A 56,725-nucleotide genomic window follows, 5' to 3' on the forward strand; every position below is an offset into this window, starting at 1 on the left:
TTTTTCCTACGCGCGGCTCGGCCTCAACAAGATCGACATCCTGTTCGTCCACGACATCGGCGTCTACACGCATGGCGTCGAGAAGACGAAGCTGCATTTCCGTCAGCTGATGGACGGCGGGCTGAAGGCGCTGGAGGAGCTGAAATCGTCCGGCACGATTTCCGCCTACGGTCTTGGCGTCAACGAGGTCCAGATCTGCCTTGACGTGCTTCGCCGCGCGCCGCTCGACTGCATCCTGCTCGCCAGCCGCTATTCGCTGCTTGATCGCAGCGCCGAGGCCGACCTGCTGCCGCTTTGCCGCGAGCGGCGGACCTCGCTGATCATCGGCGGCGTCTTCAACTCGGGCATATTGGCGACGGGACCGGTGCATGGCGCGCATTTCGACTATCTGCCGGCGAGCAAGGATATTCTCGACCGCGTCAGCGCAATGGAGCGCATCGCTATCGGAGGTGGCTATCCGCTGGCCGCTGCCGCGTTCCAATTCCCTCTGCACGAGCCTGTCGTTGCCTCGGTGCTGACCGGCACCGCCAAGCCCGCTAATCTGACGCGCAATCTCGAACTGCTGGATGTCAAGGTAGCGGCGGCGGAATTTGCCAAATACGATCCTTATACGATCGTCCAGCAGCTTGGCTGAGATGCGGAGATCCAGCAGACCGATCAGCTGCCACGCCATCACGCAAACGGCATGAGACACCGCTTGCATCGATCAGGGCAATGCACTATCAAAATCGAGCAAATGTTTTTTATTGATAAAGGTCTGTTTGGCTTGCGCCTATCCAGATGGAGCTTCCGAACCTTCACCGGGCGATTTTAGGGAGGAACCTAATGAAATTCGTAACCAGCCTTCTCAACCGCCGCGCCTTCGTGGCTTTAGCCGCCGCCTCAATGCTCGCCGGTGCGATGCATTCGGCACCCGCCTCGGCGGCCGACGTGACCATCCCAATCATCGTCAAGGACACGACTTCGTTCTACTGGCAAATCGTGCTGGCCGGCGCCCGCAAGGCCGGCAAGGATCTCGGCATCAACGTGCCGGAGCTCGGCGCCCAGGCCGAAACCGACGTCAACGGTCAGATCTCGATCCTCGAGAACGCCGTCGCCGGCAATCCGGCCGCGATCGTGATCGCGCCGACCGAGGCCAAGGCGCTCGGCAAGCCGATCGACGAGGCGGCGACCAAGGTCAAGGTCATCGGCATCGACTCCAGCGCCGAATCCAAGGCCTTCACCTCCTTCCTCACCACCGACAACGTCCAGGGCGGCCGTGTCGCGGCTGACGGTCTCGCTGCCGCGATCGGCGCCGCCAATGGCGGCAAAGTCGAGGGCAAGGTTGCGCTGATCACCGCGCTGCCCGGCGCCGGCTCGCTCGAGCAGCGCGCGCAAGGGTTCAAGGAACAGCTCAAGGCGAAATATCCCGGCCTCGAACTGGTCGCCGACAAATATGCCGACGGTCAGGCCACCACCGGCCTCAACATCGCGACCGACCTGATCACCGCCAATCCGGACCTCAAGGGCATCTTCGCCTCGAACCTGATCATGGCGCAGGGCGTTGGCCAGGCGATCGCCGAGAACAACCTCGCCGGCAAGGTGGCGCTGATCGGTTTCGACAGCGACGAGAAGCTGATCAAGTTCCTCAACGACGGCGTCATCTCCGGCCTCGTCGTCCAGGATCCATACCGGATGGGCTACGACGGCATCAAGACCGCCTTAGCCGCCTCGAAGGGCGAGAAGGTCGAGGCCAATGTCGACACCGGCGCCAATCTCGTGACCAAGGACAACATGAAGGATCCGAAGATCGACGCGCTGCTCAACCCGAAGCTCAACTGATCTTCGCGACATTCGTTTCCGGGGCTTCGCCGCCCCGGAAACATCGCCGCGGACAGTTTGGAAATCCGCCGGCTTACTTTAGGCTCTGCCTTCTAGATGCGCGCCAGACGCATCGCTGCGTATCCAACGGTTGGATCAATCTGGGAGGATTGTTATGACGTCGACGGCGCAGGAACTGCACCCGCCCCCCACGCTGAAACCGGGCAGGACCATCCTCGAGTTGAAAGGCCTGGAAAAGCGCTATCCCGGCACGCATGCGCTGAAGCCGGTGGACCTTGCCTTCAAGTCGGGCGAGATCCACGCCATCGTCGGCGAGAACGGCGCCGGCAAATCGACGCTGATAAAGCTTTTAACCGGCGTCATGCCGCGCACCTCCGGCGAAGTCGTCTGGGAAGGTAAACCCGAGGCGCTGGCCACGCCGCACGAGGCGATGGCGCTCGGCATCAATGCCGTCCACCAGGAGGTCGTGCTTTGCCGCCACCTCACCGTCGCCGCCAACATGTTCCTCGGCGAGGAGAATTCCCGCTTCGGTCTGTTGCAGCAGCGCGCCATGGTGAAGGAAGCGCAGAAGATCATCGATGGGCTCGGCTTCGACCTGCCCGCGCATGTTATGCTCGGCGACCTCACCATCGGCCAGCAGCAGCTGATCGCCGCCGCCCGCGCCACGGTACGCGGGACAAAGTTCCTCATCTTCGACGAGCCGACCGCCTACTTGACCCGCAAGGAGGCCGACCAGTTGTTCAAGCTGATCCGCCGGCTAAAGGGCGAAGGCGTCACCATCATCTATATCAGCCACCGCATGGAGGAGGTGTTCGAGCTTGCCGATCGCGTTTCGGTGCTGCGCGACGGCACGCTCGTCGGCACCCGCAACATAGCCGAGACCAGCGAGCCGGAACTGGTCAAGCTGATGATCAATCGCTCGATCGAGCAGATCTACCACAAGGAGCATTTCACGCCGGGCGCGACGATCGTCGAGACGCGGAATCTCTCCGGCAAGGGTTTCGAGAACGTCTCGGTGACTGTCCGCGCGGGCGAGATCGTCGGACTTTACGGCTTGATCGGAGCCGGCCGCAGCGAGTTCGTCACCACGCTTTACGGCCGCCACAGGAAGTCGGCCGGTCAGATCCTATGGCAAGGCAAGGAGGTGCAAGTCAACTCCGAGCATGACGCGATAAGGCTCGGCATGGCCCTCGCCCCCGAAAGCCGCCGCGACCAAGGCCTTTGTCTCAACCTGCCGGTCGGCACGAATCTCAACCTGCCGATCTACAAGCGCATCTCGAGCAATCTTCTGATCTCAGGCTCGCGCGAGAAGGCCGAGGCCGATCGCCAGATAGCCGATCTCAGGATCAAGACGCCGACCCGCCACGCGCTGGCCTCCAGCCTGTCGGGCGGCAACCAGCAGAAGATCGTCATCGGCAAATGGCTGGCGCATGGCGCCAAGCTGTTCATCTTCGACGAGCCGACGGTCGGCGTCGATGTCGGCACCAAGGCCGAGATTTACCGGCTGTTCTCGACGCTTCTGTCCAAGGGCGCTGGCATCATCCTGATCTCGTCCTACCTGCCGGAAGTCTACGAGCTCGCCGACACGCTGCATGTGTTCCGCCGCGGCAAGCTGGTCGCCACGCATGGCTTCCGCACCGCCAGCCATGAGGACATTTTGGGCCAAGCGCTGGCCGAGAAACAAGAAAAGACGGGAGGACAAAAATGAGCACCGAGGCGATCCCCGCCGAAAAGCCGAAACGCAATTACAACGCCTTGTTCGGGCTGACGCTGCTCGGCTTGTTGCTTTTGATGTGGATCGTGCTGGCGGTCGCCACACCCTCCTTCGCCACGACGCTCAACATCACCAATCTTTTGCGTCAGGGTTCGCTGATCGCCATCCTCGCGGTCGGCCAGACCTTCGTCATCATCACCGGCGGCATCGATCTCTCGGTCGGTGCCGTGGTCGGCTTCACCACCGTCATCGTGGCGCTTCTGATCAATGCCGGCTGGCCGATCTGGGCGGCTGTGCTCATTACCTTGCTCGCCGGGGTCGCCATCGGCCTGTTCCACGGCTTCGGCATCGTCAAGATGGGCCTGCCGCCCTTCATCATCACCCTGGCCACGATGACGTCGCTGCGCGGCATCGGCCTCTTGATGACCAACGGCAATTCGATCTCGATCAACAGCGACCCTTTCCAGGCCTTCTCGCGCGGCTCGCTGCTCGGCATCCCCTATCTGTTCTGGATGGTGATCCTGGTCGCCATACCGTCCTACGTGTTCCTGCACCACACGCGCTGGGGCCAATATTTATTCTCGGTCGGCTCCAATGCGGAGGCCGCGCGCCTTTCCGGCGTGAACGTGCCGCGCACCATCTTCATGGCCTATATCCTGTCCGGCCTGCTCGCGGCTTTCGTGGGTGTGCTGCTTGCCTCGCGCATCGGCATCGGCAACCCGACCCAGGGCGACACCTATGAGCTGCAGGCTATCGCCTCGTCGGTGATCGGCGGCACCTCGCTGTTCGGCGCCATCGGCTCGGTGCATGGACCGCTGATCGGCTCCTTCATTCTTTCGACGATCAACAACGGCGCCAACCTGCTCAACGTCAACACCTTCTGGCAGCGCGTCATCACCGGCCTGCTGATCATCGTCATCGTCTACTTCGACGGCCTGCGCCGTCGCGGCAAATAATCGTTCCTGAAATGACGCGCCGGCTCCGATCGAGCGGGGCCGACGCCCCTTAAACACTGGATCAGCGCATGAAAGCCGTCGTCTGCCGCTCGCCTGGCGACCTTGTTCTCGAAAACCGCGCCGAACCCGGCGCGCCGCCGCCCGGCTGGGCGCGCATCGCAGTCAGCCATGTCGGCATCTGCGGCACCGACTATCACATCTTCGAAGGCAAGCACCCGTTCCTCGCCTATCCGCGCATCATGGGCCACGAGGTCTCGGGCACGGTCGTCGAGCGAGGTGACGGCGTCGAGCTTGCTATCGGCGAGCCGGTGATCATCAACCCGTATCTCGCCTGCGGCCAATGCGTTGCCTGCCGGCACGGCAAGCCGAACTGCTGCGTGAGGATCGAGGTGCTCGGCGTCCATCGCGACGGCGCCATGTGCGACGAGATCCTGGTGCCGGCGCAAAATCTTTATCCGGCAAATGGCCTATCGCTGGGTGATGCCGCCGCCGTCGAATTCCTGGCCATCGGCGCACACGCCGTGCGGCGCTCGCTTAGTGCGCCCGGCCAGCGCACGCTGATCATCGGCGCCGGTCCGATCGGCCTTGGCACGGCACTGTTCGCCCGCATCGCCGGCCTCGATGTCAGCCTGCTCGACATGAGCACCGAACGGCTCGCTTTCGCCGAAAGCGAGCTCGGCTTTGCCGCGCTCGACGGCTCGAAAGCACAGGCAGCCGATCTGGTGCGGCAGGCGTCCGGCGGCGAAGGCTTCGACCTTGTGTTCGACGCCACCGGCAACACGCAGTCGGTGCAGTCCGCCTTCACCCATGTCGCGCATGGCGGAGCGCTGGTTTTGGTCAGCGTCGTCAAGGACGACATCACCTTCTCCGATCCCGAGTTTCACAAGCGCGAGATGACGCTGGTCGGCAGCCGCAATGCGCTCAGAGCAGACTTCGACCATGTCGCCGCCTCGATCCGCAACGGCGCCGTGCCGCTGGAGAAACTCGTCACCCACCGCACGACCCTTGCCGATACGCCGCGCGATCTAGCGCGCTGGGCGCACGAAAAATCCGGGTTGATCAAAGCGGTTATCGAGGTTGGATAGGGAGGCCCGACCCGCCCGTCGATGACGACCTCAGGGGTTGTCGCCCTTGATGACGACGTCGAAGGCTAGTCGGAGGCGACTGGCGTCCATGAGCGGTTGTTGCGCCATGCGCTGGCCAAGTCCGGCGTGCCGTTCTCGCCGCACAACCCGGCACACACCCACCACTATGCGAAGTCGACAAGACGGCGCGCCAAGACCGATCGTCTCGATGCCGCACAAACCTCGCAGCCGCTCAGGGTCCAAGAACTGGCCATCATCGCCGTTGCAAGGAAGCTCCTGGTCGTCCTCAATGCCATCATTCGAGACAAAACAGCCTTCGCATGAACACAGTAATGCCGTTCCCTAAGCCGTAGAATGCAGCCGGTGCAGAATTGCATCGTGGCGGAGCGTCGACGTCACGGAATGGGTCCTCGGGTCTCGGCGTCCGCTTCGCTCCCGCTCCGCCCGTGGATGACGAATGGAGAGGGCGTTTAAGCGGCAGCCTTCCACCCATCTCTGATATGCCGATACCCTTCGCGATAAACTGCCTCCGGGCTCTCTGCGAAATCCCGCCACACCTTGGTCGCAGCCGCCAGATCCTTCAGTGATCGGCCGAACGACTCGATCGTAAGCCAATCGTCATAGCCGCTCTTGCGGATCGCCGCGAAAGTTTCCTTCCAGGGGACGTGGCCGCGCCCCGGCACGCCGCGGTCGTTCTCCGAAATATGGATATGGACGACATTTTTGCGGTTGCGCGTATAGGCGCCGATCGGATCGGCCTCCTCGATATTGGCGTGAAAAGTGTCGTACATCGCCTTGATGTGCGGCCGGTCGATCGCGTCGACATGCTCGGACAGGTCGTCCATCGTGTTGACCAGATAGCACTCGAAGCGGTTCAGCGCCTCAAGCCCGATGGTGACGCCCCTCTTGCCGGCATGATCGCCAATGGCCCGCTGCGAGGTGACTGAGCGCTTCTTCTCGGCCGCTGTCGGCCCGCTGCCGGAAAAGGCGCCAAGCGTAGAATGCAGCGGCCCGCTCAGCCTGTCCGCGCCGAGCGCCGCGCTGCAGTCGATCGCCCATTTCATGTATTCGATGCCGGCCCTGCGCGTTGCGGCGTCGGGCGAGATCAGGTTCATCGCCGGGTCGCCCATCGCCGAGACCGCGGTGCGCTCCAGTCCGATGCGATCGAGCATCTCGCCGAGCTTCTTGTAGTCATCCGGTTCGCCCGCGAAGACCGGTATCTCGACGCCGTCGAAGCCGGTTGCCTTGATGTCCTTCAGCAGCGCCTCGTGCTTTTTCGAGACGCTCGTCGTCCACAAGAACATGCACATGCCGATTTTCATCGACACCCCTCCTCTGCGGCCAACCACTTGCGCTAGCGGGTCACAATCCCCCTCATCCGGCCCGTGCCGTCGCCGAGCCCGCCTTTATAGCCTCGTCCACGCCCCGTTCTTCTTCGACGACTTCACGCACGCCTCGATGAAGGCCATGCCTTCGACGCCGTCCGCGATCGTCGGGAAGGCGACATCCTTGGCAAGCTTGCCGCCCTTTTTGCGCGCCGCGCGGATGGCGCGGGCCGCTTCCTGGTAGATATTGGCGAAGCCTTCGAGATAGCCCTCCGGATGGCCGGAGGGCACGCGGCTGACGCGCGCCGCTACCGGCATCGCGCCGGCGCCCGCCCGGGTCAGCAACTGCTTCGGCTGGCCGAAGGGCGTGTACCAAAGATAGTTCGGGTCGGCCTGGACCCATTCGAGCCCGCCCTTCGAGCCGTAGATGCGCAGCTTCAGCCCGTTCTCGTGGCCGGGCGCCACCTGGCTCGCCCAGATCATGCCCTTGGCCGGATGCTTGTTGCCGACCGGCTTGAAGCGCAACAGCACATTGACGTTGTCGTCGAGCTGGCGTCCCGGCACGAAGGCGTCGAGGTCGGCCGAAAGGGAATCCAGCTCGAGCCCCGAGACGAAGCGGGCGAGGTTGTAGGCGTGCGTGCCAATGTCGCCGAGCGCGCCGCCGGCGCCGGCCTGCTTGGGGTCGGAGCGCCATGAGGCCTGCTTCTGACCGGTCGCGGCTAGGTCTTCGGTCAGCCAGTCCTGCGGATATTCCGACTGCACGATGCGGATGTCGCCGAGCATGCCCTTGGCCACCATCTCGCGCGCCTGCCGCACCATCGGATAGGCTGTGTAGTTGTGGGTGAGCACGAACACCTTTCCAGCTTTCTCGACCAGTGCGGCAAGCTTCTTCGCCTCGGCGAGCGAGGTCGCGAGCGGCTTGTCGCAGATGACGTGGATACCCGCCTCCAGGAAGGCTTTGGCCGCCGGCACATGCACATTGTTGGGCGTGACGATCGCCACTGCCTCGATGCCGTCCGGGCGTTTGGCTTCGGCCTTGGCCATCTCGGCATAGGAGCCGTAGCTGCGTGACGGATCGAGCCCGAGTTCTTCGGCCGAGGCCTTCGCGCGCGCCGGGTCCGACGACAGCGCGCCGGCCACCAGCACGAAGTCGTTGTCCATGCGCGCCGCAATCCGGTGCACCGCGCCGATGAAAGCGCCCTGCCCGCCGCCGACCATGCCGTAGCGGATCGGGCCGCCTCCCGTTTCCGATTTCGATGCGCCGACCATGCTTTCGTTCTCCCTCATGTTGGTTAGCTCCCCCTTGAGGGGAGGTCGATCCGCACAGCGGATCGGGTGGGGTCGCCGGGCGTGGATCTCGGCATAAACCGACCCAGCCCGGCCCTTTGGGCCACTCTCCCCTCGAGGGGAGGATAAAGGTGCTAAATCCCCATCATCGCGCGCAGCAGCTTCTTGTCGCTGGTGCCGCCGGCGAAATCATCAAAGGCCCTTTCGGTGACCCGGATGATATGATGCTGGATGAAGGGTGCGCCTTCGGCCGCGCCGTCCTCGGGATGCTTGAGGCAGCATTCCCATTCCAGCACCGCCCAGGAATCGTAGTTGTACTGGGTGAGCTTGGAGAAGATGCCGCTGAAATCGACCTGCCCGTCGCCGAGTGAACGGAAACGCCCGGCACGGTTCACCCAGCCCTGATAGCCCGAATAGACGCCTTGCCGCCCCGTCGGGTTGAACTCGGCATCCTTGACGTGGAAGGCCTTGATCCGCTCGTGGTAGATGTCGATGAACTCGAGATAGTCGAGCTGCTGCAACAGGAAGTGCGACGGGTCGTAATTGATGTTGCAGCGCTTGTGGCCGCCGACCGCGTCGAGAAACATCTCGAAGGTCGCGCCGTCGAACACGTCCTCGCCTGGATGGATTTCGTAGCCGATATCGACGTCGTTCTCGTCATAGACGTCGAGGATCGGCTTCCAGCGCTTGCCAAGCTCGGCAAACGCCTCCTCGATCAGCCCAGGCGGCCGCTGCGGCCACGGATAGAGGTACGGGAAGGCGAGCGCGCCGCTGAAGCTTACCGACGCCTTGAGGCCGAGATTCTTCGATGCTTTGGCGCCGAATTCCATCTGCTCGACCGCCCATTTCTGCCGGGCCTTCGGATTGTTATGCACCTCGGGTGGCGCAAACCCGTCGAACTGCGCGTCGTAAGCCGGATGCACCGCCACCAACTGCCCCTGCAGGTGCGTCGACAGTTCGGTAATCTCGACGCCGGCTTCAGTGCAGATGCCCTTGACCTCGTCGCAATAGGTTTTCGACGACGCCGCCTTTTTCAGGTCGAACAGGCGTCCGTCCCAGGTCGGGATCTGTACGCCCTTGTAGCCGAGCCCGGCCGCCCATTTGGTGATCGAAGCCAGCGAATTGAACGGCGCGGCGTCGCCCGCGAACTGCGCCAGAAACAGGCCGGGACCCTTCATCGTCGTCGGCATCGCATCCTCCCTCTCTCGTTCTCATGGACCAAGCATAGCGCCGATTGAAGCGAGGGCTAGCCTCTTCGACCGTTCGTCTCGGCGCGACAAGCAGCGGCATTCTGGTATTACCAAATACGGCTGTTTGGTCAAGCGGCCAGAAACAGCTGGAATACGATCCGCACGATTGCCGAAAGGTAGCTTAATCTATTCAAATCAAAGCATTGACTGATGGGTTGAGCCCAATAGGTGGTCTCCTTGCCGTTACTGTGAATTTGCTGTAGAGGTTCTGTCAGGCCCAATTGGTCGAACCAGTTTCGAGAAAAAACACTGGAACGCCGTGGGGAGGAGATCATGCGACGGGCTCGGTGGAGAACGCCGCGAAAAAAGTGACAGGCGAATTCTGGGAAGGATAGACCATGCATCTTTCGACGCACAACTGGATGCGGGCGGAGCCGCTGGAGGTGACGCTGAAGCGCATCAAGAAGTTCGGCTATGAGTCGATCGAGATTTCCGGCGAGCCCGAGCAGTACAAGACCAAGGAAACACGCGCGCTCCTGAAGGAGCACGGCATACGTTGCTGGGGTTCGGTGACGCTGATGCTGGGCGAACGCAACCTTGCCGCCAAGAACCAGGGCCAGCGCGAGCGATCGGTACAGTATGTCAAAGACGTGCTGACCATGGTCAGCGAGCTTGACGGCGAGATCATCACGCTGGTTCCCGCCACCGTCGGCAAGGTGGTGCCCGACGGCACGGAGGCGGAAGAGTGGGGCTGGGTGGTGGACGCCACGCGCGAATGCTTCGCGCATGCCAAGAAGGTCGGCGTCAAGATCGCCGTCGAGCCGCTCAACCGCTTCGAGACCTACCTCTTCAATCGTGGTGCCCAGGCGCTCGCGCTCGCGGATGCGGTGAGCCCGGAATGCGGCGTCTGCCTCGACGCCTACCACATCCATATGGAGGAATTTAACGTCTATGACGCCATCCGCCAGGTCGGCAAGCGCCTCTACGACTTCCATGTCGCCGACAACAACCGCTTCGCCGCGGGTCTCGGCCAGATCGACTGGCCGAAGATCGTCGGCACGCTGAAGGAGATCGGCTATGACGGCGCGCTGACCAACGAGTTCGTCGCGCCGGTCGACCGCACGCCGGCCGCCCCCTATCCGGAGATGGTGGAGCGCAACCCGGTCGACATCTCGCCCGAGCAGCTCAAATTCATCCAGGATCACGGCTCCAGCGTGCTCACCGAGAAGTTCTACACCGATCAGATGCGCATCACCGCCGAAACGCTGCTGCCGCTGATCAAGTAGACGGTCCGATTTGGAGCTTAGCCCTACCGTCCTGGCCGGGCGGCGGGCCGGGGATCAAGATGCGTATAAAAAGCGTCCAGGCCTGGTGGGTTCGTATACCGATCGAAGTCGCAAAGCAGCATCGCAGCGACTTCGGTCAGGTGACGACGTTCGACGCCGCCATCCTGCGCGTCGAGACCGACGACGGCCTGGTCGGCTGGGGCGAGGGCAAGAACGCCGCCGGCAGCGCCGGCAGCTATGGCGCGCTGGTCCACATGCTGAACCACGAAATTGCGCCGCAGCTCATCGGCCGTGATCCGGCCGATATCGGCATCATCTGGGAGATGCTCTACAACGGCGTGCGACACCACACGGCGGCCCATGCCGGCCATGCCATGCCCCAGCTGGCGCGGCGCGGCATGAGCGTGGCGGCGATCAGCGCGGTCGACATCGCGCTTTGGGACATCCTCGGCAAGTCGCTGGGGCAGCCGGTCTGGCGGCTGCTCGGCGGCCGCAAGGTCGAGCGCATGCAGGCCTATGCCTCGGGCGGCTGGGCGCCAGCCGATACCATCGGCGACCAGCTCAAATCCTATATCGCCAAAGGCGGTTTCAAGGCGCTGAAGATGCGCATCGGCGCCATGGACGGCGCCCCGCATATCTCCGCCGCGCGCGTCCGCGCCGCCAGGGAAGCGATCGGTCCTGACGTCGAACTGATGGTGGACGCGCACGGCACCTACACCGTCGCCGAGGCCAAGCGCTTCATCAGCCTCACCGCCGATCTCGATCTGGCTTGGTTCGAGGAGCCGGTGATCGCCGACGACAAGCACGGTATGGCCGAGGTGCGCGCGTCCGGTTCGACCCCGATCGCCACCGGCGAGAGCGAGGCGACCCGCTATGCCTTTCGCGATCTGGCCGTGCTGAAATCGGCCGACATCTTCCAGCCTGATCCCGCCTTCTGCGGCGGCATCAGCGAGGCGATGAAGATCGGCACCATCGCCAGCGCCTTCAACCTGCGCTTCGCGCCGCATCTGTGGGCCGGCGCGCCCTGCTTCTTCGCCGGACTGCATGTCTGCGCGGCTTCCCCCGCGACCTTCATCGTCGAGTATTCGCTGGGCGCCAATCCGATGATCCACGATCTCGTCGAGGAGACTGTCGAAGCAAAGGACGGTATGATAGCGATCCCTGAAAAGCCCGGATTGGGTTTCACCGTTTCGGAGCGATTCCTGGAGGCGCACGCGCTACGCATTTGACGATGAAAGAAAAGAACCTTCTTGCGGAACTCGCCGCCTATCTGTTCTCCAACTCGGACAAGGAGTCGGGCCGCACGCCGTCGGAGCGCGAGCTGGCGGAGCATTTCGCCGTCAGCCGCGGCCAGATCCGCGAGGCGCTTGCCATCCTCGAAGCGATGCGCATCGTCGAGCGCCGCGCCAAGTCCGGCATCTATATCGATACCAAGCAGGCGAGCGTGGAAGCGTTAGCGCTTTTCGCCCGCGCGGGCCTGCCGCTGGATCCGGTGCAGATCTACGAGACCGTCGAGCTGCGCAAGATCCACGAGATCAAGGCGGCCGAGCTTGCCTGCTCACGCGCCACCGAGGAGAATTTCGAGCGGCTGCGCGAGATCCTGAAGGCTTCCGAGGAGCGCATCGCCGCCGGCGAAGGCCTCGCCAAGGAAGACCGCGAGTTCCACCTCGAGATCGTGCGAGCGACCAAGAACGGCGTCTTTCACAACATCTGCAGCGTCTACTACCTGATGGGCGAGCAGCGCCTGCCGATCTATTTCAACGATCTGGAGCGCAGCATGCGCTCGCATGCCGAACACATCCAGATCTACGAGGCGCTGTTGCGCCGCGACGGCAACCTCGCCCAGGCGCTGATGAGTGCGCACCTGCAAGGGGCCGAGAGCTACTGGAAGGGGATTATCGAAGGTCGCTGGACCGAGCCGAAAAGCGCGGCGCTCGAAAGGGCCTGAGCTTCATGCGCAAGATCCTGTCGACGCACCCGCTACATCCGCGCGCGACAGGCATGCTGGCGGGAGCCGGCCGGTTGGTCGTCGCCTCCGCGCTCGATGCAAAAACGCTGGCTGCCGAGGCGAAAGACGCCGACATCGTCATCGTCCGAGCGCCGCTGCCGCCGGAGCTGTTCGCAGGCGCGTCCCTGTTGCGCGCCGCGATCCGCCATGGCGCGGGACTGGACATGATCCCGGTCGAGGCGGCCACCGCCGCCGGCGTGCTGGTGGCGAACGTGCCGGCCGTCAATGCCCGCTCGGTGGCCGAACATGTGGTGTTCACGGCATTGGCGCTGCTCAGGCGCTTCCGCATCATGGATCGCGACCTGCGCGCCAAGGGCTGGCTCGCCGGGCGCGAGCACGCCAATTCGACCAGCGAGCTCGCCGGCAAGACGATCGGCATTGTCGGCCTCGGCGCCGTCGGCCAAGCCGTCGGCCACATCGCCGCGCACGGCTTCGATCTCAAGGTCGTGGCGACGACGCGCAGCCTGCGCCCGGCGCCCGAGCGCGTCGGCTTCCTGTCGATCGACGCGCTGGTCGAGCAGAGCGACATCATCGTGCTCTGCTGCCCGCTGACTGAGGAGACCCGCGGCCTGATCAGCCGCGAGCGCATCGCCCGCATGAAGCCCAATGCGCTGTTGATCAATGTCTCGCGCGGGCCGGTGGTCGATGACGAGGCGCTGATTGAAGCGCTGCGAAGAGGCCGCATCGGCGGTGCGGCGCTCGACGTCTTTGCGACCCAGCCGCTGCCGCCGAGCCATCCCTATTTCAGCTTTGACAACGTGATCATCACTCCGCATATGGCCGGCATCACCGAGGAATCGATGATGCGCATGGGCGTCGGCGCTGCGAACGAGGCCTTGCTGGTGCTTGCCGACAAGCTGCCGGTCAACCTGCGGAATCCGGAAGTGATCGAGCGTTACCGTCGGCGCTTTCCGGCCGACTGATTGCGCCGCTGCACCACCTCAACCGCTCAGCAAAGCCTCCACCGCGGCAGCAATTCCGAGCAGACGTCGGTCGTGCCCATGCCTCGCCACCAGCATCAGCCCAGCCGGCAGCTTCGTGCCCGGCATCGGCAGCGAGATCGCACAGAGATCGAACTGGTTGGCGACCTGCGTGTTGCGCAGGAGCAAGCCTTCCGTCCTGTCGCGTAGCGCTTCGTCGCCGGCCATCGCCACGATCGACGGCGCGACCATCGGCGCGGTCGGCAGAGCAAGCGCGTCGACCGCTTGCAGCCGTTCCGTCATGGCCGCGACCAGTTCCGCCCGGCGACGGATTGTCCTGATATAGGCGGAAGCGGGAACCGCCAGCGCGCGCGACAAAGGCCCGCTGACATGTGGGTCGACGGGCACCGAGGCCCCGGTCGCCAGCCAGTCGGCATGCACCTCCGCACCCTCCATCGACGCGATCGAGGCGCGCATGGTCGCCGCGCGCATCCCGCCAATGAGGTCATCGATCGATAGATCGGCAACGCGCGCCCCTGCCCGCTCCATCTGGCTGGTGCACGCCTCAAAGGCCGCGGCGACGTCGGCTTGCGTGTCATCAAAGAGCCGGCCGCGCGGAACACCGATGCGCAGACCGGCGAGCGGGATCGGTTGAAGCGCCATCGGCTCCTCCCCAGCCATGATCGCGTCGGCAACCGCGCAATCACCGACGCTGCGGGCGAGCGGACCGATCGAATCCAGTGTCGCCGACAAGGGAAAGGCACCATCCAAGGGCACGCGCCGGGCCGTCGGCTTGAAGCCGACGACGCCGTTGAGCGAGGCCGGGATGCGAACCGAGCCGCCCGTGTCCGAGCCGATCGAGATCTGGCTGCTGCCTTCGCCCACCGCAACGCCGGCGCCCGATGAAGAACCGCCCGGGATCAGGCTGGCATCCGCCGCATTGCCCGGTGTGCCGTAGTGCAGGTTGTCGCCGATCGCGGTGAAGGCGAATTCGGTCATGTTGGTCTTGCCGAGGATCACTGCGCCCGCCTGGCGCAGCCGGCGCACGATCGCCGCGTCCTGCGCGGCGGGCTGAGCACCGGCGAGCATCGCCGAGCCTGCCCGGGTCGGCTCGCCGGCGACATCGAACAGATCCTTGATCGACACGACCACGCCATCGAGCGGCCCGAGGCAGACCCCGGCTCTTTGCCGCGCGTCGGCTGCATCCGCTGCGGCGAGCGCCGCTTGGGTATAGAGCTTGACGTAGACCTTTTCGTCAGCCGCGCGATTGGCAAGACGTGACAGGATGATTTCGAGACGGTCGCGCACGGATTGCATGTCGATGTCGGACTCCGCAAGGATGCAACGTCTTTTAAGGCAGCCGATTTGGCTAGCGGGATGGATAACCCGGCAAGGGTGCCTTTGCACCTGCCAGCGATAGGAAAGAGACTGATGCTGTACAAAGGCAGTTGCCACTGCGGCAAGGTGGCTTTCGAGGTCGCAGGCGAGCTCGGCGGCGCCGTGCGCTGCAACTGCTCGATCTGCGCGCGCAAGGGGGCGCTGCTTTGGGCCGTGCCGCACGACAGCATGCGCCTGGTTGCCTGGGGCGACGACCTCGGCAAATACACCTTCGGCAAGGGCTTGATCGCGCATCGCTTCTGCCGGACTTGCGGCATCCATCCCTTCGCCGAGGATGTCAGTCAAGGCAGCGAGCGCAGCGCCTACATCAACATCAATTGCCTCGACGGCATCGATCACGCCGCCATCGAGGTATTCGAGTTCGACGGCCGCTCGGCTTAGTCCAGACTGCATCGCTCTGCCGACAAGCCGGCCGTACCGGCTGGCTTGTCGGCCCAAGGTTAATCAAACCTGTTTCGGCCCGACGGCGAAAGTCACCAGCGCCGCGAGCAGCGTTGCCATGGCACCGTAGCCGAATGCGCTGGCTACGCCGGCATGGTCGACCAGCAGGCCGCCGAAGACTGCGCCCAGCGCGATCGCCACCTGGAACGTCGCTACCATCAGGCCGCCGGCGCTCTCGGCCTGGTCGGGAGCGGCGCGCACCAGCCAAGTCTGCAGCCCGACCGGCACCGCGCCGAAGGCAAAGCCCCATGCCGCAACTGCTATTGCCGCAATCACCGGTGAAGCGCCGATGGTGAGCATGGCAAGCGCCGACAGCGCGATCAGCAGCGGCGCCAATCCGACCGCAAGCTTCAGATTGCGCTCGGCCAGGAAGGCGCCGGCGAAATTTCCGAAGAAGCCGCCGATGCCATAGGCGAGCAGCACCAGCGAGATGGTCTCGATCGGCATGACCGGCACCATCTCCAGGAATGGCCGCACATAGGTGAAGCCGGCAAACTGTCCCGAGGCGACGAGCAGCACGACCAGCAGGGCGATGCGGATCGTCCGCCGCTTCAGCACCTCGATCAGCGTGCGAAAGCTCGCCACGGCCGTCGGCGGCAGGCTGGGGATGGTGGCAAGCTGTACGAGCAGCGTCAGCGCGCCGACGACCGCCGCGATCATGAAGGCCGTACGCCAGCCCCAGATGTCGCCGACATAGGCGCCGACCGGCGCCGCGGTGACGGTCGCCACCGATACGCCGGTCAGGATGATCGACATTGCGCGCGGCATCAGCCGCATCGGCACCAGTCGCATCGCCATGGCGGCCGACATCGACCAGAAGCCGCCGAGCGCGACGCCCAGCACCACGCGAGCCAGAAGCAGCATCGTGAGCGAGGAGGCGAAGGCGGCAAGCAGGTTGGAGACGATCAGAAGCACGGTGAGCAGCCACATGACCAGCCTGCGGTCCAGCCGCTTGGTGACGATGGCCATCGTGGGTGCTGCGATCGCGCCGACGACGGCCGTCGCCGTCACGGCCTGGCCGGCGGCGCCTTCGCTGACGCCGAGATCCTGCGCCAGCCGCGTCAGCAGGCTGGCGGGCAGAAACTCGGCGGTCACCAAGCCAAACACGCCGAGCGCCAGCGAGACCACCGCGCCCCATACAGGCTCGCTTCGCTCCTCGGCTTCGGTTCTATCGAGAACAGCGGCATCGATGACGCCTGTGGCGGGTTCGGTCATGGGAAATCTCCGATCTGTTTTGCGGCGCCATTTGGAAGACCGCCAGTTCGGGATCCACCCGTTACAGGCCTGGCGCGCGACGCTGCAGTGCAACATAGGGAGTGACCGGCTGGAGTTTCCATGCTAGAAACGCCGGAATGAATTACAATTCGTCCAAAACCACATTCCCGGCGTCCGGCGATCCGCTGACCGACATGCTGCGCGGATTGCGGCTCGACGGCGTCGACTATGGCCGCTGCGTGCTGGGCGAACCGTGGGCCGTTTCCTTCCCCGCGCAGAAGGCGGCGCGGTTCCATTTCATCGGCCAACAGGGCTGCTGGCTGTTCTCACCGGCCAAGGAATGGATCGAGCTCTCTGTCGGCGACGCGCTCTTGATCCCGCGTGGCGATGAGCATGTGCTGGCGAGCGCGCCGGGCGTTCCGCCCGTGCCGATCGGCCGCTATACGATCGAGCCGGTCTGCGAGAACATCTATGACGTCTCCAACGGCTGCGACGGCTGCAAGACCTTGCTGTTTTGCGGCAGCATGCATTTCAATCTCGACGGCTCGCATCCGCTGCTCGACATGATGCCCGACCTGATGCAGGCGCATAAGCTGATGGCGAACGCGCCGGGCATCCAGCATCTGCTCGATGCGATGGCTGGCGAGGTGACGATGGACCGGGTCGGCTCGGGCGGCATTCTCGCCCGCCTGGCTGACGTGCTCGCCGCCACAATCATCCGCTCCTGGGTAGAGAACGGCTGCGGCGACGCGACCGGATGGATCGCCGCGGTGCGCAATCCTGACGTCGGCAAGGTGCTCGCCGCTATTCATCTGCAGCCCGACCGGGATTGGACGGTCGGGGCCCTGGCCCGATTGATGGGCGCGTCTCGCTCCGCCTTCGCGCAGCGCTTCGCCACCGTGGTCGGCGAGACGCCGGCCAAATATGTGCTGCGCGTGCGCATGCATCAGGCGCGGCAATGGCTCGCCCGCGACGGCATGCGGGTGTCTGTCGTGGCGGCGAAACTGGGCTACGATTCGGAAGCTTCCTTCAGCCGCGCCTTCAAGCGGGTGATGGGTGTCGCGCCGAGCCATCTGCGCAATGGCGGCGGCGAGCAATCCTGACAGCCGGCGTTCAGGACGCTACCACGCTGGAGGAATTGCCAAGTCTTTTGGACGACGCGTCATTCTTCACCGACAGGGATTGCCTAAGCTGAGCCGAGGAGGAACCGCTCATGGCTAATCAACTCGCAGCGCTTGCGCTCGCCGCGCTCACCATCTCTCCGGGGCAGGCATTCGGCCTTGAAGACAGCTATCTGACGGCCGACAAGATCCCTTATGTCGTCGAAGCGCCGGACCAGCCGCAGCGCCTCGGCCCGCTATGGGGCTCGCGGACCGAGGGCGCGGCCGGCACGCTGCTCAAAGTTCCCGGGAACTGGCGCGCACCGGTCCACGCGCACACCGCCGACTATCGCGCCGTGGTCATCAAGGGGCTCTGGGCGCATTGGCAGATCCAGGGCGGCGAGGCGACCAGGGTCGAGTTGCCGCCGGGCTCCTACTGGACCCAGAAAGCCAACGAGATGCATGACGATGCCTGCCTGTCCGACACCGAATGCGTGATCCTGCTGATCAACGACACGCCCTACGAGACCTATCTGCCGAAGTAAGTGCAAGCCGACAGCAATCGGCCGGTCCGCCCGCTATCCGGCGTGCCGCAGGCTCACCCCGCTGCCCTTATCGAACAGCACCACCTTGTCCGCGTTCCAGGCAAAGCGGACCGGCTGCTCGATTTCGACGGCGGTTCTCGCCGGCACGGTGGCTCTCAGCATCGTGTCGCCGACCCTCAGCGTCACGATCTTCTCGACGCCGTGGTTCTCGACATCGTGGACCTTAGCCTCGACCGGCGCGCCGCCTTCCAGATAGACGTCCTCCGGACGGATGCCGAAGACGAGCGGGCGACCGTCGGTCGCGCCCCCCGTCTTTAGCCCCCAAGAAGCCCTGGCCCCCCCGCCAACCGGCAATTCGAAACTCATCGGCGCCATCACCGCGCGGTCGTCGACCAGCGTGCCGTCGATGAGGTTCATCGGCGGCGAGCCGACGAAGCTTGCGACATAGGTATCGCGGGGATTGTTGTAGATCTCCTGCGGCGTGCCGGTCTGCACGATGCGGCCATGGTTCAGCACGCCGACCTTGTCGCCCATCGACATCGCTTCGATCTGGTCGTGGGTGACGAACAGGAAGGTGGCACCGAGCTGCATCTGCAGGTTCTTCAACTCCGTGCGCAGCGCCTCGCGTAGCTTGGCGTCGAGCGCCGACAGCGGCTCGTCCATCAGGAACACGCGTGGTTTGCGCACGATCGCGCGGCCGATCGAGACGCGCTGCATCTCGCCACCGGAGAGCCGGTCGGTCTTGCGGTCGAGCAGATGCTCGATGCGCAGCGTGCGGGCGGCGCGCGCGACGCGGTCCTTGATCTCGGCATCCGGCAGCCGGCGAATCTTTGGCCTCAGCGGAAACTCGAGATTCTGCCGCACCGTGTAGCGCGGATAGAGCGAATATTGCTGCAGCACCAAGGCCACGTCGCGCTCGGCCGCGCTCCAGTCGGCGACGTCGACGCCGTCGATGAAGACCTGGCCCTCGGTCGGTTTCTCGAGGCCGGCGATCATCCGGAGCGTCGTCGTCTTGCCGGCGCCGGTTTCGCCCAAAAGCACGAAGAACTCGCCATCGGCGATATTGAGGTTGAGACCCGTCAGCGCGGTATGGCCGCCGAACTTCTTGGTGATGTTCTTCAGTTCGATATGGGCCATTACAGCCTTACTCCCAGCGACTTGCCGCTTGCCGTGTCGAAGAAATGCGCCTGTTCCGGGTCGATGCGGGCATGAACCTTCTCGCCCGGACCCGACACGTAGCCTGCCTTGGTGCGGGCGCGCAGCATCTTGGAGCCGACCTTGAGGTCGACAATGTCGAAGGAGCCGAGCGGCTCGATGATCTGCGCTTCGACCGGCACGTAGCCGGGAGCGGCATCATGCCGGACGAGCACGCCTTCCGGACGGATGCCGAGCGTCAAGCCACCATTGGAATGCCCGTTCAGCCTGGACAGGAGCTCGCGCGGGAACTCGAAACCCGCCGGCGCACCGCCGACGGTGACGGAGGCCGCGCCGGCCAGATCGGCGACGCTCGCCTCGGCGATGTTCATCACCGGGCTGCCGACGAATTGCGCCACGAACAGGTTTGCCGGATGCGAGTAGACCTCGTCCGGCGTGCCGACCTGCTGGATGAAGCCCTCATGCATGATGACGATGCGGTCGGCCAGACTCATCGCCTCGATCTGGTCGTGGGTGACATAGATCGTGGTCGATCCCTGCTTGATGTGCAGCCGCTTGATCTCGGCCCGCATTTCCTCGCGCAGCTTGGCGTCCAGGGCGCCGATCGGCTCATCCATCAGCATCGCCTTCGGCCGCCGCACCAGCGCGCGGCCGATCGCCACGCGTTGCATGTCGCCGCCCGAAAGCGCAGACGGTCGCTTGTCGAGCAGGTCGGTGATCCGCAACACCCTTGCGATCTCGCGCACCGAGGTGTCGACTTCACTGCTGCTCATCCGCGTGGCCCGCAACGGAAAGGCGATGTTCTCGAACACCGTCATATGCGGATAGAGCGAGAAGGACTGGAACACCATGGCGATGTCGCGGTCTGCAGCTTTCAGATGCTGCACCGCCTTGCCGTCGATCAGGATGTCGCCCTGATCGATCGTCTCGAGCCCGGCAATCGCGCGCAGCGTCGTCGTCTTGCCGCAGCCCGACTGTCCAAGCAGCACGATGAACTCGTTGTCGGCGATGGCGAGGTTCAGATTATGGATGACCTGGACCGCACCAAAGAATTTCTCGATGCCGCGAAGTTCGATCTGCGTCACTGCCCGGCCCCCTCATGCGTCACGGCGCCGGTTTCCTCTCTCTGCTCCGGTGCGATTTTCGACGTGATGTTGAAGCCGATCAGCCCGATCAGGATGATCGTCACCCCATAGGAATGCAGGCTGAGGCTCCATGGCTGGCAGAGCGCGACGATGCCGAGCACCATGAGGATCTGCGATGCCGGCAAAAGGTACTTCTCGTTGACGGCGCGAAAACTCATTTGCGGATCGCTCCGAAAGTCACGCCGCGAAGCAGGTGGTTGCGCAGCAGGAAGGTGAAGATCGCAACCGGCAGCAGGAACAGGAACGTGCCCGCCGCGATCGTGGTCCAGTCCGGCAGGCCGGAGCCGATCTGCGACGGGATGAAGGGCGGCGCCGTCTGGGCGCGCCGGTTGGTCATGATCAGCGCGAAAGCGTACTCGTTCCAGGCGGTGATGAAGCAGAACACGGCGGTGGCGGCGATGCCGGTTGCGGCCTCGGGCAGAACGATCTTGAAGAAGGCCTGCATGCGCGTATAGCCGTCGACAAGCGCTGCCTCCTCATACTCTTTCGGGATCTCATCCATGAAGCCCTTCATCAGCCAGACCGAGAAGGACAGGTTGAAGGCGACGTAGAGGATGATCAGGCCGATATGGGAGTCGTTGAGGCCAACTGCCCGGTACATCAGGAACATCGGGATGGCGACGACCACCGGCGGCAGCATGCGCGTCGACAGGATGAAGAACAGAAGGTCCGCCTCGCCGGCGATCTTGAAGCGCGAGAAGCCGTAGGCGGTGAAGGTTCCCATGCCGACGGCGAGAACGGTGCTGACCACCGCCACGATCAGGCTGTTCATGAACCGGTCGGGATATTGCGAAAGCTGCACGTCCTTGCCGACCTTCAGTACCCGCTCGCCGCCGTCGTAGATGCGCTTTTCCCACCAGGGCGCGGCTTCGTAGACTTGCGGGTCGACGGTCTTCTGCATCTGCACGCGCTTGGTGAAGAGCCGCACGAACGGCGTCACCTCGGGCTCGAACAGCACGGTTGGCGGCACGCTGACGGCGAGCTCCTTCGGCTTGAATGCCGTCGAGGCGATCCAATAGATCGGTGCGAGGAAGACCAGCGTGGCGATCAGCACCGCGGCGATGGCGACACGGTTGAGCGCGACCTCGGAAGAAGTGCGGACGGCGGCCATCTCAGCGCTCCTTCACCTTGTTGAGATACTTTACGTAGAGGTTGGTGATGGCCAGCACCATGATCAGCACGATGTAGGCGAGCGCGCAGGATTTGCCGGTGTCCCACTGCTGGAAGGCCTGCTTGTAGAGCCGGATCGCGATCAGCTCGGCGGTCGGCTGAGTCGTCATCGTGTAGGCGATGTCGAAGGTCTTGAAGGCTTCCATGGTGCGGAAGATCAGCGCGATCAAAAGGATCGGCGAGACCAGCGGCAACGTGATGCGGGTGAAGGTGTACCACCAGCTGGCGCGGTCGATCGCGGCGGCTTCGTAGAGGTGCTGCGGCACCGCCGACAGGCCGGCGAGCGACAGCAGCATGACGAAGGGCGACCACATCCAGATGTCGGTGATCGCGACGGCGTAGAGCGCGCTGTCGGGATTGGAGAGCCAGGCGAAGTCGCCGAGGCCGAAGACGTAGTTGATCGGTCCCCAGGACGGGCTGTAGAGCAGCTGCCAGAACAGGCCGACGACCGCCGCCGACATCATCATCGGCAGCAACAGCAAGGTCGTGATCAGGCCCTTCATCGGAAAGCTGCGGTTGAGCAGAAGCGCGAGGCCGAAGCCTACGATCATCTGCCCGGCCACCGACACGATCACATATTTCGCGGTGATGACGAAGTTCGACCAGATGTGATCGTCGCTGAGCAGCTCGCGGTAATTCTGCAGGCCGACGAATTGCCAGGGCTCGCTGCGGTTCGCGGCGAAGTTGGTGAAGGAATAGCCGAGCGAATAGATCAGCGGAAAAATGTTGAAGACGATGAGGAAAACCAGCGTCGGGATGATGAACATGTTGCGGATGGTCAGATCCGACCAGCCTCGCGCGGCGGCCCTGGATGCTGGATCAAGATTGGTAAGGGCTACCGAAGCCAACGGTCGTTCTCCCTGAAAACAGGAATGCCGGAGGGGAAACCCTCCTCCGGCATTCTGACTGTGACGCCTACTTGTAGCGGTTGTATTTGGTGAACGTCGCCTTCCAGTCGGCGGCGGTCTTGTCGAGCGCTTCCTGGGCGGTGCCCTTGCCGCCGACCACGAACGGATAGATGTTCTGGTTCAGCTGATCGAGCACTTCGGCATATTCAGGCGTTGCCCAGAAGTCCTTGACCATGAACATCGTGTCGTAGAAGGCCTTGTTATACGGCGTAGCGTTCTGGAAGGCCTCCGACTTCAGCACTGCCTGGCTGCAGGTATAGCCGCCGAGCTCGGCCCACTTCTTCTGGGTCTCGTCCTTGATGAACCACTCAAGGAATTTCATCGCCTCGTCCTTGTTCTTCGAGTACGAGACGACGGAGATGCCCTGGCCGCCGAGAGCGGCGAAGCGCTTGCCGTCCGGACCGGCCGGGTTGGCGAAGAAGCCGGTCACGTCGGCATAGGGGTTGGTGGCTTTGTTCACCAGCGGCGGGAAGAAGGCGAAGAAGTTCATGCTCATCGCGGCGAGCCCGCCAGTGATGGCTTGGTTGTCTTCCACGAAGAACGTCTTGCCCCAGCCGGGAGGCGTGAACTTGTAGAGTTCCTTGTACATTTCGAGGCCGGCGACGGCCTCCTTGGAATTGGTGATGCCGTCGACCTTGTAGGTCGCGTAGTCGCCGAGATCGCCGCCATAGCTGAAGATCGCGCTTTCGACGCCCATCGCCATCGCGTCATACGAGTTGTCGGTGTAGATCGCGACGCCGTAGCGCTTCTGGTCCGGACGATGGAAGAACTCGGCGATGTCGCGCAGCTGCGCATAGGTCTTCGGAACATCGAGGTCGTAGCCGTACTTCGCCTTGAAGGCTTCCTTCTCCTTCGGGTCCTCGAACCAGTCCTTGCGGTAAGACCAGCCGATCGCATCGCCTTCCAGCGGGATCGCCCAGTACTTGCCGGAACCGCCCGGGTACTCGGCATAATATTTGATGGTCGCGGGCGCCATCACATCGCCAAGCTTATGCTTGTTGAAGAAGTCGGTCAGATCCACATAGTGGCCCTGCGTCGAGCCGGCGCCCAGCCATTGCGAGTCGCCGACCACCATGTCGTAGGCGTCGCCATGCGCGTTGAACTCGGTGAAGGCCTTGGTCTGGAAATCAGGCCACGGCGTGGTCTGCACCGTGACTTTCACGCCCGTCTCGGCCGTGTAGTCGTTGACGAGTTCCTGCAGATAGTTCGCCGGATCCCATTCCGCCCAAAAGATGGTGAGTTCCTTGTCTTGCGCGCGGACGGATGTCCCGCAGGCAAGCGCCAGCCCGATACCAGCGATCACGCTGGTCACTATCTTGCGCATAGTTTTCCTCCCTTGTGCGCCTTCTACCTTGTCATGCGGGCCGGCATAGCGGTCGGCCCTGGCAGTTCCTCCCGTGACGGCATTTCCGGTTTCGGGCCTCCTCGCCCGACCAGAAAAATCGATCGCAACCTCCACCTTCGCTCCGCTTTACGCGTCCTGATCTGGTATTACCAATTCAAGAGGGACGTCAAGTTCTTTCTTGTGCAGTCCAAAACGGTTCCACAAGCCGCTCAAAGCGATATCCCTCTGTTTTCTATAATTTTTCGTACTCCTTGATATGCGGAAACCTTGTCTCCAGCGATGTATTGCAGTCATTGTTGTTGGTATCCTCTCCAATCTGGTCGAACCAGATTCAGGACATGTCTATTTCAGCTGGTGCCGAACCTCCAGTCGCCTTCGCTCCTGATTCCGCTACCGCCGCGCGCACCAGCGCGCCCGCCGTCCACTCGGCGACCGCCATCATGTCACGGCTGTCCAGCCCCCACATATCCTTCAGCACGATCAGCACCTCGACACCGAACATCATCGACAGCGCCTGGGCAAGACGCCTGAACTGGCGCGGCTTGAGCTGACCCTTGAGCGGAGCGATCGCGTCCTTCAGGAGGTCGATCCGATGGCCGCGCTTGAAAGCCGGTTCGGCGCCTAGCGTGCCAGCCTGCCGTCTCGCCCACTGGTCGAGCGAAAGCTTGAGCGCCGCCTTGAACGTCGCCTCGAAAGCCTCGATGCGCGGCATGGCGGAGGCGAAGAGTTCGGCGACCCGCTGTTCCGGATCTTTCGAATTCGATTTCCAGGTCAGGATCGGTCCGAGCCCCTCGTCGACGACCGCCTGCACCAGCGCGGCCTGGCTCGGAAAGTAGCGATAGGCGGTCGCGCGCGACACTTCCGCAGCCTCTGCAACCTCGCTGACCGAAGGCGTCACGCCGGACTGCATCAGCCGCGTCGCCGTTTCCAGCATCAGCCGCCTGGTACGGGCGCGAGCCCCCTTCCCGGCTCTTAGCTGCTCGGCGTCATCGGAAGCGGCTTGTTGACGTGAGACATCCATATCAATACGATACGCGCGTCTCAAAAAATTGCAATGGCCGGACCAAGCGCCGGGCCCGAAGCGGCAGGCCGCACCGCCGAGCAGGCCGGCTAACAGAGGAGACGACGGGGAAAGGCGAATGAAGCGTATCTATGTGGTCGGCACCGCCGACACAAAGGGTGAGGAGCTTGCCTTCCTGGCCGACGCCGTCGCCGCCGGCGGCGGCTCGGTCGTCCGCGTCGACATCGGCACACGCGGCGCGACCGTCCCGGTGGATGTCGCGGCAAGCGAGGTCGCCGCGCATCATCCCGATGGAGCCGGCGCCGTGCTCGGCACTGACGACCGCGGACTCGCCGTTGCCGGCATGGGTGTCGCCTTTATCCGCTTCATCCAATCGCGCGACGACGTCGCCGGCGTGATCGGCATTGGCGGCGGCGGCGGCACATCGATTGTCACCGCCGGCATGCGCGCCCTACCGCTCGGTCTACCGAAGATCGTGGTCTCGACGCTGGCCTCCGGCGATACCGCGCCTTACGTCGATGTCTCCGACATCGTCATGATGCCGTCGGTAACCGACATGGCCGGCCTCAATCGTCTGTCGCGCGTCGTCCTGCACAACGCCGCCCAGGCGATCGCCGGCATGGCGGCGAGGCCGGCCCCGTCAACTGCCGGCAAGCCGGCGCTCGGCTTGACCATGTTTGGCGTCACCACGCCCTGTGTCACGGCAATCGTCGAGCGCTTGCGCGCCGACTATGACTGCATGGTCTTCCATGCGACCGGCACAGGTGGCCGCTCGATGGAGAAGCTTGCCGATAGCGGCCTGCTCGCCGGCGTCCTTGATATCACCACAACCGAGGTCTGCGATCTGCTGTTCGACGGCGTGCTGCCGGCGACGGAGGATCGCTTCGGCGCCATTGCTCGCACGAAACTGCCCTATGTCGGCTCGGTCGGCGCGCTCGACATGGTGAACTTCTGGGCGCCGCCGACTATCCCCGACAAATATCGCGGGCGGCTGTTCTATGAGCATAATCCGAATGTCACGCTGATGCGCACTACCGCCGAGGAGAGCCGCCGGATCGGCGAATGGATCGGCGGCCGCCTCGCCCGTTGCGACGGCCCGGTGCGCTTCCTGATCCCGGAAAAAGGCGTGTCGGCGCTCGATGTCGAAGGCGGCGCCTTCTTCAATCCGCAAGCCGATGCGGCGCTGTTCGAGGCCATCGAGCACACCATCAAGCCGACCGGGAACCGTATCGTGACGCGCCTGCCGCTGCACATCAACGATCCTGCATTCGCCAAGGCCGCGGCCGAGGCTTTCCTCGACATCGCCAAGAAGTGAGATCCGACAAACATGGCCGCCATCCCGCGCAAAACCATACTGGAAAGGTTCCGCAAGATGATCGCCGATGGCGTTCCGATCGTCGGCGGCGGGGCCGGTACCGGCCTGTCGGCCAAGGCCGAGGAAGCCGGCGGCATCGATCTCATCATCATCTACAATTCCGGCCGTTACCGCATGGCCGGGCGCGGCTCGGCCGCCGGCCTGCTCGCCTATGGCAATGCCAACGAGATCGTCAAGGAAATGGCCTATGAGGTGCTGCCGGTGGTAAAGAAGACGCCGGTGCTGGCCGGCGTCAACGGAACCGACCCCTTCGTCATCATGCCGCTGTTTCTCGCCGAACTGAAGACGATGGGCTTTTCCGGCGTGCAGAATTTTCCGACCGTCGGCCTCTTCGACGGCACCATGCGGCAGAGTTTCGAGGAGACCGGCATGGGTTTTGGCCTCGAGGTCGACATGATCGCCGAGGCGCACAAGCTCGACCTGCTCACCACGCCTTACGTCTTCAACCCCGACGAGGCGCGCGCCATGACCAAGACGGGCGCCGACGTGGTCGTAGCCCATATGGGCGTGACCACAGGCGGCTCGATCGGCGCGACCTCGGCGAAGTCGCTGGATGCCTGCGTCGAGGAGATCGACGCCATTGCCGATGCCGCGCGCTCGGTGCGCAAGGACGTCATCCTGCTTTGCCATGGCGGGCCGATCTCCATGCCCCATGACGCGCGCTACATACTCGAGCGCTGCGAAGGACTGCACGGCTTCTACGGCGCAAGCTCGATGGAACGGCTGCCGGCCGAGGCGGCGATCGCCAGGCAGACGGCGGATTTCAAGGCAGCGGCAATCGGCAAAGCGAAAATGCCAGCAACTAGCAAGGGATGAGGCAATGGCCGACAAGAGCAAGGTGTTCGTTTATCCGAAGGAGGTCAGCGCCTTCGGCTTCGACTGGGGCAAGCTGGCCCTCACGGTCGCGCCGGAAGTGAACGGCGCGGAGCGCTTCTCCGGCGGCGTCGTCGACCTGCCGCCCGGCAAGGGGCACACCCGCCACAACCACCCAGGCGCGGAGGAGATCATCTTCGTGATTTCCGGCCATGGCGAACAGATGGTCGAGGACGAGAAGGGCAATCCGGTGGTCGCCAAGGTCGGTCCCGGCTGCACCGTCTATGTGCCGGAAAGCCGCTTCCACTCGACGCTCAACACGGGCGATCAGCCGATGCAGCTTTTCGTCGTCTATTCGCCGGCCGGCCCCGAGCTAGCGCTGCGTGACCTGCCGGATTTCAAGCTGCTGCCGCGAGACGCAAGCAATTGATGGCAAATCGCTTGCGGGCGTTATTCGCCCACCGGTTTGCTTCGCAATCACCTCTCCAGGTATGTATGGGGGCTACAGCAAACAGGTGTGCGGAGATATCGCGCACAGTCTCGTGCGAGTTGCCGCGAATAGCACCTCCAGGCTAAGCCCAGAATGCATCCCAGGCGTAGAGGTCGTAGAAGTGTTCCCGGCCATCGACTACCTTGCCGGCCCTGATGTCGAAGACGATGCAACAGAGCACATCAAGCTGTTTGCCGTTGCGTTCCCCGGTATTGCGATGGACGCCGACTACACGACCGTCCTCACTTTCCATGACATGCAGAAGATTCGCCCTGAAGGTGCCAAGGGTTTGCCCGCCATAACGGCCGAACTGGGCAAAAGTCGCCTCACGGCCTTTGTAATCCCCGGCGATCGGATTCCTTCCCGGGCTGTGCCACGTGCATTTCTCGTCGATGATTTGCGCAAGCGTGTCCATGTCTCCGGAGTTGAAGGCGGCGTAACCCCGCCGAATGAGCTCGGAGTTCTGATTTCTTGATGTTACGTCTGCCATAACTTCCTCCTGCTACCGGCCCGACGTAATCGGTCTGGTAGGAGGCGCCGGGCCACAACTCAAGTCAGCAAGATACACCCAGGACGGCGGGCGCGCACGACGAAGCTTGTTTCCCATCAATCCGCAGAAGCCGCCCCGAGGTTTGAACTCGGTCATTCGGAGTGATTGGTTTCCCGAGCGCGCTCTAGGCGACCCCGCCCCTGTTCCACCCACGCCCGCGATCGCCGAACATCGCATAGCCTGTGTCGGTCACCGCCACGGTATCCTCGAGCTTGATGAAGCCGCGCGTCGGGTGGAGCATGGTGGTCTCGACCGAAAGCACCATGTTCTTTTCCAGCGGCTTGGCCGCATAGGTGCCTTCATAGGTGACCGGATGGTTGGTCATCAAAAACGGCGCTTCATGCGTGATCAGCCCCATGCCGTGGGCGAAGAAATCCGTATAGGCCGCGACCTTGGAAGCCTTCAGCACGCTCTCGGCATGCGCGATCATGTCGCCGCCGAGCGTGCCGGCTTTGACCTTGGAGAACGCGGCCTGCTGCACCGACTCGACTTCGGACAGCAGATCCTCGAGCTCGGCATCCGGTTCGCCAAGAATACCCATGCGGCAGAGGTCGCCGATATAGCCGTGATAGTTGCCGCCGGAATCGATCGACAGCACCTCGCCCTGCTTCCACGTCTGGCTCGAGGCGGCACGGTTGTGGCTGGCACCCAGTGTCAGCAGACAATATTCGAAATGCGCGCCGCGATTGGTCTCCTCGCGCCGTAACTGCTCGATGATGTCGGTCTTGGTCGTGCCCTCGCGCGCCCAGGCGATCGTCGCCAGCATCGAATCGGTGATTAGTTCCGAGGCGATGCGCAGCTTCTCCAGTTCGGCCTCGGTCTTGACGGCGCGCATGCGCTCCAGCATGCCGGTGGCATCGATCAGCTTTGCATCCGGCAAGGCCTTGCAGATCAGCGAGTAAGCGTCCGAGGGCAGGAAAGCAGGCTCGATGCCGATGCGGGCAGCACCCTTGCCGATCTTCTGCAGATGCTCGACGGCAAGGTTGGCGGCGTCGAGCGTGCCCCAGCAGGCCGCATGCAATGTCGGTGTCCAGAACGGATGGTTCTCGTGCTCGCCGCCTTCCATCTTGTTGCCGATATAGGCCGCATGCTCCGGCCCGCCTTTTTCATAGAGGACGATCGGCAGGTAGCGGCTATGGCCGATGGCGTCCATCGCCGCGAAAAAGATGAACTTGTAGCCGCCGAGCAGATATTGCGTGTTGTGCTTGGAGGTGGCGAAAAGCACATCGATGCCGGCCTCCTCCATCAGCCGGTCCACCCGAGCCTGGTCGAACGGGATGCCGCTGGCCTCGGTTTTGCCCGGAGCGATGTTCATCTTTCCCTCCCTGATTTCCTCGGCCGCTCAAGCAGTCAAACATGATGAAACTGCCGTTTGCGGCCAAATCTGCACCATCTTGACCGTTTTGGTCCAGCCAGAATTGACAGTATCCGGCTGATCCCGCCCTCTCCTACTTGGCTTGAGGCCGCGTACGGCTTAGTCTGGTCCTACCAGATAGCCGCGACCGCAGCCCGAATATAACTGGTCCAGCGGACGAAAATTTCAGAGCCAAGCCAGCATGCGCCAAATCCGTCTCTGGCGAAACCTTTGCCAAGGGCCATAATCCCGCTGATTTTGAGGTTGCCCGCGCCGGTCGCGGGTGAAGAGGGGAGCTTGAGGATGTCCGGATTGCCGATTTCACGCCGCGGCCTGCTGGCCGGCTCGGCACTGCTTCTGGCCTCGACCGCCTTGCCGGCCATCGGCCGGGCGCAGACGCCGAAGAAGGGTGGCAGGTTGATCGTGGCCGCCGACTCCGAGCCGCGCAACCTCAATCCGGCTATTGTCGCTTCCAACGGCGTCTTCTTCATCTCCAGCAAGGTGGTCGAGGCGCTGGCCGAGGCCTCCTTCGACGGCAAGGACGGGCTTCAGCCGCGCCTTGCGCTTTCCTGGGAAGGCGCAGCCGACGGCCGGTCGGTGACCTTCAAGTTGCGCGACGGCGTCAAATGGCATGACGGCAAGCCCTTCACCTCCGCCGACGTCGCCTTCTCCGCGCTGCAGGTCTGGAAGCCTCTGCAGAATCTCGGCCGCACGGTGTTCAAGGACCTTGAAGCCGTCGACACGCCCGACAAGCTGACGGCCGTGTTCAAATTCGCCAAGCCGACGCCGTTCCAGCTGATCCGCAACGCGCTGCCGGCATTGAGCAGCGTCGTGCCGAAGCACGTCTATGAGGTGGGCAAGATCGAGGACAACCCGGCCAACAACGCTCCGGTCGGCACCGGCCCGTTCAAATTCGCCGAATACAAGGCCGGCCAGTACTATCGGCTTGCGCGGAACGATGCCTATTGGGACAAGGACGAGCCCTATCTCGACGAGATCGTCTACCAGGTGCTGCCCGACCGAACCTCTGCGGCTGCGGCGCTCGAGGCGGAAGAAATCCAGCTCGCCGCCTTCTCCGCCGTGCCGCTCGCCGACCTCGACCGCATCTCAAAGGTGCCGGGCCTGAAGGTCATCACCAAGGGCTATGAGGGGCTGACCTACCAGCTCGTCGTCGAGATCAACCATCGCCGCAAGGAACTGGCGGACCTGAAAGTGCGGCAGGCGATCGCGCATGCCATCGACAAGGATTTCGTCGTCAAGACAATTTTCCTCGGCTACGCCGCGACCGCAACCGGTCCGGTGCCGAAGAACGATCCGCAATTCTACACTGCTGACGTCCCGATCTACCCCTTCGACGTCGCCAAGGCCAACGAGCTGCTCGACGAGGCCGGCTACAAACGGGCCGACGACGGCAAGCGCTTTGCACTGAAGCTGCTGCCGGCGCCGTATTTCAATGAGACCAAGCAGTTCGGCGATTACCTGCGCCAGGCGCTGGCCCTAATCGGCATCGACGCCCAAATCGTCAACAACGACTCGGCCGCCCATATGAAAGCGGTCTATACCGACCACGCCTTCGACCTCGCCGTCGGCCCGCCGGTGTTCCGCGGCGACCCGGCGATCTCGACCACCATCCTGGTGCAGAGCGGCATCCCCGACGGCGTGCCCTTCTCCAACCAGGGCGGCTACAAGAACGCCGACCTGGATGCGCTGATCGCCAAAGCGTCAGAGACGCTCGACACATCCGCCCGCACCGAGCTCTACAAGGAATTCCAGAAAATGGTGGCGGCCGACCTGCCGCTGATCAACGTCGCCGAGTGGAGCTTCATTTCCGTCGCCCGCGACACTGTCGGCAACATCGCCAACAACCCGCGCTGGGCGGTATCGAACTGGGCGGACACCTTTTTGGCGGGTTGATCCGCACTTGCGGATTGCCTGCCTGGGTGCTGAGCTTTGAGAATGAGAGTTCCGTCGCGCCCCCCCTCTGTCCTGCCGGACGCGGCATCCAAGGGTTGGCCCTGATATGGCGTCGCCATGACCCGAGCCCTCACCCTCCTGCGCCGCCGCCTCGTCGGCAGCGTCTTCGTGCTGCTGATCGTCGTCATCGGCAGCTTCCTGCTGCTCGAAGCTGCCCCCGGCGACGCGGTCGACGCCTATATCGTCTCGACCGGCGGCGATGCCGGCATGATCGAATTGCTGCGCCACCGCTGGGGCCTCGACCAGTCGGAACTGACCCGGCTCGCCAACTATCTCTGGGCGCTCTTGCACCTCGACCTTGGCCAGTCCGTCACGTTCTCGCGGCCGATCCGCGACGTCATCCTCGAACGCCTGCCGACCACGCTCATCCTGATGGGCAGCGCAACCGCGCTCTCCTTCGGCCTCGGCTCGGCGCTCGGCATCTATGCCGGCGCGCGTCCCGGAAGCTTTCGCGACCGCTTCCTGTCGATCGGCTCGCTGGCGCTCTACGCCGTGCCGGGGTTCTGGCTCGGCCTTGTGCTGATCGTCGTCTTTGCCGTCGACCTGCGCTGGCTGCCGATCGGCGGCATCGAGACCATCGCATCGGCCAAGACCGGGGTGGCGCGGGCCGGCGACATCGCCACCCATCTTGTGCTGCCGGTCTCGGCGCTCGGCTTCATCTATCTCGCGCTCTATCTGCGCATGATGCGCGCCGGCATGGCGGAAGCCTGGCGGCAGGATTTCGTGCTTGCCGCCCGTGCCAGGGGCTTGCCGCGCCGGCGCATCGTGCTTGGGCATGTCGCCCGCAACGCGCTGCTGCCGCTGGTCACCATGCTCGGCTTGCAATCGGCGCAGATGCTGGGCGGCAGCGTTGTCATCGAAAGCGTCTTTGCCGTCCCCGGCCTCGGCCGGCTGGCGCAGGAAGCCGTCGCCGGACGCGACACGCCGCTGCTGCTCGGCATCATTTTGGTGAGCGCCGTGCTCGTTATCGTCATCAACCTCCTGGTCGATCTCGCCTACGCCTTCCTCGATCCGCGCGTCGGTGCCGGCGAGGCGGTCGCATGAAGAGGCTGCATCGCTTTTTCCAGACGCCGGAAGCGATCGCCGGCGCACTCATCCTCGCCTTGCTCGTCGCGATCGCGCTGGCAGCGCCGCTCTTTCCGGGCGACCCGCAAGCGATCGCCGGCCCGGCCTTGCTGCCGCCGTTGCAAAATTGGTCGCTGCCGCTCGGCACCGACCGGCTCGGCCGCGACGTGCTGGCCGAACTTTTCCACGGCGCGCGCACCTCGCTGGCGGTTGGACTAGCGGCGGCCGCAGCTGCGCTTCTGGTCGGCGCGGTGGTGGGCACGCTGGCCGGTTTCGCCGGCGGCTTGATCGACGAGGTGCTGATGCGCATCACCGACGCCTTCCAGACCGTGCCTAGTTTTTTGCTGGCGCTGGCCTTCGTCAGCATCGTCGGCCCCTCGCTTGGAGTGGTGATCGCGGCCATCGCGCTCGGCGCCTGGACCGGGCCGGCGCGGGTGGCGCGCGCGGAAGTGCTGTCGATCCGCGAGCGCGACTATGTCGCCGGCGCTCGCGTCATCGGCATGCATCCGCTCGAGATTGCCTTTCGCGAGGTGCTCCCCAATGCGCTGCCGCCGGTGCTGGCGCTTTCCTCGGTGATCGTCGCGGCCGCCATCCTCACCGAAGCAGCGCTTTCCTTCCTCGGCCTCGGTGATCCCAACCGCGTCACCTGGGGCGGCATGATCGCCGAAGGCCGCACTGTCTTGCGCACCGCGCCTTTTCTGTCGATCGTTCCCGGTATCGCACTGGTGCTGACCGTTCTCGGCGTTTACCTCGCCGGCGAGGGCGTGGTGGAAAGCACTGCGGTACGCAGGAGCCTGTCGTGACTGCGCTGCTTTCGATCCGCGATCTGACCGTGCGGTATCGGCGAGACGGCGTCGAGGTAACGGCGCTGAAGGGCATCAGCCTTGATGTGGAAGCCGGGGAACGCCTTGCGATCATCGGTGAGAGCGGCTCGGGCAAGAGCACGCTGGCGCTGGCGGTTGCGGGATTGTTGGCGGAAGCGGCCGAGGCTGGAGGTTCGATCGAGTGGCAGAAACCTCGATCGTCTCATTCCGTGACAGCTTCGCATTTTCAGCCCATTGGTGGCCGCGACATCGGCTTCGTCTTCCAGGACCCCTCCTTCAGCCTCGACCCGGTGATGCCGGTCGGCAAGCAAATTGCCGAGGTCGCACGCACGCATCTCAACCTCACCTGGCGCGAGGCTTATGCCAAAGCCAAAACCCTGCTCGAGCGCGTCCGCCTGCCCGACTCCGAAGCCGTCTTGCGCGCCTATCCGCACCAGCTGTCCGGCGGCCAGAAGCAGCGCGTTGCAATCGCAGCGGCCATCGCCGCCGCCCCGAAACTGCTGATTGCCGACGAGGCGACCAGCGCGCTCGACACCATCGTCCAGGCCGAGATCGTTTCCCTGATCCGCGGGTTGGTCAACGAGGACGGCCTGACGCTCGCCTTCATCAGCCACGACATCGCGCTCGCCGCCACGCTCGCCGAACGCATCGCGGTGCTGCGTCATGGCGAGTTGGTCGAATTGGGCGACACGGACCAGATCCTTGACGCGCCGCGCCATGCCTATACGCGCACGCTGCTCGATGCCCATCTCGGTCTCGACGCCAGGCCGCTTCTTGACCGGCAAGGCGCCCCGGCATGACCGTGCTCGCCGTCTCCAATCTCTCCAAGCGCTATCGCCGCGGCGGCAAACCTTTTGCGGCGGTCGACGATGTCTCGTTTGAGATCGGCCCGGCCGAAACGCTGGCCGTCGCCGGCCCGTCCGGCAGCGGCAAGTCGACGATTGCGCGGCTGGTACTGCGCCTGCTAGAGCCCGACGCTGGGCGCATCCAATTTGAGGGCGCGGACTTGCTTATCTTGTCGGGCGCCGCGTTGCGCGCCCGCCGTGCCCGCCTCCAGATGGTCTTTCAGGATCCGCTCGCCGCCTTTAACCCGCACTCCACGGTGGCGCGTGCGCTGGACGACCCGTTGCGCATCCACGGCATCGCCTCGCGCTCGGAGCGCCCGCGCCGCACCGCAGCTCTCTTGGAGCGTGTCGGCCTCGATGCCGGCCTTGCCGCGCGCGCGATCCACGAGATTTCCGGCGGCCAGCGCCAGCGGGTAGCGATCGCCCGCGCCATCGCCACCCGACCGTCGCTGATCGTCCTCGACGAGGCGGTCTCGGCGCTCGACGTTTCGGTGCGCGGACAGATCCTGGACTTGCTGCTCGACCTGCAAAGACAGGAACAGATCGCCTATCTCTTCATTTCGCATGATCTCGGCGTAATCCGCGCCCTCGCGCATCGCATCGTTCTCCTCGATGCCGGCCGGGTCGCCGAGAGCGGCGACGCCCGCACCGTCATCGCCAGCCCGCAATCGGCGGTCGGCAAGGCGCTGGTGGCGGCAACCCCGAGGCTGAATAGGATGAAAACACCATGACCGACTCCCACGCAGCCATTGCCGAAAAACTGTCGCGCGAGCTCGACTCCGCCTTTCGCAACCGGGGCGATCTCTATCGCCTCTTCCTCGATGAGCTGACCGCCGAGCTTGGCGCCGAGAAGGCCGAAGCATTAATGATCCGCACCATCGAAAAGCGCGGCCGGGAAGTCGCAGCGGCCGCTTTCGCCGGTTTCGGCCCCAATGATGCGCTGGCGATCGGCGAGGCGTTCCTTTCCGTCAGCCCGGATGGCGGGCGCATGTATCCGACCGACGTCGAGCGCAGGCCGAACCGCATCGCTTTCAAGGTGAAGCGCTGCCCGCTGAAGGATGCGTGGGTCGAGGCCGGCGTCGGCGAGGAAAAGCTTGCCACGCTCTGCCGCATCGCCGGCGCCTTCGACCGCGGACTGTTCGAAGCAACCGGCGTGCGCTTCGCCAACGTGACCTGGACGCCGGGCCACGGCTCCGGCTGCTGCCACATCGCGCTGACCAACCGCGACACCTAGCGAGCCGACGATTTGACTTTCGGCCGAAGACGTGCAGTTCCGCGCCGGATTCGTCGCTGGCACCGACGGGAAAGTCGGCGCTCAACGCCTGAGTCGATCGCGCATCGCATACCACAGCATGCCGAGCACATAGAGCGGCCCGCGCAGCGCCGTGCCGCCGGGGAACGGCAGCGGCGTCAGCGTCGAGAACAGGTCGAGCCGCGAGGCGTCGCCGGTGATCGCTTCCGCGAGCAGCTTGCCCGACAGCGTCGACAGGATGACGCCCTTGCCGGAATAGCCATGCGCGAAATAGACCTCGCCATAATGCCCGACATGCGGCAGGCGCGACGTCGTCACAGACACGAGCCCGCCCCAGGCATGGTCGATCCGGCACCCCCTAAGCTGTGGGAAGGTCTTTTCCATATGCGGCCGCACGAAGCCGCCAATGTCGGCGGGCGGCGAGGGCGTATAGCGCTCGCCGCCGCCGAACAGCAGGCGGCCATCCGCGGACATGCGGTAGTAATTGACCACGAAAAGCGTGTCCGAAACCGCGGCGTTGGACGGGATGACGTTGCGCGCGCCCAACGGCTCGGTGGCGACGATGTAGTTGCCGATCGGCATGATGCGGCTGTTGACGCGCGGCTCGAGCCCGTTGAGCAGCGCATCGCCGGCCAGCACCACATGCCTGGCACGGACCGAGCCCTTGTCGGTGAACACCCGGATAAAGGGTTCACGCTCCAGCCGGACGGCGACCGAGTTCTCGTGGATGGTGACGCCAGCGGCAGAAGCGGCCCCAGCGAGCCCCAGCGTGTAGTTCAGCGGATGCATGTGTCCGCCGAGCGTCTCGAAGGATGCACCGAGATAAGGCGTATCGACCATGCGCCGCGCCGCCGCCGCCGACAGGATCTCGACATGCGGGAAGTCCATCACCTTGGCGAGGCACTCGGCCTCTTCCTCGAATTCGCGCATGTCGGAGCCGTTGACCGCGCCGACCAGATGGCCGGTCAGCCGCAAGTCGCATTCGATGCCGTGGCGCTCGATAATGTCGAGCACCAAGCCTCGCGCCTCGAAGGCGAGGTCGAACAGCGCCTTCGCCCGCTCCGGCCCGAACGCTCTGACCAGCTCCTTGGCGCCCTTGCGCAGACCGGGGATTATCTGGCCGCCATTGCGCCCAGAGGCACCCCAGCCGATCTTGCCGCCTTCGAGCAGCACCACTTTAAGGCCGCGTTCGGCCGCATGGAGCGCCGCCGAAAGCCCGGTGCAGCCGCCACCGACGACCACCAGGTCGGCTTCTGCATCGCCGGTAAGCGCCGGATGGTCCGGCGCCGGATTGGCAGTCGCCACATAATAGGATTTGCCGATATGAAGACCGGAATTGAAACCTGTCGAAGCCATGGTCACACCTTGAGCAGCAGATGGTCGCGTTCCCACGACGTCACCACGGTCTGGAACAGGTCGAGCTCTACGCTTTTCACGCGCAGATAGGTTTGGAAGAAATCCTCCCCGAGCAGCACCCGCACCGGCTCGCAGGCGGCGAAACGGTCGAGCGCTTCCTCCATGGTCTTGGGCAGCGTGCTCTGGCTGCGATAGGCGTTGCCGAAGGCCTCCGGCGAGCGGGCCAGCTTCTCCTCGACGCCGAGATATCCGGCGATGAGCGAGCCGGCCATGGCGAGGTAGGGATTGGCGTCGGCCCCGGGCAGCCGGTTCTCCACCCGCCGCGCGGCGCGCCCGCCCATTGGCACCCGCAAGCCGCAGGAGCGGTTATCATGCGACCACTCGATATTGGCCGGCGCGCTGTGGCCCGGCCGGATGCGGCGATACGAGTTCACGTTCGGTGCAAACAGCGGCATGATTTCAGGCACGTATTTCTGCAGGCCCCCGATGAAGTGCGCGAACATTTCTGTGTCCTCGCCGTCTTTGCCGGCAAACAGGGGCTCGCCGCCTTCGTCGATGATGGACATGTGAAGATGCATCGAGCTGCCGGCCTGCGCCGCGATCGGCTTCGCCATGAAGGTGGCGTGCATACCGCTCGCTTGCGCCGCCTGCCTGGCCATACGCTTGAACAACAGCACCTTGTCGGCCAGCGCCAGCGGGTCGCCATGGAGGAAGTTGATCTCGAGCTGCGCCGTGCCGGATTCATGGATCAGCGTGTCGAGCGGCAGGCCGGCCGCCGCGGCGTGCTCATAGAGGCGACGCGTCACCGCTTCGAACTCCTCCAGCGCCTGCATGTCATAGGGATGCTGCACGCTTTCCGGCCGTCCATTGCGCCCGACCGGCGCGGTCAGCGGCCGATCCGGATCGGGATTTGGCGCCGTGAGGTAGAATTCGAGCTCCGGCGCCGTCACGGCGTGCCAGCCACGCCGGCGGTAAAGATCGAGCACGGCCCTCAGCACATGGCGCGGCGAAGCCATCGACGGCCGTCCGTCCATGTGAAACGTATCGGCAAAGACATAGGCCTTGCCGACCCTGCCGCCGGGCGCAAGGCTGAGCGTCGACAGGTCGGGCACCATGCGCATGTCGGGGTCCTGATACGCGAACCCTTCATCGATGGAGCCGGAATAGCGGCCGTCGATCGCGACCAGGAAAGCGCTGCTGGGCAGGTAGAGCGCACGGTCCTCGAGCGACTTCAGGAACTTGGCCGCCGGCAAGGCCTTGCCGCGCAGCACACCGTTGACATCGGGCACCAGGCACTCGACCTCGCCTATTCCATGCGTGGTCAGCCAGCTTTGCGGATCGGCGCTGGGAAATGAGCAATTCAGTTTGTCAGGCATCGGTCATGTCCGTACGAAGGAGAAATCGCTTTGGCGGGCACGTCCGTTTCGGTTTGAGCGCTGAGTAAGCTACGTGATCTGAACGACGGACGCCCGCCTGATGGCCGGCCAACAGGCCGGATCGAGCACTCCGCATACCCCCTCGGTCCAGCCGTCCCGAACGACATGCGAACCGACCTTGCTCTCCTCCGCGCGTTGCAGATTCTCGTGCCGGCAACAGCGCATGACTAGTGATGCCCCGCTGAAAGACGATTTCTTGCGGCCGAAATTGAAAACAGCCGAGAGCCGGAGCGGCTTTTTTCCATTTGCACGGCAAACCTCTTCAAGGAACCTGGCCTATGGTTTGACCGATCGTTGCTTCCGGCGCAAGCCCACCCGCTGGGACCACTCCGCGCGTTGCACGGCCAAAGGAACTCGCTGCCGGTTTTGATGTTCCCACTGAGCACGCCACCGGCGCACAGCGCGGCCGACGGAATTCAGCACGATCAGGAGCGATGGGATGGAAAGCACGATCGAAACGGGGGCATGTTTTTGCGGGGCGATCGCGGCCGAGATGCAGGGCGATCCGTTCTGGATCTGCTTCGACCATGATGACGACTGCCGCCGGGCGATCGGAAGCCCGCTGACCATCTGGATCGGTTACCGGCCGGACCAGTTTCGCTTGACCCGCGGCCAGCCCAGGGAATTCTCGAAAACCCGGGGCATCGTCCGCAGCTTCTGCGAGAAATGCGGCACCTCGATCGCCTATCGCGACGAGGGACTGAACGACGAGCTTTATGTCACCATCGGCTTCTTCGACCATCCGGAGCGGTTTCGGCCACAAGCCCACGCCTATTGGCGGCTGCGTCTGCCCTGGCTGGAATTTTCCGACGATCTGCCGCGTATCGAAACCTACTCGCGACGCCGCGATCCGGCATTTGGAAATCCCGTCGACCGGTAGATCGCTCGCCAAGCGCGCCTCAGCCGATGCTTTCGCCGCCGTCGACGACCAGCGCCTGGCCGGTCATGAAGGACGAGCGGTCGGAGACCAGGAACAGGATTGCCTCGGCGATCTCCTCCGCGCTCGCCCAGCGCCCCATCGGAATCTTGGTACGTACATAGTTTTCAATTGCGTTGCGGCCACCCATCTGGGTGATGAACGGCTCGTTGAACGGCGTGTCGACCCAGCCCGGACAGAGCGCGTTGATGCGCACATTGTGCTTGGCGTAGTCGAGCGACATCTGCCTGGTCATCGCCACCACCGCATGCTTGGACGTGGCATAGGCGATCATCTCGCGATCGTAGAAGACGCCGGAATTGGACGCAGTGTTGAGGATGACGCCGCCGCCCTGCGCGATCATCGCCGGCATGACGGTCTTCGCCGCGAGGAACTGCGCCCGCACATTGATCCGCCACGACGCGTCCATGCCGTCGGTGCTGACTTCCGTCAGCGTGCCGCCGACCTGAATGCCGGCATGGCTGTGCAGGATATCGATCCGGCCGTGCTTGCCGAGCGTTCCCGCTATGAGGTCCTCGACCGCAGTGTCGTTGCCGACATCGGTCGCAACCGCTTCGGCGCGGCCGCCGGCTGCGCGGATAGCGGCCGCCGTGGCCTCGCCTGCCGCCGGATCCCGGTCGGCGATCACCACGACAGCCCCTTCCCGCGCCATGATCATGGCGCCGGCGCGCCCGATGCCCGACCCGGCGCCCGTCACCACGGCGATGCGATCTTTCAAAATCATGGATCTGTCTTTCAAGGCGATGGTTTTCGTCGGCCGAGCTGCCATTGCGCGAGCAGAACGAGCAGCACCGAGGCGGCGAGCACGATCGTCGCGATGGCGTTGATCTCCGGCGTCACCCCGCGTCGGATCGAGGCAAAGACATAGATCGGCAAGGTCGTCTGCGCGCCGGCGACGAAGAAGGCGATGATGAAGTCGTCGAAGGAGAAGGTGAAGGCGAGCAGGAAGCCGGCAATCACAGCCGGCATGATCTGCGGCAGCACGACCGAGCGGAACGTCGTCAGCGGTGTTGCATAGAGATCGCTCGAGGCCTCGACCAGGTTGCGGTCGAGGCTGCTGAGCCGCGTGCCGACGATCATCGTAACCAGCGCCATCGAGAACAGGCCGTGCGCGGCGATGATCGAGCCGTAGCCGAGCGCCAGGCGCGGCGGCTGGTCGGTCGGCCAAACCGAAGCGAGGAACGGGTTAACGACGGCGAAGAGCTGCACCAGGGCCACCAGCGTCGAGATGCCGATGACGACGCCCGGCACAACGATCGCGGCACCCAGCAACGCGTCGAACACGCCCCTTGTCCGCGCGCCGACACGCTGCAGCCCGAGCGCCGCGGCCGTGCCGCAGAAGGCCGCGAGCAGCGCGCTGGTGGTGGCGATGAACAGGCTGTTCTTCAGCGCCTCGACAAGGAACGGGTTTGACAGCGCCTTGCCGTACCATTGCTCGGAGAAGCCGGTGAACTCGCTGGCGTGGTGGCCCGCATTGAACGAGAACAGCACGACCAGCGCGATCGGCAGATAGAGGAAAGCAAAGACGGCAACGACGAAGGCGCGCATCAGATCAGGTCCACGCGGCGGGCGCCCGAAAGCCGAGTCGAGAGGCGGTTGGCGATGATCAGCACCACGACCGAGACCAGCACCAGCGTGATGGCAATCGCCGATCCGAACGGCCAGTTGCGTGACTGCAAGAAGAGGTCGACCAAGGCGTTGCCGATGAAGAACACCTTGCCGCCGCCAAGCAGCGTCGGGATCAGATACTCGCCGAGCAGCAGGATCATCACCAGCGAGAAGCCGGTCATCACGCCCGGCAGCGACAGCCGGAGCGTGACGCCGAGGAAGGTCGATAGCGGCGTAGCACCCAGATCGGCGGACGCCTCGAGCAGCCGCCGGTCGAGCCGTTCGAGGCTGACATAAATCGGCAGGATCATCAGCGGCAGATAGCCATAGACGATGCCGAGCAGCACCGCGCCAGGCGTGTTGATCAGCCTGAGATCCTCGATGCCTATATAGGCGAGCAGGGCGGGAATGCCGCGCCCGCCAAGGATGTACATCCAGGCATAGGTGCGCATCAGAAGGCTGGTCCAGAACGGGATGACGATCAGCGCGAGCAGGATCAGCCGCCAGCGCTGCGGCGCGCGCAGCGCCAGGTAATAGGCGACGGGATAGGCAACGAGGAGGCAGGCCAGCGCGCCGACCGGCGCCAGCACCATCGTGTTCCAGAAGGCGGTCGCCCGTGCCGGCAGGTTGGCATATTGAGCGACGGTGAACGCTGCCTGGTAGCCGCCCTCGGGCGCCCGCTCCCCGACGCTGAAGATGGCGATGGCGACGAACGGCAAGACCAGGAACACGACGAGCCACAGCGTCGCCGGAGCGAGCAGTAGGGCGGTCAGGAGATTTTTGCGAAGGAGACTGCCGCGCATTGAAAAAGCCGCTTCGGCGCCGGCGGGCCTCTGCCCGCCGGCGGTAAGAACTTGACCGGAGTTGGTGCCCTGATTCACGCGGCCTTGAAGCGCGCCATCAGCTCGGCGCGGCCCGGATCGGTGAGCGTCGCGGCGGCGCCGAACTCGAGCGGCTTCAGAAGCTCGGCGGCCGGATAGAGGATCGGGTTCTCGAGCACCTCCTTCGGCAGCAGCGCATTGACCCGCGCGTCGGTCGAAGGCGCGCCATTGGCCAGATGCTCCTTGACGGCGACCTTCGGGTTCATCAGGTAGTTGAGCAGCGCATAGCCGGCCGGCTTGTTCGGCGCGTCCTTCGGGATGGCGTAGAAGTCGGTCCAGATCTCGCCGCCCTCCTTGCCGAGCACATAGGCGATCTCAGGAATATCGCGATGAAGCTGCGCGCCGTCATTGGTCCAGCACATCGTCATCCAGGCGTCGCCCGAGCGCATCGACGGCTGATAGTCGCTCGACACCGCGAAGAGATGCGGCTTGACTTTGAGCAGCAGTTCCTCGGCCTTGGCGAGCTCGTCCTGCTTCAGCGAGTTGAACGAGTAGCCGTGATATTTCAGCGCATTGCCGATCGTGGTCAGCTGGTAGTCATGCACCATGGTGCGGCCGTCGCCTTCCGCCATGGCCGTGTCCCAGAATTCCTTCCAGCTCGACATCGGCTTGGCGAGCTTCTTGGTGTTGACGGCAAAGCCGGTCGTGCCCCAGTTCTTCGGCACGGCGTAGATCGTGCCGTCGATCGTGCCTTCCGCGGTGAAGCGGGCATCTTCCTTGCTGCCGTCGAAATTGCCGAGCTTGGCCATGTCCAGCGGCTCGATGATGCCGAGCTTCTTATAGGTCGAGATGGTGTAGTTGGTCGGCACGAACAGGCTCCAGCCCGAGCCGCCGGCCTGCAGCTTGGCCAGCATCTCTTCGTTCGAACCGAAGACGTTGACCTCGACGGCCACGCCCGTCTCGGCCTTGAAGTTCTCGAAGGTCTGCGGGTCGTGATAGTTCGGCCAGGTGGCGATGGACATGCGGTCGCCGAGGTTCTCGGCAGCAAAGGCCGGTGTCGGCCTGATGCCGAGCTCGCGCGCCATCACCGCGGTCGCGACACCGAGGCCGGTGAGGCCGAGGAAGTCGCGCCGGCTGATCGAGCCGCGCTTCAGGCGCATCAATTGGTCGACGAATTTTTCGGGGCTTATCGGCAGTCCGTCACGATAGGATTTTGACATGTTGGTCTTCCCTCTGGTTGGTCCCGTTGTTCTTAGGTTGCGGAAACGCCAGCGGCGCTCCGGCGGCGAAGCCGATGGCGACGGGTTCGCCCGGCTTGAAAAGGTTGCCCCGGCCAGTCACGTGATCGGCCTTGGTAAGCAATGATCCAATGCCCTGCACTTCGATCGCGTATTCCGCGGTCGAGCCAAGAAAGATGCGGTTACGGACAATGCCCTTGAGACCGCCGCCTCCGGGCGCCGAGAGGCTGAGCGATTCCGGCCGAAGGCTGACGGATACGGCCTCGCCCCGGCTGAGCGGTACCCGCTTGCGCGCCGAAATCACCGTGCCGTCGGCGAGCGCCACGTCGACGAGGTCGCCGGAGAGCCCGGCCACCTTGCCGCTGAGCAGATTCGTCTTGCCGACGAAATCGGCAACGAACAGATCGGCCGGCTCGTCATAGATCTCGCTCGGCTGGCCGAGTTGCACCACGCGGCCGCCATTCATGACGCACACGAAGTCGCTCATCGACAGTGCCTCCTCCTGGTCGTGGGTGACCAGCACGAAGGTGATGCCGATCTCCCGCTGCAGGTTCTGCAGCTCGATCTGCATGTCTGTGCGCAGCTTCTTGTCGAGCGCCGCCAGTGGCTCGTCGAGCAGCAGCACCGCAGGCTTGTTGACCAGCGCCCGGGCGAGCGCGACGCGCTGCTGCTGGCCGCCGGAAAGCTCGTGGATCTTGCGGCGTCTGTAGCCGGCAAGCTGCACCATGGCCAACGCCTCACCTGCCTTCAGGCTGATCTCGCGCGACGACAGACGCGGCCTTGCCTGGCGCAGTCCGTAGGAGATGTTCTCCTCGACATCGAGATGCGGAAACAGCGCGTACTGCTGGAACACCATGTTGACCGGACGCCGGTAAGGCGGCGTTCCGGCCATGTCGCGGCCGCGGATCAGCACCTGGCCCTCGCTCGGCTGCTCGAAGCCGCCGATCATGCGCAGGCATGTCGTCTTGCCGCAGCCGGATGGTCCGAGCAGGGCGACGAAGGCCGCGGGCGGGATGGCAAGGTCGATGCCGCTGACCGCCGTGACGGCGCCGTAGCGCTTGGTGACCGCGCGAAACTCGATATCGGGCACTGCAGTCAAGCCACGGGCTCCAGCGACAGCGTGAGGCAATCTTTGCAAAGCTAGCAGAGCCAATGGCGCCTAGTATATACCTCGCGGGTGGTATATTTAATTGATTTTAGCATTTCGAGGGGTATGAATTGAGCGCCTCCCGCAGCGACGACTACAACGCGCTCGGCGCCGTGATTGCCGCGGCGCGCGAGACCGGCGATCATTTCGGCAAGGCGATCGTCGGCTGGCTGCGCGGGCATGTCCGCTTCGATCACTGCGTCGTCTTCGGCTATCGGGGTGCTGCGCGGCCGCCGCTTCTGTTCGAGACCTTCTCGCCGGCCGAAAGCCACATCTTCGTCGCGCTCTATCAGGAAGGGCCCTATCTGCTCGACCCCTTCCATCACGCCGCGGTCGAGCGCAGGGAAGGCTTCTGGCGCATGCGCGAGTTGGCGCCGGACCGCTTCTATGCCAGCGAGTACTACCGCTCGTACTACAGCCAGACCCGGCTCGCCGAGGAGGTCGGCTTCTTCGTTCCGCTGGCCGGCAAGGATGCGCTGGTGCTGTCGCTGATGCGGCTGCGCGCCTCGGGGCCGTTCGGAACAGCCGACGCTAGGCTGTTGCGCGACATGGCTCCCGCGGTGGTCGGCTTCTGCCGACAGCGCTGGCCAGCCTTGCCTGTCGAAGAGACCACGGTTGCGCCGCCGGGCGAAGCCGCGGCGGTGACCAATGAGCTGGATCGCGCCCACATCTGGAAGAGCCTGTCGCTGACCTCGCGCGAGAAACAGGTCGTCGACCTGGTGCTCCAAGGTCACTCGACGGAATCGATCGCCAGGGCGCTCAGGATCGTCCCAGGGACCGTGAAGGTCCATCGCCGCAACATCTATCGCAAGCTCAAGATCAGGTCGCAGGCCGGCCTCTTCGCGCGCTTCGTCGAGATCATCGACGCGCGCATCGGATAGTGCGTCTCCAGCTAACTGGAACCGCTCCACGGCGCGCATGCCCAGGGGCGCCGTTCGGGTCAGGCAGGGAAGGCCGCCCCTGCCTCACTTGCGGCGCCGCGCGTTAACCGTCTATCGTGCGATCGAGGGCCGCCGGCCAAGTGTCGTGGTTGCAGACAGAGCGGCTAAACCAGATTTCAGGGACGGACGAAGTAGCGCATAGCCAATGGCCGACAAAACACAATTCGGACTGACTGCCCTCGACACAGTACCGCTGCATGAGAAAGTCTATCTGGAACTGGTGCGGGCGCTGATGTCGGGTCAGCTCCAGCCCGGCCAGAAGCTGACCTCGCGCAAGCTCGCCAAGGAGCTCGGCACCAGCGACATGCCTGTGCGCAGCGCCTTCATGCGGCTGCAGGCGCTCAGGGCGCTGAGCCCGATGCCGAACGGCAGCGTCGAGGTGCCGATGATTTCGGCGGACCGTTTCCAGCAGCTCACCGACGTGCGCACGGTCCTGGAAGGCACGGCCACTGAGCTCGCCACCGGCCTCATCAACGGCAACAACCTGCGCGCCATCCGCCGTCATTGCGCCGAACTCACCCAGGCCGCCCGCAGCGGCGACATCGACGACTACCTGCGCAAGAATCACGACTTCAAGTTCTCGATCTACCGCCACTGCGGCAACGAGCAGATGATCTTCCTGATCGAGACCGTGTGGATGCAGGTGGGCCCCTTTCTCCGCAACCTGCGCATCGGCTTCGAGGACGACCTCGCCGGCATTCTCGGCATCGACTATCATGAAGAGGTCGTGGCGGCGATCGAGGTCCAGGACGGCGAACGAGCCCGCGCGGCCATCGTGCGCGACATCGACGAGGGCGCGACGCACATTCTCAAACAGATCAAGTTTCCTGAATTGCGGCACTAATGCCTCAGCGTAGATCGAGGGATTGCCCTCGGCCATCACGATACCGGCAGCCAGCTCACCGTTGACCGCGCAAATGCCCCCTTGGCTTTCCCCTAGCGGCCAGCTATGTTGCGATCGCAGATCGCAGCTATGGACCCAAAATGCCGCCCGATATCCCAGCTAGTGAATTGAAAAAATGAAGGAACATCGCCTGGAACCATCCGTGGCGACCTTCATAAACTCACAAGCTGTAGAATGGATATCGTAGCCGGAACGGCTGCAGCACCTCCGAAAGAACAGGGGCTGGAAATTGGGCGATGCAATTGCGGACGTTTTGAACTGGCTTGAAAGCAGAAGCGACATCCAGAGCCTGCGGGCCGCGGTGTGCGACCTGAACGGCATCATGCGCGGCAAGCGCATCCCGGTCGAGCAGGCGCGCAAGGCGCTCGAAGGCAAGCTGCGCATGCCTTATTCGCTGATCGGGCTCGACATCTGGGGAGAGGACATCGAAGGCAACGCCCAGGTTTTCTCGACCGGTGACGCCGACGGGCTTTGCCATTGGACCGGACGCGGCATCCTGCCCGTCAACTGGACGGCGCATCCGACGGCGCTTTTGCCCCTGTGGCTCGCCGACGAGGCCGGCGCACCCTATCTCGGCGATCCGCGCCGCGCGCTCGCCCGCATCCTCGACCGCTACGCAGCGCTTGGTCTGACGCCGGTTACCGCGACCGAGCTTGAATTCTATCTCGTCGATCCGACATCGCAGCGTCCGGTCGGTCCTGTCTCGCCGGTCACCGGCCGGCGTCTCGATTCCGATGCGGCGCTTTCGATCGACGAAATCGACGATTTCGAAGGCTTCATCCACGACATCTACGAAGCCTGCCGCATGCAGGGCATTCCGGTCGATACGGCGATCGCCGAGAACGGCGTCGGCCAGTTCGAGATCAACCTCAACCACGTTCCGGATGCCTTGCGCGCCGCGGACGACGCCGTGCTTTTCAAGCGCACGGTCAAGGGCATCGCGCGCAAGCACGGCTTTGCCGCCTGCTTCATGGCCAAGCCCTATGGCGAGCGCGCCGGCAACGGTTTCCATGTTCATTTCAGCGTGCTCGACAAGGACGGCCGCAACATCTTCGACGACGGCAGCGACCAGGGCTCCGACACCATGCGCCACGCCGTCGGCGGCCTGCTCGCGGCCATGGCCGAAAGCACGCTGGTGTTCGCGCCGCATTTCAATTCTTATCGCCGGCTGCGGCCACGGTCCTATGCGCCGACCGCTGTCGCCTGGGGCTACGAAAACCGCATGGTGGCGATCCGCATTCCAGGCGGCCCGTCTGCCGCGCGCCGCATCGAGCATCGCGTTTCCGGGGCCGACGCCAATCCCTATCTGGTGCTGGCGGCGATCCTGGGTGCCGCGCTGATGGGCATCGAGCGGCAGCTGTCGCCTGGCGAGCCGACCGGCGGCGAGGGACAGGGCCTCACGCTTGCCAAGCTGCCGCCTGACTGGGCCTCGGCGATCGCCGCCTTCGAGACCGGCAAGCGCGTCGCCGAAATCTTCCCGGCCGTGCTGCGCGACGCTTTCATCGCCTGCAAACGCCAGGAGTTGAACACCTTCGCGCTCAATGTCAGCGACTTCGAGATCGAGACCTATCTCGAAAGCGTCTAACCCCGCGCGGGGCTATTCTCCCGACCGGGCCCGCTGGCGCTCTTGCACGATGACGGCCAGGATCAGCAGCGCGCCCTTGGCGAGCAGCTGGTAGAAGGTCGGCACGGAGGTCAGGATCATGCCGTTGTTGAGGACGCCGATGATCAGCACCCCTAACATGGCGCCGATGATCGTGCCCTTGCCGCCCTGCAGCGCGCAGCCGCCGAGGATCGCGGCGGTGATAGCCTCGAGCTCCAGCCCCTGGCTGCCGGAGGCGGGCTGTCCGGACATGGTGCGGCTGGCGAGCACCAGACCCGCCACCGCCGCGGCGAAGCCGCTCATCGCATAAATCGAGATCTGGTAGCGGCGGATCGGGATGCCGGCGAGCCGCGCCACCGTCGGATTGCCGCCAAGCGCGTAGATGTTGCGGCCGACGACCGTCTCACGGGTGAAAACGATGAAAGCCGCCATCGCCGCGATCAGCAGCCAGATGGCGAAGGGCAGCCCGAAAAGCGTGCCGATGCCCAGCGCGCGCAGGCTGTCGCCGGTGATCGGTATGGAATTGCCGTTGTTCATCAGATAGGCGAGGCCGCGGAAGGCCGACATCGTGCCAAGCGTCGCGATCACCGCATTGACCGGCCCGTAGACGATGATCAGCCCGTTGACTGCGCCTGCCAGCAATCCGGCGAGCAGGCCGGCGAGGATGCCGGCGGGGATCGAGCCGGTTTCCTGGGCGGCGACGGCCAGCACCATCGTGCTCAGGCCGACGATCGACCCGACCGAGATGTCGAGCCCGCCCGATACTATGACGACGGTCTGCGCCATTGCCAGGATGCCGAGAATGGTGACCGCGAGGCCTATGTTGATCAGGTTGCGCGGCGTGAAGAAGACGTCCGGCCTCAACACGCCAAAGATCGCCAGCAGCACGACCAGAGCGATCAGCAGGCTGATGTTTTGCGCGCCGATGCGGCCAAACAGGCTGGCCGGCGCGCGCTCGCGTGCGGCGGTCGCGGTATCGGTCACGACACCCTCCTTTCGATTGCTTTCTTGTCCGAGCGCATGGCCAGTGCCAGCACCGCCTCCTCGCTCGCCTCTTGCCACGGCAGCTCGCCACTGATGCGGCCGCTCTGCATGACCAGGACGCGGTCGGCAAGGCCGAGCAGCTCTGGCATCTCCGAGGAGATGAGCAGGATGGCGAGGCCCTGGTCGGCCAGGCTTTCGATGAGCCTGTAGATCTCCGCCTTGGCGCCGACATCGATGCCACGCGTCGGCTCGTCGAGGATCAGGACCGCCGGCCCCCGTGCCTGCCAGCGCGCGAAGACGACTTTCTGCTGGTTGCCGCCGGACAATTTCCCGACGGCCTGCTCGATCGACGGCGTCTTGACCCGGAGCTCGGCGACATGGCGGACGACCAGCGCGCGCTCGCGCCTGCGGCTGAAGAAGCCGTAGCGCGACACCTTGTCGGGTACCACGAGGCTGACATTGTCGCGCACCGCCTGCATCAAAAGCAGGGCCTCCTGCTTGCGGTCCTCCGGCACCAGCCCGATTCCGGCGGCAACCGCATCCGCCGGCTCGCGCGGCCTGTAAGGCCGGCCGCCGACGGCCATCCGCCCGGAGAGCAGTGGATCGAGGCCGACGACGGCGCGCGCGACTTCCGTCCGTCCCGCGCCGACCAATCCGCCCAGGCCGACGATCTCGCCTGCCCTGACCTCGAAGCTGATCCCGTCGACGCGGCGTGTCGTGACGCCTTCGAGCGCCAGCCGGACCGGCCCGAGCGCACGCACTTTTCGGTTGAACAGGTCGCTTACCGGCCTGCCGACCATCAGCCGCACCATGCGCTGCTCGTCGAGCGCCGCGATTGGTTCGTCGGCGACGCGGCTGCCGTCGCGCATCACCACGCACCGATCGGCAAGCTCGATGATCTCGCGCAGCCGGTGCGAGATGTAGATCACCGCGACACCATCGGCCTTCAGGCGCCGGATGACGCGGAACAGCCGTTGCGCCTCGTCCTCCGTCAAAGACGAGGTCGGCTCGTCGAAGGCAAGCAGCCGCGCGCCCGGCCGCAGCGCGCGCATGATTTCGATCAGCTGCCTCAGCGCCGGGCTCAGGCCATGGCAGCGCTGCCCGGGCGAAAGCACGTCGACCACGCCAAAGGTGCGCAATAGGTCGAGACTGCGCCTTTCGAGATCAGCGCGGTCGAGAAAAATTGCGCCTCGCGCCTTGATGTCGCCGATGAAGATGTTTTCCGCCACCGTAAGCTCTGGGATGATCTCCGGCTCCTGGTGGATGACGCGGATGCCCGAGCCGTGTGCGGCGCGCGGCGAGCTGAGCTGCACCGGCTGCCCGTCGACCAGGACCCGGCCACTATCCGGCCGATGCTCGCCCTCCAGCACGCGCATCAGCGTCGACTTGCCGGCGCCGTTCTCGCCGATCAGCGCGGTGATCTCGCCGACGTTGAAAGCGACCGACACGTCGCGCAGCGCCTGCACGGCGCCGAAGCGCTTGCTGACGCCTTCGACGGCAACGACGGGCACGGTCATGGGCGGGAGACTCCCTTTGAAGCCGCCCGCCCAAAGGCCATCCGCCCCGAGCCCGAAAGGCAGCCTAGGACTTGCAACCGAGAGTGTCCTTGAACTTGGCGAAGTTCTCGCCGCTGATCAGCGTGGCGTCCTGGAAATAGTCCTTCTGCATCTCCTTGCCGGTAGCTTGGTCGTAGAGCGCCTGGATAGCGGCGGCGCCGTGCTTGGCGCTGTCCAGCCACATCGTGCCGCGGAAGCCCGTCGGCTTGCCGGAACCGAAGGCCTCGCAGGAGCGGGAACCGTCGATGCCGATGCCGATGACGTTCTCCGGCTTCATGCCGGCATTCTCCGTGGCGCGCACGCCGCCGAGCACGCCGTCGTCATTGCAGGAGTAGAAGATCCACTTCTCGGCGTCCGGATTGGCCGTCAGCGTCGTCGACACGACATCGATCGAGTTAACCATCGTGTTGTCATAGGGAATCGAGACGATGCGCGACTTGATCTCCGGGATCGCTGCGACCAGCGCTTCCTCCGCGCCCTTGTTGCGGCGCATGCAGGTGTCGGCCTTCTGGTCCTCGATCGAGCCCACGCGCACCTTGGAGAGGTCCTTGTCCCAGCCTTCGGCCTTGACGATGCGGGCAATCTCGCCGCCGACCTGCTTGCCGATGTTGAGCGCGTTCATGCCGACATAGGCGACCGGCGTGCCGTCGGCGAAGGCGATGTCGTCGTCGACAGCAATCAGGCCGATCTTGGCGGCCTTTGCTTTGTCGGCGACGACCGGGCCGAGCGAGCGGTCCGGCACCACCACGGCGATGCCCTTGACGCCGTCGCCGACATAGGTGTCGAAGGTGGTGACGGCGAGGTTGGCGTCGAACTGAACGTCCTGGACAAGCAGGTCGACGCCGAGCTCGGCGGCCTTGTCCTTGGCACCCTTCACCTCGCGGACGAACCAGGGATGGTCGCCCATCTTGTTGATATAGCCGAACTTCATCTTGTCCTGCGCGCCGGCGCCATGGACCGTCAGCGCGACGGCTGCGGTCGCGGCCACAGCAAGCCACGTCCTGATCATGCGTTTCATGGTTTCCTCCTCAATATCGATCCCGGCCGGCGGGAGTCCTTTTTGCTTGAAGACGTTTCCGGCGACCGGCCGCCGGTGCGAAACCTCATTCGTGGTAGAGAACCGAGCGCCCGCCATCGATGACAATGCAGGCCGCGTTGATGAACGGGGCCTCGTCGGAGCCGAGGAAGACGGCAGTCATCGCCACCTCCTCCGGCCGCCCGATGCGGCGCGGCGGGTGCAGGTCGTAGGTGCGCTGGCGCTCCGCCTGCGGATCAGGAAAGGTGTTCCAGTAGTCGACCGCGATCTGCGTCTCGATGTAGCCGGGTGCGATCGCGTTCACGCGAACACCTTCGGCCGCGTATTGAACGCCGAGCGATCGTACCAGGCCGAGCAGTCCGTGCTTGGCAACCGGATAGGGAAAGGTCGAGGGGATGATCGCGAAAGAATGGCACGAAGCGATCGCCACGATCGAACCCTGCGTCTGAGCCCGCATCGCCGGCAGCACGGCGCGCGCCGAATACCACACCCCGTCGAGATCGACGGCAAAGCAGCGCCGCCATTCCTCTTCCGTGGTTTCCAGCGGCTCGTGGAAGACGTTGATGCCGGCATTGGCGACCAGCACGTCGATGCGGCCGAAGGTGGCAAGCGCTTGCTCGGCCATCGCTTTGCAGGATGCGATATCGGCGACGTCGGTCTCCACGAACAGCGCCCGAGCGCCGGCTTCGACCAGCGACGCGGCAACGCTCTTTCCGCTGAGCGCATCCTTTTCGGCCACGACGATGGCCGCACCCTCGGCGGCCATCGCGCGCGCCGTCGCCTCGCCGATGCCGCGCCCGGCGCCGGTGACAATCACCACCTTGTCCTTCAGTCGCCCGGCCATGGTCACCAGTCCACGATGGTGCCGTCGGCAAGGACGGCATTGGTGGTGTGCATGACCTCCGGCCTGTAGGGATGCCGGTCGGCGACCGCTTCGTCGACCTCGACGCCGAGCCCGGGCGCATCCGGCACCTGCCAGCAGCCGTCGATCATGCGGATCGGCCCCTTCACCACCTCGAAATACCAGGGCACGGCACCGACCATCTCTTCCTGGATCAGGTGATTGGGCGTGGAGACCGCGAAATGCAGCGCCGCCGCGCCGGCGATCGGACCGAGCGGATTGTGCGGCGCCACACCGACCGAGACCGCCTCGGCCATGGCGGCGATTTTCTTCGCCTCGAGCAGGCCGCCGCAGTGGCAGATGTCCGGCTGCACGATGTCGACCGCCCTTGCCCGGAAAAGGTCGTCGAATTCGGGACGATCGATCAGCCGCTCGCCGGTGGCGATCGGCACGCGCGATTTGGCGACGAGCTGCGCCAGCGCGCCGGTCTCGCCCGGCGGCAGCGGCTCTTCGACGAACATCGGTCGGTAGGGCGCAAGCGCGTCGATATAGGCGAGCGCGGTGGAGGCCGAGGCGGGACGGCCGTGGAAATCGACCATGACCTCGACTTCGGGACCGACTGTCTTGCGCAGCGCCTCCATTAGGCGGCCGACCTTGTCGACCTCGACGAGCGGCGCATGATAGTGGCTGTAGGGGATGAAGACGGCCTTCAGCGCGCGATAGCCCGTGGCAACCACTTCGGAGGCGCGCCGCACCAACGGCTCGGTCTCCAACGTTTCGTAGACGGCGCGCATGTCGCCGAGGCCGAGATGGGTGTAGACCTTGACCCGGTCGCGCACCTTGCCGCCGAGCAAGCGCCAGACCGGCTGATCGAGCCATTTGCCAAAAATGTCCCAGAGCGCCAGCTCGATGCCGGAAACCGCCGACATGCCGATGACGCCGAGCCGCCAGAACGAGTGCTTTTTGAGGATGCGCACCGCCTGCTCGATGTCGCGCGGGTCGCGGCCGACCAGAAGCGGCGCGAGGTCACTGACGGCGCCAACGACGGCCTGGGTCTTCCATTCCAGCGTCGCCTCGCCCCAACCGTAGAGGCCCGGCTGGTCGGTCTCGACACGCACGAACACCCAGTTGCGCATATCCGCGTTCACGACGCGCGTGGTGATGGCCACGATCCTCAAGCGCAACTCCTCCCATGACGCTAATTAGATCATATGAAATAGAAATATCATATGATAAAAAATGGCGTCAAGCCGGAAACGTCACCCTCTGGCGTGAAGATCGTCGGCGGCGATGTCAAGCAGCCTGTTCATGGCGCCGCGGGCGCCGGCGGTATCGCGGACGCGGATCGCCTCCAGCACCGCGACATGCGCCGACAGCGCGCGCGATTGCGCCTCCATCAACGGATTGGTGACCAGGAAGGTGGCGCGCAGGGCAGCTTCCAGCATGCCAACCAGCCCCTTGAGCACGACATTATGGCTGGCGGCGATGACGCCCTTGTGGAAGGCAAGGTCCGCCTGGCAGACCGCGTTGAGGTCGCCCGGGATATTGTCGCGCATGCCGACGACCGCGCGTTCGATTTCGGCGAGATCGGCGGCGCTGGCGCGCCTTGCCGCAAGCTCGGCCGCCGCCGGCTCGAAGATGCGGCGCGCCTCGAGCAGGCCGGAAACCAGCTCCTCGTCATCCTGGATGGAAGGGTGCCAGCCGAGCACCACCGGGTCGAGCAGGCGCCAGCTGTCGCGCGGCAGCACGCGCACGCCCGCCCGCCGCCTGGCCTCGACAAGACCTTTCGCCGACAGCACCTTGACCGCTTCCCGAACCGAGGTGCGGCTGACGCCCAGCATGGCGCAGAGCTCCTCCTCGCGCGGCAAGGCTGCACCGGGAGCATAGTCGCCGCCCAGGATGCGGCTGCCCAGCACGCTGACGACGGCGTTGTGCACGCTTGCGCCGCCCTGGTCGACCGAAGGCATCCACCCGGTTGCGTCCGAAGGAACGATATTTTCCACGCAATCCTCTCCCGATAGAGCAAGTTGCTGCCGGCAGTTGTATGAAAGCTTACGTCTTATGTAAATCACTCATTCATATGATCTGTCATGATCATAGGAGCGGGTCGGTGATGCTTTCGGTTCGGGAAATCCGGCCGCCACCGGCGTCAGCCCGCACCGACGGGCGCGCTCAGCGCGCCGCCCACACAAGTCCGCGGCGCAGGATGGTGCGCATCTGCGGCACCTCGAATTCCTTGGCCGCGTGGCCGAGCGACGAATAGAACACCCGCCCTTTGCCGTGCCGGCGCTTCCAAACCACGGGCATGACAACTCCGGCGATCCACGGCGCGTGCTCGCCCGAGAAGGTGGTGGTCGCCAGCACGTCGTTCGATGGATCGACATGCATATAATATTGCTCGGAGCGGTATTGGAAATCGTCGATGCCTGCCACGATCGGGTCGTCGCGCCGCACGATATTCACACGATAGTCGATGATGTTGCCGGGATGGGCGACCCACTGGCCGCCGCACATGAACTGGTAGTCCGTCGATTCGCGAAACGCGTCGCCCATGCCGCCGTGATAGCCGCCGAGGCCGACGCCGTTTTCGACCGCTTTGGTGAGGTTCGCCTCTTCGGCCTTGGCGAGCTTGGACATGGTGTAGATCGGCACGATCAGGCTGAGGTCGGCGATCGCCGGGTCGGCGAACACCGCGGTCGTATTTTCCAAGCGCACGGCAAAGCCTTCCTCCTCAAGCATAGCTTTGACGACTCGCGCCCCGGCTTCGGGTTCATGCCCTTCCCAGCCGCCCCATACGATCAGTGCCTGCCGCATCTTCCGCTCCTTATGCATTTGGCCGCGCGGCCAGATATAGGGCAGCGAGGCGCCGGGCTGACCATCGCCGAGTCGAGCTTGAAGGGAAAGTGACGCGAACGAAAACGGCCCGCGCGACGCCCGATCGCCCGACGCTCGTCCTGGTTCAGCGGAAGCTCTGCGCCAAGTTACCGAGCTAATCCCTGCGATCCTGCCGCGGCAGATCAGACCGTTTCGAGGGCGAGGAGCTGCGTGGCCACGGCACGTTCCTCGTCGGCCGGAATGACAAGAACATCGACGCTGGACTCTCGCGCGCTGACCAGCGCTTCGCCGCTGCGATTTAAACCATGGTCGACCACGACACCAAGCCAGGCAGCAGCCTCGCAGATCTCTTGCCGGATCTGCCATGCATTTTCGCCGATGCCGGCGGTGAACACGAGCGTGTCGAGGCCTCCAAGCGCGGCCGCGAGCGATCCGATCTCACGTCCGGCGCGATAGACGAAGAGCGCGACGGCACGCGCCGCCGCCGGGTCTTTCGACCCAAGCAGCGCCTGCATGTCTCCGGAAATGCCGGATACGCCCAGCAGGCCGGACTGCTCGTAGAGCAATTCGGTCACTCGGTCGGCCGACAGCTTGCGCTCCTGCAGAAGGTGCAGGATCACGCCAGGATCGATGGCGCCGCAACGGGTGCTCATGACGAGGCCGTCAAGCGTCGAAAAACCCATGGTCGTGGCGAGGCTTACTCCTGCCTTCATCGCACACAGGCTCGCGCCGCTGCCGAGATGGGCGGCAATCGTTCGGCCACCGGCAGCGTCGCCGTAGCGCTCGCGGAGCTTCGCTGCGATGTGCCTGTAGGAGAGCCCGTGGAAGCCGTAGGAGACGATGCCCTGTTCCGACATCTCTCGCGGCAAGCCATAGAGCCTGGCAAGCTCCGGCCGCGCCGTGTGAAAGGCCGTATCGAAGCAGCCGACCTGCTTGGCTTCGGGCAAAAGCCGACCGGCCAGTTGGACGATCTCCAGGTTGATCGCCTGATGGATGGGTGCGAGCGGCTCAAGCCTATGCAGCGCGTCGAGCGTGCGCTCGTCGAGCAAGGTCGCTTGGGTAAGTTCTTGCCCGCCATGGACGATGCGGTGCCCGACCGTGCCGATCCGGCGCAAAAGAGCGTGATCCTCGAGATAGGAAACTACGGCCTCGAACGCCTTTGCTATCCCGATCGGTTCGTCCCCCAGGCTCCTGTCGATTTCGCGTGACAATTCTGAGGGCGCGACATGCAATCGTGGATGATGTCCGATCGACGACACGCTGCCGCGCACCAGCAGGTGAAGCTCGTCTTGCTGCTGAAACACGGCGAACTTCAGGCTTGAGGAGCCGCCGTTGAGGACGAGAATGGCATCGGTCATGGTCGGCCGGTCCCGGCCAATCGTGCGCTCGTCCATTTGGCCTGGCGCTTCGACATCGACTACTGCTCCCATTTCCAGCCGAGGACCTCGGGCATGTCCTGCCCATGCTCGCGGATATAGGCCCGGTGCTCGATCAGCTTGCCTTCCATCGCCTGCTTCAGCCGGATATGCGCGCCGGCCGGGTCGGGAATGCGGTCGAGCACGCCCAAGACGAGATGATAGCGGTCGAGGCCATTGAGCACGGTCATGTCGAAGGGCGTCGTCGTCGTCCCTTCCTCATTGTAGCCGCGCACGTGGATGTTGTCGTGGTTGGTCCGCCGGTAAGTCAGGCGATGGATGGTCCATGGATAGCCGTGATACGCGAAGATGACTGGCTTATCGGCCGTGAAAAACGCGTCGAATTCACGATCCGACAGGCCGTGCGGGTGGTGTTCCTTGGGCTGCAAAGTCATCAGGTCGACTATGTTGACCACCCGCACCTTGAGGCCGGGAACGTGGCGTTTCAGAATTTGGACCGCGGCCAGCGTCTCAAGCGTCGGCACGTCGC

Annotated in this window: 55 protein-coding genes and 1 pseudogene (2 of these 56 running past the window's edge); 26 read left to right on the forward strand and 30 right to left on the reverse strand. The window is 64.4% G+C overall.

The features are described 5' to 3' along the window. The 6 genes and pseudogenes from CK222_RS12755 to CK222_RS12780 all read left to right on the forward strand — a co-directional run. On the forward strand, positions 1–634 hold the 3' portion of the coding sequence (locus CK222_RS12755; protein ID WP_095800595.1) for an aldo/keto reductase. It extends 365 nt beyond the left edge of the window; 634 of the gene's 999 nt are visible here — the last part of the coding sequence; its start codon lies off the left edge, out of view; the stop codon is at positions 632–634. Positions 635–825: 191 nt separating this feature from the next. Beyond that, positions 826–1,821, forward strand: a complete 996-nt coding sequence (locus CK222_RS12760; protein WP_067004132.1) for an ABC transporter substrate-binding protein — start codon at positions 826–828, stop codon at positions 1,819–1,821. A 154-nt stretch (positions 1,822–1,975) separates the two neighbouring features. Continuing rightward, a complete protein-coding gene (locus CK222_RS12765; protein ID WP_095800596.1) occupies positions 1,976–3,529 on the forward strand; it encodes a sugar ABC transporter ATP-binding protein in 1,554 nt (517 codons plus the stop codon). After that, positions 3,526–4,491 (forward strand): ABC transporter permease, encoded by a 966-nt coding sequence (locus CK222_RS12770; protein WP_095800597.1) that lies wholly within the window; start codon positions 3,526–3,528, stop codon positions 4,489–4,491. The genes CK222_RS12765 and CK222_RS12770 overlap by 4 nt, the downstream gene beginning before the upstream one ends. A 68-nt stretch (positions 4,492–4,559) precedes the next feature. After that, positions 4,560–5,576: a zinc-binding alcohol dehydrogenase family protein gene (locus tag CK222_RS12775; protein WP_095800598.1), complete on the forward strand. Its 1,017-nt coding sequence runs from the start codon at positions 4,560–4,562 to the stop codon at positions 5,574–5,576. An 84-nt stretch (positions 5,577–5,660) separates the two neighbouring features. After that, positions 5,661–5,900, forward strand: a pseudogene (locus tag CK222_RS12780) (transposase); the annotation flags it as partial. Between the two features lie 146 nt (positions 5,901–6,046). On the opposite strand, the gene CK222_RS12785 reads toward CK222_RS12780, so the two are convergent. The 3 genes from CK222_RS12785 to CK222_RS12795 form a co-directional block, all read right to left on the reverse strand. After that, the gene (locus tag CK222_RS12785) at positions 6,047–6,898 is read right to left on the reverse strand and encodes a sugar phosphate isomerase/epimerase (protein ID WP_067318957.1); all 852 of its coding nucleotides are present in this window, start codon (positions 6,896–6,898) and stop codon (positions 6,047–6,049) included. An 84-nt stretch (positions 6,899–6,982) separates the two neighbouring features. Then, positions 6,983–8,170, reverse strand: coding sequence for a Gfo/Idh/MocA family oxidoreductase (locus CK222_RS12790; RefSeq protein WP_095780126.1), 1,188 nt, complete (start codon positions 8,168–8,170; stop codon positions 6,983–6,985). Between the two features lie 152 nt (positions 8,171–8,322). Beyond that, positions 8,323–9,378, reverse strand: coding sequence for a sugar phosphate isomerase/epimerase (locus tag CK222_RS12795; RefSeq protein WP_067319631.1), 1,056 nt, complete (start codon positions 9,376–9,378; stop codon positions 8,323–8,325). 398 nt (positions 9,379–9,776) lie between these two features. On the opposite strand from CK222_RS12795, the gene CK222_RS12800 reads away from it, so the two are divergent. From CK222_RS12800 to CK222_RS12815, 4 genes are read left to right on the forward strand one after another with little or no spacing between them, the layout of a single operon-like run. Beyond that, complete coding sequence (locus CK222_RS12800) at positions 9,777–10,664, forward strand: sugar phosphate isomerase/epimerase (protein WP_066989944.1); 888 nt, start codon at positions 9,777–9,779, stop codon at positions 10,662–10,664. A gap of 59 nt (positions 10,665–10,723) precedes the next feature. Further along, on the forward strand, positions 10,724–11,893 hold the full coding sequence (locus CK222_RS12805) for a mandelate racemase/muconate lactonizing enzyme family protein (protein ID WP_095800600.1): 1,170 nt from the start codon (positions 10,724–10,726) through the stop codon (positions 11,891–11,893). 2 nt (positions 11,894–11,895) lie between these two features. Further along, positions 11,896–12,612, forward strand: a complete 717-nt coding sequence (locus CK222_RS12810) for a FadR/GntR family transcriptional regulator (RefSeq protein ID WP_067318961.1) — start codon at positions 11,896–11,898, stop codon at positions 12,610–12,612. Positions 12,613–12,617: 5 nt separating this feature from the next. Beyond that, positions 12,618–13,595, forward strand: a complete 978-nt coding sequence (locus CK222_RS12815; protein ID WP_095800601.1) for a hydroxyacid dehydrogenase — start codon at positions 12,618–12,620, stop codon at positions 13,593–13,595. Positions 13,596–13,613: 18 nt separating this feature from the next. Here the strand turns inward: CK222_RS12815 and CK222_RS12820 are convergent, their stop codons facing one another. Further along, entirely contained in the window at positions 13,614–14,909 is a 1,296-nt protein-coding gene (locus CK222_RS12820) for an amidase (RefSeq protein WP_095800602.1), read from the reverse strand. A gap of 114 nt (positions 14,910–15,023) precedes the next feature. On the opposite strand from CK222_RS12820, the gene CK222_RS12825 reads away from it, so the two are divergent. Beyond that, the gene (locus CK222_RS12825) at positions 15,024–15,371 is read left to right on the forward strand and encodes a GFA family protein (protein WP_095800603.1); all 348 of its coding nucleotides are present in this window, start codon (positions 15,024–15,026) and stop codon (positions 15,369–15,371) included. A 63-nt stretch (positions 15,372–15,434) separates the two neighbouring features. Here the strand turns inward: CK222_RS12825 and CK222_RS12830 are convergent, their stop codons facing one another. Next, positions 15,435–16,646, reverse strand: a complete 1,212-nt coding sequence (locus CK222_RS12830; RefSeq protein WP_095800604.1) for an MFS transporter — start codon at positions 16,644–16,646, stop codon at positions 15,435–15,437. A 137-nt stretch (positions 16,647–16,783) separates the two neighbouring features. On the opposite strand from CK222_RS12830, the gene CK222_RS12835 reads away from it, so the two are divergent. Further along, positions 16,784–17,749 (forward strand): AraC family transcriptional regulator, encoded by a 966-nt coding sequence (locus tag CK222_RS12835; RefSeq protein ID WP_067318977.1) that lies wholly within the window; start codon positions 16,784–16,786, stop codon positions 17,747–17,749. A 110-nt stretch (positions 17,750–17,859) separates the two neighbouring features. Next, positions 17,860–18,291: a DUF4437 domain-containing protein gene (locus CK222_RS12840; RefSeq protein WP_095800605.1), complete on the forward strand. Its 432-nt coding sequence runs from the start codon at positions 17,860–17,862 to the stop codon at positions 18,289–18,291. A gap of 33 nt (positions 18,292–18,324) precedes the next feature. Here the strand turns inward: CK222_RS12840 and CK222_RS12845 are convergent, their stop codons facing one another. The 7 genes from CK222_RS12845 to CK222_RS12875 form a co-directional block, all read right to left on the reverse strand. Continuing rightward, positions 18,325–19,428, reverse strand: coding sequence for an ABC transporter ATP-binding protein (locus CK222_RS12845; protein WP_095800606.1), 1,104 nt, complete (start codon positions 19,426–19,428; stop codon positions 18,325–18,327). Then, positions 19,428–20,531: an ABC transporter ATP-binding protein gene (locus CK222_RS12850; RefSeq protein WP_067318983.1), complete on the reverse strand. Its 1,104-nt coding sequence runs from the start codon at positions 20,529–20,531 to the stop codon at positions 19,428–19,430. Before CK222_RS12850 ends, CK222_RS12845 begins: the two co-directional genes overlap by 1 nt. After that, positions 20,528–20,749: a hypothetical protein gene (locus CK222_RS12855; protein WP_066989971.1), complete on the reverse strand. Its 222-nt coding sequence runs from the start codon at positions 20,747–20,749 to the stop codon at positions 20,528–20,530. Before CK222_RS12855 ends, CK222_RS12850 begins: the two co-directional genes overlap by 4 nt. After that, positions 20,746–21,702 carry a carbohydrate ABC transporter permease gene (locus CK222_RS12860; protein WP_066989974.1) on the reverse strand — a complete coding sequence of 319 codons (957 nt, stop codon included), beginning with the start codon at positions 21,700–21,702 and terminating at the stop codon, positions 20,746–20,748. The genes CK222_RS12855 and CK222_RS12860 overlap by 4 nt, the downstream gene beginning before the upstream one ends. Before the next feature lies 1 nt (position 21,703). Next, entirely contained in the window at positions 21,704–22,609 is a 906-nt protein-coding gene (locus CK222_RS12865; RefSeq protein ID WP_095780122.1) for a sugar ABC transporter permease, read from the reverse strand. A gap of 67 nt (positions 22,610–22,676) precedes the next feature. Next, complete coding sequence (locus tag CK222_RS12870) at positions 22,677–23,993, reverse strand: extracellular solute-binding protein (protein WP_066989980.1); 1,317 nt, start codon at positions 23,991–23,993, stop codon at positions 22,677–22,679. Between the two features lie 352 nt (positions 23,994–24,345). Beyond that, positions 24,346–25,035 carry a TetR/AcrR family transcriptional regulator gene (locus CK222_RS12875; protein ID WP_095800607.1) on the reverse strand — a complete coding sequence of 230 codons (690 nt, stop codon included), beginning with the start codon at positions 25,033–25,035 and terminating at the stop codon, positions 24,346–24,348. Between the two features lie 118 nt (positions 25,036–25,153). Here CK222_RS12875 and CK222_RS12880 point away from each other — a divergent pair, with 118 nt between their 5' ends. From CK222_RS12880 to CK222_RS12890, 3 genes are read left to right on the forward strand one after another with little or no spacing between them, the layout of a single operon-like run. Further along, on the forward strand, positions 25,154–26,350 hold the full coding sequence (locus tag CK222_RS12880) for a Tm-1-like ATP-binding domain-containing protein (RefSeq protein ID WP_095800608.1): 1,197 nt from the start codon (positions 25,154–25,156) through the stop codon (positions 26,348–26,350). Positions 26,351–26,362: 12 nt separating this feature from the next. Continuing rightward, on the forward strand, positions 26,363–27,226 hold the full coding sequence (locus CK222_RS12885; RefSeq protein WP_095800609.1) for a phosphoenolpyruvate hydrolase family protein: 864 nt from the start codon (positions 26,363–26,365) through the stop codon (positions 27,224–27,226). Between the two features lie 4 nt (positions 27,227–27,230). After that, complete coding sequence (locus CK222_RS12890) at positions 27,231–27,653, forward strand: cupin domain-containing protein (RefSeq protein ID WP_095800610.1); 423 nt, start codon at positions 27,231–27,233, stop codon at positions 27,651–27,653. A 142-nt stretch (positions 27,654–27,795) separates the two neighbouring features. Here the strand turns inward: CK222_RS12890 and CK222_RS12895 are convergent, their stop codons facing one another. Next, positions 27,796–28,203, reverse strand: a complete 408-nt coding sequence (locus CK222_RS12895; protein WP_067318995.1) for a nuclear transport factor 2 family protein — start codon at positions 28,201–28,203, stop codon at positions 27,796–27,798. A gap of 184 nt (positions 28,204–28,387) precedes the next feature. Beyond that, the gene (locus tag CK222_RS12900; protein WP_095800611.1) at positions 28,388–29,578 is read right to left on the reverse strand and encodes a Xaa-Pro peptidase family protein; all 1,191 of its coding nucleotides are present in this window, start codon (positions 29,576–29,578) and stop codon (positions 28,388–28,390) included. Between the two features lie 342 nt (positions 29,579–29,920). Here CK222_RS12900 and CK222_RS12905 point away from each other — a divergent pair, with 342 nt between their 5' ends. The 6 genes from CK222_RS12905 (at position 29,921) to CK222_RS12930 (ending at position 35,559) form a co-directional block, all read left to right on the forward strand. Beyond that, positions 29,921–31,531, forward strand: a complete 1,611-nt coding sequence (locus CK222_RS12905) for an ABC transporter substrate-binding protein (protein ID WP_095800612.1) — start codon at positions 29,921–29,923, stop codon at positions 31,529–31,531. Positions 31,532–31,648: 117 nt separating this feature from the next. Continuing rightward, the gene (locus CK222_RS12910; RefSeq protein WP_095800613.1) at positions 31,649–32,635 is read left to right on the forward strand and encodes an ABC transporter permease; all 987 of its coding nucleotides are present in this window, start codon (positions 31,649–31,651) and stop codon (positions 32,633–32,635) included. Further along, positions 32,632–33,459, forward strand: a complete 828-nt coding sequence (locus CK222_RS12915) for an ABC transporter permease (protein WP_095800614.1) — start codon at positions 32,632–32,634, stop codon at positions 33,457–33,459. The genes CK222_RS12910 and CK222_RS12915 overlap by 4 nt, the downstream gene beginning before the upstream one ends. Then, positions 33,456–34,280 carry an ABC transporter ATP-binding protein gene (locus CK222_RS12920; protein WP_095800615.1) on the forward strand — a complete coding sequence of 275 codons (825 nt, stop codon included), beginning with the start codon at positions 33,456–33,458 and terminating at the stop codon, positions 34,278–34,280. The genes CK222_RS12915 and CK222_RS12920 overlap by 4 nt, the downstream gene beginning before the upstream one ends. Then, positions 34,277–35,056 (forward strand): ATP-binding cassette domain-containing protein, encoded by a 780-nt coding sequence (locus tag CK222_RS12925; protein WP_095800616.1) that lies wholly within the window; start codon positions 34,277–34,279, stop codon positions 35,054–35,056. Before CK222_RS12920 ends, CK222_RS12925 begins: the two co-directional genes overlap by 4 nt. Further along, a complete protein-coding gene (locus tag CK222_RS12930) occupies positions 35,053–35,559 on the forward strand; it encodes an L-2-amino-thiazoline-4-carboxylic acid hydrolase (RefSeq protein ID WP_095800617.1) in 507 nt (168 codons plus the stop codon). Before CK222_RS12925 ends, CK222_RS12930 begins: the two co-directional genes overlap by 4 nt. Before the next feature lie 81 nt (positions 35,560–35,640). On the opposite strand, the gene CK222_RS12935 is transcribed toward CK222_RS12930, so the two are convergent. Together CK222_RS12935 and CK222_RS12940 are read right to left on the reverse strand one after the other, a co-directional pair. Further along, entirely contained in the window at positions 35,641–36,933 is a 1,293-nt protein-coding gene (locus CK222_RS12935) for an FAD-binding oxidoreductase (protein WP_176477627.1), read from the reverse strand. 2 nt (positions 36,934–36,935) lie between these two features. Further along, on the reverse strand, positions 36,936–38,309 hold the full coding sequence (locus CK222_RS12940) for a glutamine synthetase family protein (RefSeq protein WP_095800619.1): 1,374 nt from the start codon (positions 38,307–38,309) through the stop codon (positions 36,936–36,938). Between the two features lie 499 nt (positions 38,310–38,808). Here CK222_RS12940 and CK222_RS12945 point away from each other — a divergent pair, with 499 nt between their 5' ends. Then, on the forward strand, positions 38,809–39,249 hold the full coding sequence (locus CK222_RS12945; protein ID WP_095800620.1) for a GFA family protein: 441 nt from the start codon (positions 38,809–38,811) through the stop codon (positions 39,247–39,249). Between the two features lie 19 nt (positions 39,250–39,268). Here the strand turns inward: CK222_RS12945 and CK222_RS12950 are convergent, their stop codons facing one another. From CK222_RS12950 to CK222_RS12970, 5 genes are all read right to left on the reverse strand, one after another. After that, positions 39,269–40,030 (reverse strand): glucose 1-dehydrogenase, encoded by a 762-nt coding sequence (locus tag CK222_RS12950; protein WP_066990027.1) that lies wholly within the window; start codon positions 40,028–40,030, stop codon positions 39,269–39,271. 11 nt (positions 40,031–40,041) lie between these two features. Then, positions 40,042–40,854 (reverse strand): ABC transporter permease, encoded by an 813-nt coding sequence (locus CK222_RS12955; RefSeq protein ID WP_095800621.1) that lies wholly within the window; start codon positions 40,852–40,854, stop codon positions 40,042–40,044. Next, positions 40,854–41,717, reverse strand: a complete 864-nt coding sequence (locus tag CK222_RS12960) for an ABC transporter permease (RefSeq protein ID WP_095800661.1) — start codon at positions 41,715–41,717, stop codon at positions 40,854–40,856. Before CK222_RS12960 ends, CK222_RS12955 begins: the two co-directional genes overlap by 1 nt. A 74-nt stretch (positions 41,718–41,791) precedes the next feature. Further along, complete coding sequence (locus CK222_RS12965; RefSeq protein WP_095800622.1) at positions 41,792–42,955, reverse strand: spermidine/putrescine ABC transporter substrate-binding protein; 1,164 nt, start codon at positions 42,953–42,955, stop codon at positions 41,792–41,794. Continuing rightward, on the reverse strand, positions 42,936–44,072 hold the full coding sequence (locus tag CK222_RS12970) for an ABC transporter ATP-binding protein (RefSeq protein ID WP_095800623.1): 1,137 nt from the start codon (positions 44,070–44,072) through the stop codon (positions 42,936–42,938). The genes CK222_RS12965 and CK222_RS12970 overlap by 20 nt, the downstream gene beginning before the upstream one ends. A 119-nt stretch (positions 44,073–44,191) precedes the next feature. On the opposite strand from CK222_RS12970, the gene CK222_RS12975 reads away from it, so the two are divergent. From CK222_RS12975 to CK222_RS12985, 3 genes are all read left to right on the forward strand, one after another. Then, entirely contained in the window at positions 44,192–45,001 is an 810-nt protein-coding gene (locus tag CK222_RS12975; protein ID WP_067319029.1) for a helix-turn-helix transcriptional regulator, read from the forward strand. Positions 45,002–45,206: 205 nt separating this feature from the next. Further along, a complete protein-coding gene (locus tag CK222_RS12980) occupies positions 45,207–45,905 on the forward strand; it encodes a GntR family transcriptional regulator (RefSeq protein ID WP_066990043.1) in 699 nt (232 codons plus the stop codon). A gap of 289 nt (positions 45,906–46,194) precedes the next feature. Continuing rightward, on the forward strand, positions 46,195–47,550 hold the full coding sequence (locus CK222_RS12985) for a glutamine synthetase family protein (protein ID WP_067319031.1): 1,356 nt from the start codon (positions 46,195–46,197) through the stop codon (positions 47,548–47,550). 12 nt (positions 47,551–47,562) lie between these two features. Here the strand turns inward: CK222_RS12985 and CK222_RS12990 are convergent, their stop codons facing one another. The 9 genes from CK222_RS12990 to CK222_RS13030 all read right to left on the reverse strand — a co-directional run. Further along, on the reverse strand, positions 47,563–48,552 hold the full coding sequence (locus CK222_RS12990) for an ABC transporter permease (protein ID WP_095800624.1): 990 nt from the start codon (positions 48,550–48,552) through the stop codon (positions 47,563–47,565). Continuing rightward, entirely contained in the window at positions 48,549–50,069 is a 1,521-nt protein-coding gene (locus CK222_RS12995; RefSeq protein ID WP_095800625.1) for a sugar ABC transporter ATP-binding protein, read from the reverse strand. Before CK222_RS12995 ends, CK222_RS12990 begins: the two co-directional genes overlap by 4 nt. Positions 50,070–50,133: 64 nt before the next feature. Continuing rightward, a complete protein-coding gene (locus CK222_RS13000; RefSeq protein WP_082953661.1) occupies positions 50,134–51,126 on the reverse strand; it encodes a substrate-binding domain-containing protein in 993 nt (330 codons plus the stop codon). Positions 51,127–51,211: 85 nt separating this feature from the next. Next, the gene (locus tag CK222_RS13005; RefSeq protein WP_066990055.1) at positions 51,212–51,988 is read right to left on the reverse strand and encodes an SDR family oxidoreductase; all 777 of its coding nucleotides are present in this window, start codon (positions 51,986–51,988) and stop codon (positions 51,212–51,214) included. 2 nt (positions 51,989–51,990) lie between these two features. Then, positions 51,991–53,154, reverse strand: coding sequence for a galactonate dehydratase (dgoD, locus tag CK222_RS13010; RefSeq protein WP_245433020.1), 1,164 nt, complete (start codon positions 53,152–53,154; stop codon positions 51,991–51,993). Positions 53,155–53,244: 90 nt separating this feature from the next. Then, complete coding sequence (locus tag CK222_RS13015; RefSeq protein WP_082953630.1) at positions 53,245–53,988, reverse strand: FadR/GntR family transcriptional regulator; 744 nt, start codon at positions 53,986–53,988, stop codon at positions 53,245–53,247. A 169-nt stretch (positions 53,989–54,157) separates the two neighbouring features. Continuing rightward, positions 54,158–54,799 carry a ThuA domain-containing protein gene (locus CK222_RS13020; RefSeq protein WP_095800663.1) on the reverse strand — a complete coding sequence of 214 codons (642 nt, stop codon included), beginning with the start codon at positions 54,797–54,799 and terminating at the stop codon, positions 54,158–54,160. A gap of 203 nt (positions 54,800–55,002) precedes the next feature. After that, positions 55,003–56,178: an acetate/propionate family kinase gene (locus tag CK222_RS13025; protein WP_095800664.1), complete on the reverse strand. Its 1,176-nt coding sequence runs from the start codon at positions 56,176–56,178 to the stop codon at positions 55,003–55,005. 59 nt (positions 56,179–56,237) lie between these two features. Further along, positions 56,238–56,725 carry the 3' end of a phosphoketolase family protein gene (locus CK222_RS13030; protein WP_095800626.1) on the reverse strand. 1,894 nt of this gene lie beyond the right edge of the window, so only the last 488 of its 2,382 coding nucleotides appear in the window; its start codon lies beyond the right edge, outside the window; its stop codon occupies positions 56,238–56,240.

The organism is Mesorhizobium sp. WSM3866 (genome assembly GCF_002294795.1).
GTDB lineage: Bacteria > Pseudomonadota > Alphaproteobacteria > Rhizobiales > Rhizobiaceae > Mesorhizobium.

Coding starts and splice junctions, on each gene's coding strand:
- CK222_RS12760 (WP_067004132.1), top strand. CDS start 826: ATGAAATTCGTAACCAGCCTTCTCAACCGCCGCGCCTTCGTGGCTTTA.
- CK222_RS12765 (WP_095800596.1), top strand. CDS start 1,976: ATGACGTCGACGGCGCAGGAACTGCACCCGCCCCCCACGCTGAAACCG.
- CK222_RS12770 (WP_095800597.1), top strand. CDS start 3,526: ATGAGCACCGAGGCGATCCCCGCCGAAAAGCCGAAACGCAATTACAAC.
- CK222_RS12775 (WP_095800598.1), top strand. CDS start 4,560: ATGAAAGCCGTCGTCTGCCGCTCGCCTGGCGACCTTGTTCTCGAAAAC.
- CK222_RS12785 (WP_067318957.1), bottom strand. CDS start 6,898: ATGAAAATCGGCATGTGCATGTTCTTGTGGACGACGAGCGTCTCGAAA.
- CK222_RS12790 (WP_095780126.1), bottom strand. CDS start 8,170: ATGGTCGGCGCATCGAAATCGGAAACGGGAGGCGGCCCGATCCGCTAC.
- CK222_RS12795 (WP_067319631.1), bottom strand. CDS start 9,378: ATGCCGACGACGATGAAGGGTCCCGGCCTGTTTCTGGCGCAGTTCGCG.
- CK222_RS12800 (WP_066989944.1), top strand. CDS start 9,777: ATGCATCTTTCGACGCACAACTGGATGCGGGCGGAGCCGCTGGAGGTG.
- CK222_RS12805 (WP_095800600.1), top strand. CDS start 10,724: ATGCGTATAAAAAGCGTCCAGGCCTGGTGGGTTCGTATACCGATCGAA.
- CK222_RS12810 (WP_067318961.1), top strand. CDS start 11,896: ATGAAAGAAAAGAACCTTCTTGCGGAACTCGCCGCCTATCTGTTCTCC.
- CK222_RS12815 (WP_095800601.1), top strand. CDS start 12,618: ATGCGCAAGATCCTGTCGACGCACCCGCTACATCCGCGCGCGACAGGC.
- CK222_RS12820 (WP_095800602.1), bottom strand. CDS start 14,909: ATGCAATCCGTGCGCGACCGTCTCGAAATCATCCTGTCACGTCTTGCC.
- CK222_RS12825 (WP_095800603.1), top strand. CDS start 15,024: ATGCTGTACAAAGGCAGTTGCCACTGCGGCAAGGTGGCTTTCGAGGTC.
- CK222_RS12830 (WP_095800604.1), bottom strand. CDS start 16,646: ATGACCGAACCCGCCACAGGCGTCATCGATGCCGCTGTTCTCGATAGA.
- CK222_RS12835 (WP_067318977.1), top strand. CDS start 16,784: ATGAATTACAATTCGTCCAAAACCACATTCCCGGCGTCCGGCGATCCG.
- CK222_RS12840 (WP_095800605.1), top strand. CDS start 17,860: ATGGCTAATCAACTCGCAGCGCTTGCGCTCGCCGCGCTCACCATCTCT.
- CK222_RS12845 (WP_095800606.1), bottom strand. CDS start 19,428: ATGGCCCATATCGAACTGAAGAACATCACCAAGAAGTTCGGCGGCCAT.
- CK222_RS12855 (WP_066989971.1), bottom strand. CDS start 20,749: ATGAGTTTTCGCGCCGTCAACGAGAAGTACCTTTTGCCGGCATCGCAG.
- CK222_RS12860 (WP_066989974.1), bottom strand. CDS start 21,702: ATGGCCGCCGTCCGCACTTCTTCCGAGGTCGCGCTCAACCGTGTCGCC.
- CK222_RS12870 (WP_066989980.1), bottom strand. CDS start 23,993: ATGCGCAAGATAGTGACCAGCGTGATCGCTGGTATCGGGCTGGCGCTT.
- CK222_RS12875 (WP_095800607.1), bottom strand. CDS start 25,035: ATGGATGTCTCACGTCAACAAGCCGCTTCCGATGACGCCGAGCAGCTA.
- CK222_RS12880 (WP_095800608.1), top strand. CDS start 25,154: ATGAAGCGTATCTATGTGGTCGGCACCGCCGACACAAAGGGTGAGGAG.
- CK222_RS12885 (WP_095800609.1), top strand. CDS start 26,363: ATGGCCGCCATCCCGCGCAAAACCATACTGGAAAGGTTCCGCAAGATG.
- CK222_RS12890 (WP_095800610.1), top strand. CDS start 27,231: ATGGCCGACAAGAGCAAGGTGTTCGTTTATCCGAAGGAGGTCAGCGCC.
- CK222_RS12895 (WP_067318995.1), bottom strand. CDS start 28,203: ATGGCAGACGTAACATCAAGAAATCAGAACTCCGAGCTCATTCGGCGG.
- CK222_RS12900 (WP_095800611.1), bottom strand. CDS start 29,578: ATGAACATCGCTCCGGGCAAAACCGAGGCCAGCGGCATCCCGTTCGAC.
- CK222_RS12905 (WP_095800612.1), top strand. CDS start 29,921: ATGTCCGGATTGCCGATTTCACGCCGCGGCCTGCTGGCCGGCTCGGCA.
- CK222_RS12910 (WP_095800613.1), top strand. CDS start 31,649: ATGACCCGAGCCCTCACCCTCCTGCGCCGCCGCCTCGTCGGCAGCGTC.
- CK222_RS12915 (WP_095800614.1), top strand. CDS start 32,632: ATGAAGAGGCTGCATCGCTTTTTCCAGACGCCGGAAGCGATCGCCGGC.
- CK222_RS12925 (WP_095800616.1), top strand. CDS start 34,277: ATGACCGTGCTCGCCGTCTCCAATCTCTCCAAGCGCTATCGCCGCGGC.
- CK222_RS12930 (WP_095800617.1), top strand. CDS start 35,053: ATGACCGACTCCCACGCAGCCATTGCCGAAAAACTGTCGCGCGAGCTC.
- CK222_RS12935 (WP_176477627.1), bottom strand. CDS start 36,933: ATGGCTTCGACAGGTTTCAATTCCGGTCTTCATATCGGCAAATCCTAT.
- CK222_RS12940 (WP_095800619.1), bottom strand. CDS start 38,309: ATGCCTGACAAACTGAATTGCTCATTTCCCAGCGCCGATCCGCAAAGC.
- CK222_RS12945 (WP_095800620.1), top strand. CDS start 38,809: ATGGAAAGCACGATCGAAACGGGGGCATGTTTTTGCGGGGCGATCGCG.
- CK222_RS12950 (WP_066990027.1), bottom strand. CDS start 40,030: ATGATTTTGAAAGATCGCATCGCCGTGGTGACGGGCGCCGGGTCGGGC.
- CK222_RS12955 (WP_095800621.1), bottom strand. CDS start 40,854: ATGCGCGCCTTCGTCGTTGCCGTCTTTGCTTTCCTCTATCTGCCGATC.
- CK222_RS12960 (WP_095800661.1), bottom strand. CDS start 41,717: ATGCGCGGCAGTCTCCTTCGCAAAAATCTCCTGACCGCCCTACTGCTC.
- CK222_RS12965 (WP_095800622.1), bottom strand. CDS start 42,955: ATGTCAAAATCCTATCGTGACGGACTGCCGATAAGCCCCGAAAAATTC.
- CK222_RS12980 (WP_066990043.1), top strand. CDS start 45,207: ATGGCCGACAAAACACAATTCGGACTGACTGCCCTCGACACAGTACCG.
- CK222_RS12995 (WP_095800625.1), bottom strand. CDS start 50,069: ATGACCGTGCCCGTCGTTGCCGTCGAAGGCGTCAGCAAGCGCTTCGGC.
- CK222_RS13000 (WP_082953661.1), bottom strand. CDS start 51,126: ATGAAACGCATGATCAGGACGTGGCTTGCTGTGGCCGCGACCGCAGCC.
- CK222_RS13005 (WP_066990055.1), bottom strand. CDS start 51,988: ATGGCCGGGCGACTGAAGGACAAGGTGGTGATTGTCACCGGCGCCGGG.
- CK222_RS13020 (WP_095800663.1), bottom strand. CDS start 54,799: ATGCGGCAGGCACTGATCGTATGGGGCGGCTGGGAAGGGCATGAACCC.
- CK222_RS13025 (WP_095800664.1), bottom strand. CDS start 56,178: ATGACCGATGCCATTCTCGTCCTCAACGGCGGCTCCTCAAGCCTGAAG.